At 52.2% G+C, this 57671-nt stretch carries 43 protein-coding genes and 1 pseudogene (1 of these 44 only partly in view); 26 read left to right on the plus strand and 18 right to left on the minus strand.

Annotated features, from left to right (window positions below; all coding sequences use genetic code 11):
• The 7 genes from P4S53_RS06060 to P4S53_RS06090 all read left to right on the plus strand — a co-directional run.
• On the plus strand, window positions 1–383 hold the final stretch of the coding sequence (locus tag P4S53_RS06060; RefSeq protein WP_337111873.1) for a GMC family oxidoreductase. 1264 nt of this gene lie to the left of the window's left edge; only the last 383 of its 1647 coding nucleotides appear in the window; its start codon lies beyond the left edge, outside the window; it ends in the stop codon at window positions 381–383.
• Complete coding sequence (locus tag P4S53_RS06065; protein WP_337111874.1) at window positions 370–1146, plus strand: thioesterase II family protein; 777 nt, start codon at window positions 370–372, stop codon at window positions 1144–1146. Before P4S53_RS06060 ends, P4S53_RS06065 begins: the two co-directional genes overlap by 14 nt.
• On the plus strand, window positions 1143–2279 hold the full coding sequence (locus P4S53_RS06070) for an acyl-CoA dehydrogenase family protein (RefSeq protein ID WP_337111875.1): 1137 nt from the start codon (window positions 1143–1145) through the stop codon (window positions 2277–2279). Before P4S53_RS06065 ends, P4S53_RS06070 begins: the two co-directional genes overlap by 4 nt.
• Window positions 2280–2289: 10 nt before the next feature.
• Complete coding sequence (locus P4S53_RS06075) at window positions 2290–3171, plus strand: GNAT family N-acetyltransferase (protein WP_337111876.1); 882 nt, start codon at window positions 2290–2292, stop codon at window positions 3169–3171.
• Window positions 3172–3173: 2 nt separating this feature from the next.
• Window positions 3174–3716, plus strand: a complete 543-nt coding sequence (locus P4S53_RS06080) for a group II truncated hemoglobin (RefSeq protein WP_337111877.1) — start codon at window positions 3174–3176, stop codon at window positions 3714–3716.
• 10 nt (window positions 3717–3726) lie between these two features.
• Entirely contained in the window at window positions 3727–4551 is an 825-nt protein-coding gene (locus P4S53_RS06085) for a metallophosphoesterase family protein (RefSeq protein WP_337111878.1), read from the plus strand.
• 78 nt (window positions 4552–4629) lie between these two features.
• Complete coding sequence (locus P4S53_RS06090; RefSeq protein ID WP_337111879.1) at window positions 4630–5205, plus strand: flavoprotein; 576 nt, start codon at window positions 4630–4632, stop codon at window positions 5203–5205.
• Window positions 5206–5269: 64 nt separating this feature from the next.
• Here the strand turns inward: P4S53_RS06090 and P4S53_RS06095 are convergent, their stop codons facing one another.
• Window positions 5270–6208, minus strand: a complete 939-nt coding sequence (locus P4S53_RS06095; RefSeq protein WP_337111880.1) for a LysR substrate-binding domain-containing protein — start codon at window positions 6206–6208, stop codon at window positions 5270–5272.
• A 96-nt stretch (window positions 6209–6304) separates the two neighbouring features.
• Here P4S53_RS06095 and P4S53_RS06100 point away from each other — a divergent pair, with 96 nt between their 5' ends.
• Entirely contained in the window at window positions 6305–6490 is a 186-nt protein-coding gene (locus P4S53_RS06100; RefSeq protein ID WP_337111881.1) for a hypothetical protein, read from the plus strand.
• 77 nt (window positions 6491–6567) lie between these two features.
• Here the strand turns inward: P4S53_RS06100 and tkt (P4S53_RS06105) are convergent.
• The 9 genes and pseudogenes from tkt (P4S53_RS06105) to P4S53_RS06145 all read right to left on the minus strand — a co-directional run bounded on the left by tkt (P4S53_RS06105) (window position 6568) and on the right by P4S53_RS06145 (window position 20170).
• Window positions 6568–8560, minus strand: a pseudogene (gene tkt / locus P4S53_RS06105) (transketolase).
• An 80-nt stretch (window positions 8561–8640) separates the two neighbouring features.
• A complete protein-coding gene (tal, locus tag P4S53_RS06110; protein ID WP_337111882.1) occupies window positions 8641–9591 on the minus strand; it encodes a transaldolase in 951 nt (316 codons plus the stop codon).
• A gap of 454 nt (window positions 9592–10045) precedes the next feature.
• On the minus strand, window positions 10046–11032 hold the full coding sequence (locus P4S53_RS06115; protein ID WP_120512759.1) for a sugar-binding transcriptional regulator: 987 nt from the start codon (window positions 11030–11032) through the stop codon (window positions 10046–10048).
• Window positions 11033–11275: 243 nt separating this feature from the next.
• On the minus strand, window positions 11276–13264 hold the full coding sequence (gene tkt / locus P4S53_RS06120) for a transketolase (RefSeq protein ID WP_337111883.1): 1989 nt from the start codon (window positions 13262–13264) through the stop codon (window positions 11276–11278).
• An 80-nt stretch (window positions 13265–13344) separates the two neighbouring features.
• A complete protein-coding gene (gene tal, locus P4S53_RS06125; protein ID WP_337111884.1) occupies window positions 13345–14295 on the minus strand; it encodes a transaldolase in 951 nt (316 codons plus the stop codon).
• 281 nt (window positions 14296–14576) lie between these two features.
• Entirely contained in the window at window positions 14577–17327 is a 2751-nt protein-coding gene (locus tag P4S53_RS06130) for an ATP-binding protein (protein WP_337111885.1), read from the minus strand.
• Window positions 17328–17479: 152 nt separating this feature from the next.
• On the minus strand, window positions 17480–18958 hold the full coding sequence (locus tag P4S53_RS06135) for a transposase (protein ID WP_442958643.1): 1479 nt from the start codon (window positions 18956–18958) through the stop codon (window positions 17480–17482).
• A gap of 296 nt (window positions 18959–19254) precedes the next feature.
• Window positions 19255–19965, minus strand: a complete 711-nt coding sequence (gene deoD / locus P4S53_RS06140) for a purine-nucleoside phosphorylase (RefSeq protein WP_337111887.1) — start codon at window positions 19963–19965, stop codon at window positions 19255–19257.
• Window positions 19966–19999: 34 nt separating this feature from the next.
• Window positions 20000–20170 carry a XapX domain-containing protein gene (locus P4S53_RS06145; RefSeq protein WP_337111888.1) on the minus strand — a complete coding sequence of 57 codons (171 nt, stop codon included), beginning with the start codon at window positions 20168–20170 and terminating at the stop codon, window positions 20000–20002.
• A gap of 572 nt (window positions 20171–20742) precedes the next feature.
• On the opposite strand from P4S53_RS06145, the gene P4S53_RS06150 reads away from it, so the two are divergent.
• The 3 genes from P4S53_RS06150 to P4S53_RS06160 all read left to right on the plus strand — a co-directional run bounded on the left by P4S53_RS06150 (window position 20743) and on the right by P4S53_RS06160 (window position 22389).
• A complete protein-coding gene (locus P4S53_RS06150) occupies window positions 20743–21258 on the plus strand; it encodes a porin family protein (protein WP_337111889.1) in 516 nt (171 codons plus the stop codon).
• A 144-nt stretch (window positions 21259–21402) separates the two neighbouring features.
• The gene (locus P4S53_RS06155) at window positions 21403–22047 is read left to right on the plus strand and encodes a hypothetical protein (RefSeq protein ID WP_337111890.1); all 645 of its coding nucleotides are present in this window, start codon (window positions 21403–21405) and stop codon (window positions 22045–22047) included.
• Between the two features lie 135 nt (window positions 22048–22182).
• Window positions 22183–22389 (plus strand): DUF3283 family protein, encoded by a 207-nt coding sequence (locus P4S53_RS06160; RefSeq protein WP_337111891.1) that lies wholly within the window; start codon window positions 22183–22185, stop codon window positions 22387–22389.
• A 12-nt stretch (window positions 22390–22401) separates the two neighbouring features.
• Here P4S53_RS06160 and P4S53_RS06165 read toward each other — a convergent pair whose 3' ends face one another.
• Window positions 22402–23331 carry a DMT family transporter gene (locus P4S53_RS06165; RefSeq protein ID WP_337111892.1) on the minus strand — a complete coding sequence of 310 codons (930 nt, stop codon included), beginning with the start codon at window positions 23329–23331 and terminating at the stop codon, window positions 22402–22404.
• A gap of 181 nt (window positions 23332–23512) precedes the next feature.
• Between P4S53_RS06165 and P4S53_RS06170 the strand changes: the two genes are divergently transcribed.
• The 4 genes from P4S53_RS06170 (at window position 23513) to P4S53_RS06185 (ending at window position 26965) form a co-directional block, all read left to right on the plus strand.
• Entirely contained in the window at window positions 23513–23962 is a 450-nt protein-coding gene (locus tag P4S53_RS06170) for an Lrp/AsnC family transcriptional regulator (protein WP_337111893.1), read from the plus strand.
• 258 nt (window positions 23963–24220) lie between these two features.
• Complete coding sequence (locus tag P4S53_RS06175; RefSeq protein WP_337111894.1) at window positions 24221–24589, plus strand: diacylglycerol kinase; 369 nt, start codon at window positions 24221–24223, stop codon at window positions 24587–24589.
• Window positions 24590–24625: 36 nt separating this feature from the next.
• Window positions 24626–26596 (plus strand): LTA synthase family protein, encoded by a 1971-nt coding sequence (locus P4S53_RS06180; protein WP_337111895.1) that lies wholly within the window; start codon window positions 24626–24628, stop codon window positions 26594–26596.
• Between the two features lie 147 nt (window positions 26597–26743).
• Window positions 26744–26965: a hypothetical protein gene (locus P4S53_RS06185; protein WP_337111896.1), complete on the plus strand. Its 222-nt coding sequence runs from the start codon at window positions 26744–26746 to the stop codon at window positions 26963–26965.
• 4 nt (window positions 26966–26969) lie between these two features.
• On the opposite strand, the gene P4S53_RS06190 is transcribed toward P4S53_RS06185, so the two are convergent.
• From P4S53_RS06190 to P4S53_RS06200, 3 genes are all read right to left on the minus strand, one after another.
• Window positions 26970–27533 (minus strand): DUF4145 domain-containing protein, encoded by a 564-nt coding sequence (locus tag P4S53_RS06190; protein WP_337111897.1) that lies wholly within the window; start codon window positions 27531–27533, stop codon window positions 26970–26972.
• 120 nt (window positions 27534–27653) lie between these two features.
• On the minus strand, window positions 27654–28478 hold the full coding sequence (locus P4S53_RS06195) for a helix-turn-helix transcriptional regulator (RefSeq protein ID WP_337111898.1): 825 nt from the start codon (window positions 28476–28478) through the stop codon (window positions 27654–27656).
• 109 nt (window positions 28479–28587) lie between these two features.
• On the minus strand, window positions 28588–29346 hold the full coding sequence (locus P4S53_RS06200; protein ID WP_337111899.1) for a DeoR/GlpR family DNA-binding transcription regulator: 759 nt from the start codon (window positions 29344–29346) through the stop codon (window positions 28588–28590).
• 282 nt (window positions 29347–29628) lie between these two features.
• On the opposite strand from P4S53_RS06200, the gene ltnD reads away from it, so the two are divergent.
• The 6 genes from ltnD (at window position 29629) to P4S53_RS06230 (ending at window position 35753) form a co-directional block, all read left to right on the plus strand.
• Complete coding sequence (ltnD, locus tag P4S53_RS06205) at window positions 29629–30528, plus strand: L-threonate dehydrogenase (protein WP_337111900.1); 900 nt, start codon at window positions 29629–29631, stop codon at window positions 30526–30528.
• A gap of 2 nt (window positions 30529–30530) precedes the next feature.
• Entirely contained in the window at window positions 30531–31790 is a 1260-nt protein-coding gene (gene otnK, locus P4S53_RS06210) for a 3-oxo-tetronate kinase (protein ID WP_337111901.1), read from the plus strand.
• Window positions 31783–32415 (plus strand): 3-oxo-tetronate 4-phosphate decarboxylase, encoded by a 633-nt coding sequence (otnC, locus tag P4S53_RS06215; protein WP_337111902.1) that lies wholly within the window; start codon window positions 31783–31785, stop codon window positions 32413–32415. Before otnK ends, otnC begins: the two co-directional genes overlap by 8 nt.
• Complete coding sequence (gene otnI / locus P4S53_RS06220; RefSeq protein ID WP_337111903.1) at window positions 32415–33191, plus strand: 2-oxo-tetronate isomerase; 777 nt, start codon at window positions 32415–32417, stop codon at window positions 33189–33191. The genes otnC and otnI overlap by 1 nt, the downstream gene beginning before the upstream one ends.
• Window positions 33192–33291: 100 nt before the next feature.
• Window positions 33292–34257, plus strand: a complete 966-nt coding sequence (gene denD, locus P4S53_RS06225) for a D-erythronate dehydrogenase (RefSeq protein ID WP_337111904.1) — start codon at window positions 33292–33294, stop codon at window positions 34255–34257.
• Window positions 34257–35753 (plus strand): GntP family permease, encoded by a 1497-nt coding sequence (locus P4S53_RS06230; protein WP_337111905.1) that lies wholly within the window; start codon window positions 34257–34259, stop codon window positions 35751–35753. The genes denD and P4S53_RS06230 overlap by 1 nt, the downstream gene beginning before the upstream one ends.
• 71 nt (window positions 35754–35824) lie before the next feature.
• On the opposite strand, the gene P4S53_RS06235 is transcribed toward P4S53_RS06230, so the two are convergent.
• Both P4S53_RS06235 and P4S53_RS06240 read right to left on the minus strand, forming a co-directional pair.
• Window positions 35825–36088: a DUF6500 family protein gene (locus P4S53_RS06235; RefSeq protein ID WP_337111906.1), complete on the minus strand. Its 264-nt coding sequence runs from the start codon at window positions 36086–36088 to the stop codon at window positions 35825–35827.
• Window positions 36089–36098: 10 nt separating this feature from the next.
• Window positions 36099–36977 (minus strand): AraC family transcriptional regulator, encoded by an 879-nt coding sequence (locus tag P4S53_RS06240; protein ID WP_337111907.1) that lies wholly within the window; start codon window positions 36975–36977, stop codon window positions 36099–36101.
• 95 nt (window positions 36978–37072) lie between these two features.
• On the opposite strand from P4S53_RS06240, the gene P4S53_RS06245 reads away from it, so the two are divergent.
• The 5 genes from P4S53_RS06245 to P4S53_RS06265 all read left to right on the plus strand — a co-directional run bounded on the left by P4S53_RS06245 (window position 37073) and on the right by P4S53_RS06265 (window position 52813).
• Window positions 37073–38455, plus strand: coding sequence for an MATE family efflux transporter (locus P4S53_RS06245; protein ID WP_337111908.1), 1383 nt, complete (start codon window positions 37073–37075; stop codon window positions 38453–38455).
• A gap of 325 nt (window positions 38456–38780) precedes the next feature.
• Complete coding sequence (locus tag P4S53_RS06250; protein ID WP_337111909.1) at window positions 38781–40142, plus strand: carboxypeptidase-like regulatory domain-containing protein; 1362 nt, start codon at window positions 38781–38783, stop codon at window positions 40140–40142.
• Window positions 40139–41242, plus strand: a complete 1104-nt coding sequence (locus P4S53_RS06255; protein ID WP_337111910.1) for a hypothetical protein — start codon at window positions 40139–40141, stop codon at window positions 41240–41242. Before P4S53_RS06250 ends, P4S53_RS06255 begins: the two co-directional genes overlap by 4 nt.
• Window positions 41239–47382 carry an Ig-like domain-containing protein gene (locus tag P4S53_RS06260; protein ID WP_337111911.1) on the plus strand — a complete coding sequence of 2048 codons (6144 nt, stop codon included), beginning with the start codon at window positions 41239–41241 and terminating at the stop codon, window positions 47380–47382. The genes P4S53_RS06255 and P4S53_RS06260 overlap by 4 nt, the downstream gene beginning before the upstream one ends.
• Before the next feature lie 85 nt (window positions 47383–47467).
• On the plus strand, window positions 47468–52813 hold the full coding sequence (locus tag P4S53_RS06265; RefSeq protein WP_337111912.1) for an Ig-like domain-containing protein: 5346 nt from the start codon (window positions 47468–47470) through the stop codon (window positions 52811–52813).
• Between the two features lie 94 nt (window positions 52814–52907).
• On the opposite strand, the gene P4S53_RS06270 is transcribed toward P4S53_RS06265, so the two are convergent.
• Together P4S53_RS06270 and tssH are read right to left on the minus strand one after the other, a co-directional pair.
• Window positions 52908–54500 (minus strand): sigma 54-interacting transcriptional regulator, encoded by a 1593-nt coding sequence (locus P4S53_RS06270; RefSeq protein WP_337111913.1) that lies wholly within the window; start codon window positions 54498–54500, stop codon window positions 52908–52910.
• On the minus strand, window positions 54487–57177 hold the full coding sequence (tssH, locus tag P4S53_RS06275; RefSeq protein WP_337111914.1) for a type VI secretion system ATPase TssH: 2691 nt from the start codon (window positions 57175–57177) through the stop codon (window positions 54487–54489). Before tssH ends, P4S53_RS06270 begins: the two co-directional genes overlap by 14 nt.
• Between the last annotated feature and the right edge of the window lie 494 nt (window positions 57178–57671).

Genomic DNA, 57671 nt, shown 5'->3' on the forward strand with positions numbered 1-57671 from the left:
ACGAGCAGGACGTTCACCGCATGGTCGGGGCTGTACGGCAAATGTGGCGGGCATTGCATGACCCGGACGTTGCCTGCTTTCTGGATGGGATTCAGTTCTGGTCTGAGGCCATGATTAACAGCGATCGGGTGATGTTCAGCGCGGTCAAAAACATGCTCAACCCGGGCTGGCACGCATCCGGAACGGTCCGGATGGGACCAGAACACAACCCGGATTGCGCGGCAGATCAGAACGGCAGGGTGTACGGGGTCACCGGTCTGACCGTTGCCGATGCTTCACTGTTTCCTGTGATTCCCTCCATGCCCACCAATTTAACCACCATCATGGTGGCAGAGCGTATCGCGCACGCATTGAGAACCGGAGGTCTGAATGTCAGCGAATAAAAATCTGGTTGTGTATGCCTTCCCCCATGCCGGTGCCAGTGCCAATGTCTATCGCCCTTTCTGCCAGCTTCATCAGGAGAAGGGGACGGCACTTTTATATCCGGTTGAAATGCCCGGACGGGGCGCGCTGGGGCGTGAATCCGAGGTGACCTGCCTGCAGACGCTGGCTGAAAAACTGGCAGATACCCTCTATCGCGATTTTCAGCAAAAGCAGCAGCAGGGGATTCAGTGCTGGGCGACATTTGGTCACAGCTTCGGCGGTGTGCTCAGTGTGGCAGTCACAGACGTGATGCATAAAAAGTATGGACTCAAGCCGGTGTACAGCATGGTGTCGGGATCGGTGCCGCCCTGCGAGCAGGATATCGATGATTTGCACTTATGGTCGGATGAATCCCTGCTGCAAAAAATGCGTGAGGATCAGGGAACACCGAACACGGTGCTGAATGAACCGGCGCTTGCCAGGCGCTATGTGGCTCAGTTGCGCAGTGATTTTCTGGTGCGCAGCCAGTTTCCTTCACTCAAGGATCTGCGTGTTTCGCAGCCCCTGCTGCTGGTGGCTGCATCGGACGATCCGCATGTCACTGAGGCGCAGCTTCAGCAATGGCAGCGGCACACCTCGGATCGGACAAGCATGATTCGGGTGAATGGCGATCATTTTGCGGTTTACCGGCACTGGCCTGTGATCCAGCAGGCAATGGATAGCGAAGCCTCGTGCAGGCTTGCGGCAGAAAACAGTATGGACAGTTGGAGTGTGTTTCAGTGAGTACAACCACAGATGAGCTAAAGGAATTCCGGCTGTCTTGCCGGGAGTGTTTCGACCATTACGCGAAACCCCATCTTGAAAAATGGGAGGCGCAAGGCCTGGTTGACCGCGATTTCTGGCAGACCATGGGCGCGCATGGCTTGCTGGGGATGGGGGTCAGTCAGGAGCTGGGCGGACAAGATAAATCGGATTACCGCTATGCGCTGGCGCTCACGGAAGAAATGCTGGCCGTGGGGATGACAGCGCCAATCGTGATTTCCCATAACGATGTCATTGCCAGTTATCTCAACCAGTTTGCTTCTGAAGAGCAGAAACAGCGCTGGTTACCGGACTTGTGTAGTGGCCGGCGGATAGCTGCCATTGCCATTACAGAACCTGGGGGAGGATCAGATTCGGCCGGGATGAGCACGCAAGCGACAGCAGAGGGCGATCACTATGTGCTTAATGGCCGTAAAGCGTTTATCACCAATGGCGTGAATGCGGATCTGTTTATCGTCGCGGTGAAGACTGACGCCGGGCCACGGGGACAGGGAATCAGCCTGATGGTGGTAGAAAAAGGCATGGCCGGCTTTTCTCAGGGTGAAGCTCTGAAAAAACTGGGATGGCATGCCAGCGATACGGCGAATTTAACGTTTGATCACTGTGTTGTGCCCAAAAGTAACCTGCTTGGGCGGGAAAATCTTGGCAGCTATTACTTTATGACAGGGATGACACGCGAACGCTTAAGTATCAGTACCGTGGCGGTGGTGAGCGCTGAAATCATGATGGCACAGACCCTGGCTTACGTGAAACAGCGCAAGGCGTTTGGTCAGCCGATCGGTGCGTTTCAGTACAACCGCTTTTTGCTGGCGCAGTTAGATACCCAAATCAAAGTGACCCGCAGTTATCTCAATGATGCCATTGAGCGCTTTAATACCGGCTCACTCAGCCTGGAAGATGCGGCCCGGCTGAAATGGTGGGCAACAGAAGTGCAGAACAAGGTGGCGGATGAGTGTCTGCAACTGCATGGCGGCAGTGCTTATATGAGCGACTCGTCGATCGGCAAATTGTGGGTCAACAGCCGGGTTCAGAAAATTTATGGCGGCACCAGTGAAATCATGCTGGAAGTCGTCAGTAAATCCATGGGGCTTTAGAGAGGAAATGATGGATATCGTCAAAAACAAAACGGAAACATCCAACCGCGTCTGGCGTGTTGAATCCGCGAATCTGGCGGAGTGGCAAGCGGTGATTGCCTGGGCAAAAGATGAAGGCTGGGACATGGGCATTGGTGATGCGAATGCCTTTTTTGAGGTTGATGATCAGGGCTTCTTTATCGGTTATTTGGGTAAAGAGCCTGTCGCTGCGATGTCAGTCGTCAATTACTCGTCCAGCTTTAGTTTCCTCGGGCACTATTTGGTTTCCCCGGCCTACCGTGGGCAAGGCTATGGTCTGAAGGTATGTCAAACTGCGTTTTACCACGGTGGGGACCGTTGTATGGGACTGGATGGCATGCCAGCCCAGGTTGATAACTATGCTAAATGGGGGTTTGCAGGGGGCCGGAATAATCTGCGCATGGTGGGCCAGGTCCAGCAGGATTACCACTGCCCCGATAATATTGCATTGGTACAGGCTGCAGATATCGACGATCTTATCGCATACGATCAAAGCTGTACGGGTACCGACCGCAGTGCCTTACTGAAACACTGGTTCATCGGGGAAAAACGTTACGGCTTCATTTGCCGAACCGGTCAGGAAGTGACGGGTATTATCGGCGTTCGTCAGTCGCAAGACGGTTACCGGCTTGGTCCGTTGTTCGCCAACTCTCCCGATCTGGTGGAATCTCTGTTCGTCGCGGCATTATCCGTTGTGCCACAGGGGAAAAAAGTCACCTTGGATGTCCCTGAAAAGGCAGATCGCACTTTGATCAATCTGGTCGAAACCCATGGATTTGAATCCATCTTCCATACCCTTCGCATGTATCGCGGCGAACCACCGAAAGAGCAAGAGCACAAGGTTTGGTGCATTGCGTCCTTGGAGCTTGGCTAATCATGAGTGAAAACACGATGACAGAAACGATGACAGAAACCATGGCTGAGAACGTTGAGAAAGCTGAAAAAGGTCAAGCGATGAGTTCATCAACACCCACATTGCTGGAGTGGATGGGAGGACGCGACGCGATCCGCCATTTGCTGCAAGTGTTTTACGCCAAAGTCGAAAAAGATGACTTACTTCAGCCTCTATTTCAGCATATGCCGCCAGATCACCATGTCCATGTGGCGATGTGGTTTGAAGAAGTTTTTGGTGGTGAACCTCTGTACACCAGTGACAGAGGCGGATTCAAAAATATGATCCGTAAGCACAGGGGACGTTCAATTCAGGCGGAGCAGCGAGATCGCTGGGTGTCTTTGATGATGCAAAGTGCCGATGAAATTGAGTTACCTAGTGACCCGGAATTTCGCTCAGCGTTTACGGCCTACATAGAGTGGGGGTCACGCAGGGCCATGGCCAATTCACAACCGGGCGCCAAGCCTTCCAAACGGGATACCGTGCCCAGATGGGGATGGGGAGAAGCGCCTCCGGGGACACTTTAGGGGACAGACTATGTTGGTGGCTGTCAGCGATTTGCATGTTTCTCATCCGGAAAACCGACGTGCAGTTGAGGCAATGTGTGCGAATGACCGCGGGGATTGGCTGATTCTTGGCGGTGATGTGGCCGATGATCTGAGCGATTTCGAGTGGGTCATCCGAACCGTGGCTGCACAGTTTTACCGGGTCATCTGGGTGCCCGGGAATCATGAGCTCTGGTGCACGCCCAAAGAGCCCATGGCACTGCCGGGTGAGATGCGATATCGCCAGCTGATCGAGATTTGCCACCAATATGGCGTTCTGACACCGGAGGATGACTATCCCGTTTATACCGCTGAAAACGGGCAATCATTTTTGATTGCCCCGATTTTCACCCTGTATGACTACTCGTTTCGTCATCCTTGTGATTTCACGTCGCAACAGGCTCTAGAGAGAGCAAGACGGGCCGGTGCGGTGTGCTCAGACGAGTTTTTTCTTAAAACGTATCCCTATCCGGATATCCGAAGCTGGTGTAATGAACGGGTTCAGTACACAGAAGCCCGGCTGAATGCCGTCTCAGCACAGCTTCCGATGATATTGATTAACCATTTTCCTATGCTGCAGACCCTGACTGAATCAGTGCAACCGCAGGAGTTTTCAATCTGGTGTGGTACACGGCAGGTTGAGACCTGGTTAAGCCGTTTTCCGGTTTGTCTGGTTGTGTACGGACACCTTCATCGGCATGGGCACAGTGTGTTAGACGGAATACCGCACGTTGAAGTGTCTTTGGGTTACCCGAAAGACAGGCAAGGCCGCGATGCGCACCGCATGCTGACGGTGCTCGACACGCTTTTGATGTAGCGCTCCGGCTCCGGCTGTATCGGCTGGTTCATGGATCTGTGCCAGGGAAAATTTGGTGACTTAATAAGGAAATTCAATATGGAAAAGGTTCTACAGCAACAAACCGTTAAACCAAAGATACTGATCGGTGCATCAGGTTCTGTGGATATCATGCTGCTGCCAAAATACTTACAGGCAATAAAAGGGGGGATCGACTGTGAGCTGACCGTCCTGATGACGCCGACAGCAGAGACGTTCATCCCGGCATCCAGTATGGCACTGTATTGTGATCGGGTGATTGCGGGTGAGCAGCCCAGGGACTGGCCGACGGATAAGCCGTCCCGGATTGTCGCCGATCACGATGTGTTGTTTGTGATGCCGGCGACAGCAAATACGCTCGCGACTGCAGCACAGGGCGGTGCGACCAATCGGCTCACGACTGTGATCCTGGCTGCGGATTTTCCCGTGTGCTTTTTGCCTGTGATGGGCGCTGTGATGTGGAAAAAGCCAGCGGTGCAGCGTAATGTTCAGCAACTGCGTGAAGATGGTTATGACGTCGTTGAGCCAGTCTGGCACGAGAATTTTGATGCGTCGCTCAATCGTATGGTTGGCCATCCTTCGTTACCGGCACCTGAAGTGGTCATTGACCTGCTCCAGGCCGCGCTGAAAAAATAACAGGGAGCAAACTGTGCGGACAAAGGCAGCGAACACGCTCAGTGTTACCACTGGTTTGCTGCCTTCATGCTTCTTTGATGATCAGATCGACCGGCCGGGTGTGCTGAAATGCTTCTGCCTGCCGGCGAATCCAATCGCTGAATAACCTGACCTTTTCACGTTTAAAATAACCTTCCGGCGCACACAGGAAATAACTGTAATCGGGCCGGACTGCAATGTTACCAATCCGTACCAGCGTGCCATCTTCGACAAATCGGTGAGCCAGGCTGTGCCGCGCCAGCGCGACGCCTTGCACTGCCAATGCCCCTTCAAGCACATAACTGGCACCATCATAAACCAATGAGGTGGAACCGCCCTGAACGCCAACAATCGACATCCAGCGTTCCCAGTCCATATCCGGCAAAAGGTCACCAATCAGATGAGCGCCCTGTAAGTCCTCAAGGGTAAAAATCCGGTGATCTTTCTGATAAATCGGATGGCAGACGGGGTAGAGCACGTCATCCATCAACCACTGGCTGGTGACATTCGGATAGCAACCTGCACCGTAACGGATACAGAGATCTAACGAAGACTGTTCAAAATCTGCCAGTTCATTTTTCGATTCGATCAACACAGAGATGTCAGGGTGCTCAGAGCGAAATGCTGTCATGCGGGGCACCAGCCAATGGACAGAAAAAGAGGGCAGGGTTGACAGGGATAAACGCTGGGGTTCCGGATCATTGTGAATCAGCCAAACGCCATTCTGAATGTGTTTGAAACCTTTCTGACTGTGCTCAAACAGCGTCTGTCCTTCCGGGGTCAGCACCACTTGCCGGTGCTGACGATAAAACAAGGGCGTACCCAGCCAGTCTTCCAATAACCGGATCTGCTGGCTGATGGCAGCTGCAGTGACATGCAGGTGCCCGGCTGCGGTTTTAAAACTGCCGTAATGTGCCGCCTGATAAAAATAATACAAACCCTGCAGCGGTGGCATGCGGTGTCGGGGTTCATTGGGTAATGACATTAGTTTTCCTTAACTGACTGTCAGGATCTATCGTTTGAGCGTTTGACCGCAGTGGTCAATGATTAGCCCATGAATTTCAGATGATAGGTTGATGAAATGCGTATGACAACGGCCAGCCCTAAATTACCGACGGTGAATGAAGTGATCAGAACAGTTAAGTTCGTCTTTTCTGAATACAGACAATGGCGCCTACGGAAACGCAGCGAACGGTGCCTGAACGATCTGCCTGACTATCTTCAGGATGACATTGGCTTTGATCGTGAGCACCACAATCAGAGATAAATGATTGTTCTTGCGTATTGCACCGGTATAAAAAACCCGACGATGACGTCGGGTTTCGTATTTTCAGAAGGTCTGACTTACGCCAGCAGCTCTTTCGCGGTGCTGACCACATTTTCAGTGGTGAAGCCGAACAGCTTGAACAGCTCGCCGGCCGGTGCAGATTCACCGAAGCTGGTCATGCCGATGATGCGGCCGTCAAAACCTACGTACTTGTACCAGAAATCGGCGATACCGGCTTCGATGGCGATACGTGCAGTTACATCAGATGGCAGCACAGACTCACGGTATGCCGCGTCTTGCTTGTCGAAGGCATCGGTCGATGGCATAGACACCACACGCACCTGCTTGCCTTCGGCGCTCAGCTCGGCCGCTGCATTCACCGCCAGCTCTACTTCTGAGCCGGTGGCAATCAGGATCAGCTCTGGCTTGCCGGCGCAGTCTTTCAGGATGTAGCCACCCTTGGCGATATCTGCAACCTGCTGTTCGTTACGTTCTTGCTGAGCCAGGTTCTGACGCGAGAAGATCAGCGCGGTTGGCGCATCTTTACGCTCGATGGCCAGTTTCCAGGCCACTGCAGATTCAACCTGGTCACACGGACGCCAGGTGCTCATGTTCGGGGTCAGACGCAGAGACGCCATTTGCTCAACTGGCTGGTGCGTTGGACCATCTTCACCCAGACCGATCGAGTCATGGGTGTAAACCTGGATGTTCTGCACTTTCATCAGCGCAGCCATACGCATGGCGTTCCGGGCATATTCCATGAACATCAGGAAGGTGGCGCCGTAAGGGACGAAACCGCCGTGCAGGGCGATACCGTTGATGATGGCCGTCATGCCGAATTCACGTACACCGTAGTGGATGTAGTTACCGGATGCGTCATCCGCGGTCAGTGATTTCGAACCAGACCACATGGTCAGGTTCGAAGGTGCCAGGTCTGCAGAGCCGCCCATGAATTCAGGCAGGATCTTGCCGAAAGCTTCCAGTGCGTTCTGAGAGGCTTTACGGGAAGCGATGTTCGCCGGGTTGGCCTGCAGATCAGCGATGATCTGGCTGGTGGCGGCTTCCCACTGGGCCGGCAGTTCACCGTTCACACGGCGTTTGAACTCTGCGGCCAGTTCCGGATGTGCAGCTTCATACGCGGCCAGTTTTTCATTCCAGGCGACTTCTTTGGCTGCGCCCGCTTCTTTGGCATCCCACTGCGCGTAAACGTCGGCAGGAATTTCAAACGGACCGTGCTGCCAGCCCAGGAATTCACGGGCGGCGGCGATTTCGTCGTGACCCAGCGGGGCACCGTGACAGTCGTGCGAACCGGCTTTGTTCGGTGAACCGAAACCAATGATGGTTTTGGTACAAATCAGGGTTGGACGAGGATCGGCTTTCGCCGCTTCAATCGCCGCGTTGATGGCGGCCGCATCGTGGCCGTCAACCGCAGGAATGACATGCCAGCCGTAGGCTTCAAAACGCTTTGGCGTGTCGTCAGAGAACCAGCCTTCCACGTGACCGTCAATCGAGATGCCGTTGTCATCCCAGAAGGCGATCAGTTTGCCCAGACCCAGGGTACCGGCCAGAGAGCAGGCTTCGTGCGAAATCCCTTCCATCAGGCAGCCGTCGCCCAGGAACGTATAGGTGTAGTGGTCCACGATGTCGTGGCCGTCACGGTTAAACTGTGCAGCCAGCGATTTTTCAGCAATCGCCATACCCACTGCATTGGTGATGCCCTGGCCCAGCGGGCCTGTGGTGGTTTCGATGCCCGGCGCGTAGCCGTACTCCGGGTGGCCCGGGGTTTTGGAGTGCAGCTGACGGAAGTTTTTCAGATCGTCAATCGCCAGCTCGTAGCCAGATCAGATGCAGCAGGGAGTAAATCAGCATCGAGCCGTGGCCGTTAGACAGCACGAAGCGGTCGCGGTCAGCCCAGTTCGGGTTTTGCGGGTTGTGGTTCAGGTGGTCACGCCACAACACTTCTGCGATGTCTGCCATCCCCATCGGGGCGCCCGGGTGGCCGGAGTTGGCCTGTTGTACACCGTCCATGCTCAGGGCACGGATAGCATTCGCTAATACTTTACGATCCATAATTAATTCTTCTTACTCAATACAGGTTGGTCATAAAACGAGTGAGAGCAGCGTTGTGCTGCTCTCAAATTGAAACGGGATTACAGACGCGCTTCGATCATGGTTTCCAGCTTACCCTGGTCGATCGCGAAGTTACGGATCCCTTCCGCCAGCTTCTCAATCGCCATTGGATCCTGGTTGTGATCCCACAGGAACTCTGCGTGCGTCATCGGCGCCGGACGCTCTTCAGACGCCACGTCAGCAGAGAGTTTCTGAACCACGTCGCCTTGTGCTTCAGACAGCTCCTGCAGCAGCTGCGGGCTGATGGTCAGGCGGTCACAGCCGGCCAGCTCCAGGATTTCACCGGTGTTACGGAAGCTTGCGCCCATCACAACCGTGTTGTAGCCCAGGGCTTTGTAGTAGTTGTAGATAGCAGTGACTGACAGCACGCCCGGATCTTCAGCAGCGTCGAAGTCGCGGCCTTCTTTGGCTTTGTACCAGTCCATGATGCGGCCGACGAACGGCGAGATCAGGAACACACCGGCTTCAGCACAGGCGCGGGCCTGGGCGAACGAGAACAGCAGAGTCAGGTTACAGTTGATGCCTTCTTTTTCCAGCACTTCTGCAGCGCGGATCCCTTCCCAGGTCGATGCCAGTTTGATCAGGATACGGTCGTTGCTGATGCCAGCATCGTTGTACATTTTGATCAGCTTGCGAGCTTTGGCCACGCTGGCTTCGGTGTCGTATGACAGGCGTGCATCCACTTCAGTGGAGATGCGGCCCGGTACCACATTGAGGATTTCTTTACCGATGTTGACCGCCAGCTTGTCGCCGGCGTCTTCGATTTGCTGTGCTTTATCGCTGCTTTGCGCTTTGGCATAAGCAATCGCATCGTCGATGAGCGGTGCGTACTGTTCAATCTCTGCGGCTTTCAGGATCAGGGAAGGGTTGGTGGTGGCATCTTGCGGTTGGTATTTCTTAATCGCTTCGATGTCGCCGGTATCGGCAACAACAGTAGTGAGTGCGCGCAGCTGTTCCAGTTTGGTGCTCATCTCAGTAAAACCTTTTTGATATGTGGTAAGAAATGACGTTCTTGCTCTGTTGCGGTTCATTACGCATGAACGAATGTAATGTACCTGAGCAAATGAAGTGTTCATATTTGAGCTTTTTGCCACAAATGTCAAACCCTACGTTGCAGTTGATCATAGAGAAATGTGCCTGATTCGTGACAGCGTCTGACAAGGTGAACGCTGAACAATGTGCTGAATTCAACACGCTTGAGCGGTAATGATAGAGAGGATAAAGTAAAAGTTGCTATTTATCAGCAAGATGGCGAGGTGTAGTTCAGGTTGACGTCTTTTCAGCGCTGAAAGAAGACGAGAAGAACGCGCTGGCTGTCTCAGTGCATCAGGCAAAAGGTGAACAAAAATAGTATGAGTGTAATTTTGTTCACCCTGCAGAGCGTATCAGCAACGACTGGCATAACTGATCTGCTGCCTGCTGTGCTTATGAATCTGACATGTTCAGTAATGCCATCGCACAACTTGCGCTGGTCGCCAGCACATCAATCACGCCCGTTCTTAACGCCCCCAGAATCGCCAGTGCCTTTCGGCTTTCACTGGCCATTGCAATCACATTCGGGATACGGCGCAAATCAGACATCTCCAGACCGACAACCCGGCCCCGCATCAGCGTTCCTGCTTGCTGTCCATCCAGACGGAAGAAGTCAAAGCCACCAATATCGCCGACAATGCCATCATTGAGTCTGGCTTCGACAAACTCTTTTGCCGTAAAACATCCCAACTTCACCATATGACTGTTTTCGTCCATGTCACCAATACCAACTAAGGCGAACTCCGCTTTTCGGGCCTGATTCAGGGTTTCACTGACATTGGGATGGGTGATGAACACCTGCTGAGTGACTTCGCTGTCGACATAGGCGGGTGCATAGAGTGTTTCGCTGGTGCCACCAAATTTTTTGGCCAGCCGACGGCAGATATGATCCGCATTAATGGTATCGCCGCTGCGGTGGGTTCCGCCGATGGCACACACAAATCTCGCATTGCGATGGGAAACAATACCGGGATGATCGGCGACAGCCGCAACATTCTGTCCCTGACCGACCGCGACAACGACATCGTCTCTAAGATAACCGTCCAGATAGGCCGATACCAGCGTCGAGACTTGCATTCGCTGCTCTTGTGCACTGGGCTGATCCAGAGCAATCAAGGCACGTTTCAGGTTAAACCTGTCCATCAAGCGCTGCTCAAGCTGGGCACTGTGGATCGGGTGGAACTTGACGGTAATTTCCACGATCCCTTCTTCGCGCGCTTTTCTGAGCAACCGGCTGACTTTAGGACGGCTGATCCCAAATTTTTTCGAGATTTCTTCCTGCGTGGCACTTTGCTGGTAATACAAAATGGCAATTTCAGTGAGCAGGTCTGTATCTTCGAGCTGATGGTCAAAAGAAGCGGTCGGCGGTGAAGTGGTCATAGCGGTGTTCCGTACACAGATGAGGAATCAGTGTAATGGATTCAAAAGCGCTTAACAAATGTTAGCCGTCATGCACTTTGTGCCGCATTCTGATTGCCGCACTGATTTGCCTGTCTCTTCTGTATCAGCATGGCGGAAGGCGGATCAATGCCGGTTGAGGTGATAAAAAAGGTCTGACATCAATGCCAGACCTTTTGAATCATGGAGCCACCGCTTGGGCGGTGGAGATTCTCTCTTTTCGGTTTACAGCAGCTCTTTCGCGGTGCTGACCACGTTTTCAGTGGTGAAGCCGAACAGCTTGAACAGCTCGCCAGCCGGTGCAGATTCACCGAAGCTGGTCATGCCGATGATGCGGCCGTCAAAACCAACGTACTTGTACCAGAAATCGGCGATACCGGCTTCGATGGCGATACGGGCAGTTACATCAGATGGCAGCACAGACTCACGGTAAGCCGCGTCTTGCTTGTCGAAGGCATCGGTCGATGGCATAGACACCACACGCACCTGCTTGCCTTCTGCGCTCAGCTCGGCCGCTGCGTTCACCGCCAGCTCTACTTCAGAGCCGGTGGCAATCAGGATCAGCTCAGGCTTGCCCGCGCAGTCTTTCAGGATGTAACCACCCTTGGCGATATCTGCAACCTGCTGTTCGTTACGTTCTTGCTGAGCCAGGTTCTGACGCGAGAAGATCAGCGCGGTTGGCGCATCTTTACGCTCGATGGCCAGTTTCCAGGCCACTGCAGATTCAACCTGGTCACACGGACGCCAGGTGCTCATGTTCGGGGTCAGACGCAGAGACGCCATTTGCTCAACTGGCTGGTGCGTTGGACCATCTTCACCCAGACCGATCGAGTCATGGGTATAAACCTGGATGTTCTGCACTTTCATCAGCGCAGCCATACGCATGGCGTTCCGGGCATATTCCATGAACATCAGGAAGGTGGCGCCGTAAGGGACGAAACCGCCGTGCAGGGCGATACCGTTGATGATGGCCGTCATACCGAACTCACGCACACCGTAGTGGATGTAGTTACCGGATGCGTCATCCGCGGTCAGTGATTTCGAGCCAGACCACATGGTCAGGTTCGAAGGTGCCAGGTCTGCAGAGCCGCCCATGAATTCAGGCAGGATTTTGCCGAATGCTTCCAGCGCATTCTGAGAGGCTTTACGGGAAGCGATGTTGGCCGGGTTGGCCTGCAGATCAGCAATGATCTGGCTGGTGGCTGCTTCCCACTGGGCCGGCAGTTCACCGTTCACACGGCGTTTGAACTCGGCAGCCAGTTCCGGATGTGCAGCTTCATACGCGGCCAGTTTTTCATTCCAGGCGGCTTCTTTGGCGGCGCCCGCTTCTTTGGCATCCCACTGCGCGTAAACGTCGGCAGGAATTTCGAACGGACCGTGCTGCCAGCCCAGGAATTCACGGGCGGCGGCGATTTCGTCGTGACCCAGCGGGGCACCGTGGCAGTCGTGCGAACCGGCTTTATTCGGCGAACCGAAACCAATGATGGTTTTGGTACAAATCAGGGTTGGACGAGGATCGGCTTTCGCCGCTTCAATCGCTGCGTTGATGGCGGCCGCATCGTGGCCGTCAACCGCAGGGATCACATGCCAGCCGTAGGCTTCAAAACGCTTTGGTGTGTCATCAGAGAACCAGCCTTCCACGTGACCGTCGATGGAGATGCCGTTGTCATCCCAGAAGGCGATCAGTTTACCCAGACCCAGAGTACCGGCCAGAGAGCAGGCTTCGTGCGAAATCCCTTCCATCAGGCAGCCGTCGCCCAGGAACGTATAGGTGTAGTGGTCCACGATGTCGTGGCCGTCACGGTTAAACTGTGCAGCCAGCGATTTTTCAGCAATCGCCATACCCACCGCATTGGTGATGCCCTGACCCAGCGGGCCTGTGGTGGTTTCGATGCCCGGCGCGTAGCCGTACTCCGGGTGGCCCGGGGTTTTGGAGTGCAGCTGACGGAAGTTTTTCAGATCGTCAATCGCCAGCTCGTAGCCGCTCAGATGCAGCAGGGAGTAAATCAGCATCGAGCCGTGGCCGTTAGACAGCACGAAGCGGTCGCGGTCAGCCCAGTTCGGGTTTTGCGGGTTGTGGTTCAGGTGGTCACGCCACAACACTTCTGCGATGTCTGCCATCCCCATCGGGGCGCCCGGGTGGCCGGAGTTGGCCTGTTGTACACCGTCCATGCTCAGGGCACGGATAGCATTCGCTAATACTTTACGATCCATAATTAATTCTTCTTACTCAATACAGGTTGGTCATAAAACGAGTGAGAGCAGCGTTGTGCTGCTCTCAAATTGAAACGGGATTACAGACGCGCTTCGATCATGGTTTCCAGCTTACCCTGGTCGATCGCGAAGTTACGGATCCCTTCCGCCAGCTTCTCAATCGCCATTGGGTCCTGGTTGTGATCCCACAGGAACTCTGCATGCGTCATCGGTGCCGGACGCTCTTCAGACGCCACATCAGCAGAGAGTTTCTGAACCACGTCGCCTTGTGCTTCAGACAGCTCCTGCAGCAGCTGCGGGCTGATGGTCAGGCGGTCACAGCCGGCCAGCTCCAGGATTTCACCGGTGTTACGGAAGCTTGCGCCCATCACAACCGTGTTGTAGCCCAGGGCTTTGTAGTAGTTGTAGATAGCCGTGACTGACAGCACGCCCGGATCTTCAGCAGCATCGAAGTCGCGGCCTTCTTTGGCTTTGTACCAGTCCATGATGCGGCCGACGAACGGCGAGATCAGGAAGACACCGGCTTCAGCACAGGCACGGGCCTGGGCGAACGAGAACAGCAGAGTCAGGTTACAGTTGATGCCTTCTTTTTCCAGAATCTCAGCCGCGCGGATCCCTTCCCAGGTCGACGCCAGTTTGATCAGGATGCGGTCGTTGCTGATGCCGGCATCGTTGTACATTTTGATCAGCTTGCGGGCTTTGGCCACGCTGGCTTCGGTGTCGTATGACAGGCGTGCATCCACTTCAGTGGAGATGCGGCCCGGTACCACATTGAGGATTTCTTTACCGATGTTGACCGCCAGCTTGTCCCCGGCGTCTTCGATTTGCTGTGCTTTATCGCTGCTTTGCGCTTTGGCATAAGCAATCGCATCGTCGATGAGCGGTGCGTACTGTTCAATCTCTGCGGCTTTCAGGATCAGGGAAGGGTTGGTGGTGGCATCTTGTGGTTGATATTTCTTAATCGCTTCGATGTCGCCGGTATCGGCAACAACAGTAGTGAGTGCGCGCAGCTGTTCCAGTTTGGTGCTCATATCTCTTGTCCTTTGCTGTGTTTGTACAAACCTTAAGTTTGGTCTGTGACTGTTCTTTTGAAGCCATGTCCGATGCTCTGAACATATGGATCGAAGCAAAATATTTGATGTCCCGATAATTAAATTTTTCTGTGTCGATGTCAATCGCGAAGCCCAATTCAAACGGTTTTGTCAAACATTCTTTCGGCACTGTGCAAGGGACAAAACAGGTGCTTGAAACCGCGTTATGGTTTTGGTGATCATTCAGGCTGAGATCGTAGGGGTTGATCAGCCTGAATGGATTACCCCATATCGACAGTGTGTTGCTGGCTGCGAATTTCGTGACAAAGTGCTGATAAAGCTTGTGACATCGCATCAAGTTCAGATTCCGAGGGGATCTGCGCAGATTTCAGTTGCTTCTCGACTATCATGGCACTGTGACTGATCCGCTTCGCGCAAAGACTGGCGGAGGCCCCTTTCAGGGTATGACTGAGTAACTTTGCCAGTTCCAAATCATTGTCCTGGATGGCATGGCGGATCTTCTGGTCGTAGTCCTGGTGATCATCTGCGAAAATGGTGAGGAAGTACGCAATCATATCCTTGTCCTGATCCAGCATTTCCAGCAGCTCTTTTGTGTCTATCTGTGTGATCTGATTCAAATCAAATATTGTTTGATTGGACGGTAGCTCTATGTGGTTGAGGATCGTTAAGTCGTCGTTCAGAACAGATTGTTCTCTAAAATCGGGCTGCTTGAATGTCCGCTGGCGAAGAGATGCCATGTAGTCGATACGGTGGCGAAAGCGTTGGAGCGCATCGAGTAATTTTCGTTCGTCCAGAGGTTTGGTGATCACACAGTCCACCCCGGCATCCAGCATATTTTTCTGTGTTTCCTCAAACGCATCTGCGGTGCAAGCGAAGATTGGGACAATGCAGTAAGGTTCCGGCAGGGAACGAATTCGGCGGGTTGATTCCAGACCGTCCATCACTGGCATGTGATTATCCATCAGGATCAAATCGTAGGATTGGTGCTGCATCATGTCTAATGCTTCTTGTCCATTTTCTGCCGTGTGGGTATGAAATCCCCATTGCTGAAGAAAACTTTCCATAATCAGGATGTTGAGGTGGTTATCTTCAACAACCAGCACGTGTAATCCGGCAAAGACTTCTCTGTCGATCTCTATGTTTTCGATCAGCTCTTCCTGAGGGGTGCCGGTATCAAGGCACAGGTTGACGGTCACAGATGTGCCAATGCCAGGTTCGCTGGTCAGTTCGACATTGCCGCCCATTAATTCTGCCAGCTGTTTGACAATACTCAGCCCAAGGCCGGTGCCGCCATAGCGCCGGCTGGTCGAGACTTCAGCCTGCGCGAAAGGGTCGAAAACAAGGGCGACACGCTCCGGTGCGATGCCGATGCCGGTATCTTCGGCCACAATCGTCAGTTGCTGTTGTTGCCCCCCAGTGAGCAGCGTTCGTCTCATACGGACTCTGACATGGCCTTTGTCGGTGAATTTAATGGCATTGCTGATCAGGTTAAACAGAATCTGACGGATACGGGATTTGTCGGCGTAGAACCAGGTTCCCTGGTCAAAGCCACAATCAATGTTGAACGCCAGGCCTTTTTCTTTCGCCAGTGAGTAGTAGGTACTTTCAATCGTGCCGACCAGGTCGGTAAAGCAAAAATGCGTTTTATCCAGTTTCAGCTGGCCTTGCTCAATTTTAGAGAAATCCAGAATATCGTTCAGTAAGGACATCATGTGCTTACCCGAATCGAGCAGGGTGTTCAGGTGGTGCTTTTGTTCTGCGGTCAATTGGGTTTTCAGCAACAGTTGCGACAAACCCAGCATTCCGTTCATGGGCGTGCGTATTTCATGGGACAGATTGGCCAGAAATGCCGATTTGGCTTTATCCGCCGATTTGGCTTTTTCCAGCGCCTGATTGAGGCGCTTCGTATCCGCTGAAATTTTGTCAGCCCCCTGATTGAGCGCGTCATTGAGTAACTGAAACTCATAAGGGCCTTCAAAGGAGGGGTTTGGCTGGTAATCCCCTAAGCGGAACTGGGAGGCGAAGCGAGTCAGTTTTGCAATCGGGCCGGTAATTCGCTTCGTCAGTGCGATGGCAAGTAAAAGGATGAACACGCTGATCATTGCCAGCGCAAGCAGAAGGAAATGGTGTAATTCATCAATCACACTGATGGCGCTATTTTGTGAGGTCACAGTGATCAGGGACCAGACCGGCATGCCTTCTGTGTCTTTAATCTGTGAGGGGACCACCGCTGCGATCATCGCTTCGCCATCATCCTCCTGGTAATTGATGATTCCGGGTTTGAACGGTAAGAAGGAAGACAGAGAACCTGACCCTGCTATCAGGTTGGCTTTGTAGAATTGGGTGAAATGATGGATGGCGTATTCTGTGGCATGGCTGCTCAGTAGTAATCTGCCATCAATATCGGTCAGATAGACATTGTCGCTTGGGGCAACTTCACTTCCTAACTGTTTCAGTTGCTGTTTGATGTCATCCATTTTGTATTCAATCAGCAGAAAGCCATCCGGTTGTTGCTTAATTTTTTTGGCCAGAAATACCGTGAGTTCACCATTTTTGACTCGGGGATGAGAGATATAGGTATTATTTTTGACCAGTGTTTTTTCGATAGTCTCCAAATCCGGGGCATCAATGTCATGAATGGTGAGCCCTTGACTTGAAGTCGCATTCAGATAATAGCCATCGTCTTTCTCGCGCACCTGATGCATCGCGGCAAAAGAGGAGTCAGTCTGCCCGAAGTTATGAAAAAACTGGCCGATTTCTTCTGGCGGGCGTGAAAAAACAGGGGAGTGGCTTAATAAATCCAGGTTTTTCAGTCGTAGCGTATGTGTCTGGTCCAGACTCTGGGCCACAATATTATTGCGGGCATTAATGCCGTCTGCAATTCTGTCCAGCGCGACTTCATTGAGTTTCTCACTGCTAATCCAGCCATAGATATACGCAGGAAGAATGCCCACCGCGAGCATGCTCACCAGTAAAATTGGCTTGATTCGATTGGGGACTATCCTTATCACCACATCACCTCAGAACTTTTTTGTTACTTATCAATAAAGATCACGCACTGAAGATTATATGCCAAAGTATGATTGGTAAGTGAAGTTGAGCGAACAAAATGATTGATTTGCGTGGTCTGCGGTATCGTTAAACAGAAAACAAGGCTGCTGGATTAATTCAGTAACTGTTCTAATGTCAACGGCGAAGTCATAATTCCCAATTGCTGGGCGGGTGTTAAGCCATTGCGATCTTGCCGGCACAGGTTGTGCCAGGCGCGGTAAATATCCAGCAGCGGCAGTAAACCGCCAGGTCTGGCTTTTCTTCTGGGCTCATCAACCAACTGCGCGAATTGCTGATAAAACCTTTGTTGATAGTTATCAACTTCACGGTGAGTCGCAAGCTGCAGCCATCTGGCTTCATTATCTTTTTCGCCGCCTAAATGACAGATGCCTTTGCCTATCTCACCATCGCGGGTAAATGCCCATCGGTCGCGCCACCATCCCAGCAAAACGATGTCGATACGTCCCGCTGCATTACCCTGCGGCCAATCCGGGTCTTCTTCTACATACACAGGTTCAATTGTGCCGGCACGAATTCTGTCCAGAAATACAGACAGACAAGCCGAACGCAACAGAGGCTCTTGCGGCATGAACAGCATCAGCTGAGTGTCATCACTCACTTGTTCATCGAGCTGTAAAAAATGCGCATAAACCGCATACTGAGGCCTGATCAGATTGCCTTTGACCGGGAAATGCTCAATGTGCTGATCACTGCTTGGATCTTCCAAATGCGGTCTTGATAACACTTCGCGATATTTTGCATCGACTTTCGCTAGCAAGCCCTGAGGCGCTGCCTGCGCGGTTGCCTGCACGCTGTTTTCCTGTCTGGCAAGGAATCGGGCATTCGGGCTGTAAGGATCATGCAGAGCATCGGGTGTGCCTGCCTGTTCGGGGTGATAGTTAATGTGCTGGCTGAGAACATAGCCAGAATTGGCTTCGCAACTGGCAATCCAGTAAACGCCATTAGCCGCGTGGGGCTGAAGTGGGCTGAGCGTACAAGTTAATGCCAGCTGTGAGCGGTTTTGCAGTAAACGGGTATCGAAAACCGAGAGTTGCCGGCGGCAGCGGCTGGCAATGTGATTCAGCTGGTCATAAAACGTTTTTGGATTCATACCCAGTCGCCGGCAGATATCCCGGATGGGGTGGCCGGTAAACAGCAGGGCAAGCAGCTTTTGCTGAATCTGGTGTTTAGGATTAAAACCAGACCACCGGTCGACAAAGGTCGCCTGACAATTTTTACAGCGATAACGCTGCCGATCACCACTGTAGCCAAAAGCATGATACAGGTGGCGATGGGTCAGTACGGGCAATCCCAGATTGTCACAGTCCAGATGATTGCAGGCAGGTAAGCCATGACTTTGCTGTAATTTCAGGTAACGCCATTCTGCGATGACATTATGATTGTTGATTAGGGGAGGAAAGGCGCCGCATTCTTTGCAAATGAATGCAGGACGGTTTGGATTCGTCCTCTGAATGATATAGTCGTCCGGGTTACGGGAACCAAAGTTTTGGCAATGCACGGTTTTGCAATGATTGAACTGCCAGTGCCCGCTGGCTGGCGGCAAGGCTGCAGAATGTTTTTGCTTTGTCATCATGCTTGCCACTCCCCTGGTGTACAGACTCTACCGAAATCATGTCCGGAAAAAGGTGCCGAGTCATGACTGGATACGATGACTCAGCACCCATTAGTTGGCCCAAACTGCCAGGCATAGCATTGTCGCCCGGGTAAACCCGCTTCAAATTGTGTAAGACGCCACATTTTACCAATTTTTGAGCTGCGACAGGCAAATCCCCTGATTGAGCTGACTAATCCTTGACGAAGGCCGAGCATTGGCGCCGGCCTTCAATGTACAATCCGGCCTGTATGTGACAGACCGGATCAGATGCATCAGATAGTGATCGCCGTTTCCAGCGCTACTTGCATCATCGCGTGGAATGACTTCTGACGATCTTCAGAACTCAGGTGCTCGCCACGGGTAATGTGGTCAGACACGGTCAGAATGGTCAGTGCTTTCGCACCCAGCTCAGCGGCAACACCGTAGATACCGGCAGCTTCCATGTCGACACCCAGAATGTTCAGCTTGTTCATCTTATCGAACAGGTCTGCTTCAGGGCTGTAGAACAAATCCGCAGAGAACACGTTACCGACACGTACCGGCACGTTTTGCTCACGTGCCTGGTTTACCGCTGTTTCCAGCAGGTGGAAATCGGCAATGGCGGCAAAGTCATGGTTGTTAAAACGGATGCGGTTCACTTTGGAGTCGGTGGATGCGCCCATAGCGATCACGATGTCCATCAGCTTGATGTCATCGCTCACTGTACCGCAGCTGCCGATACGGATGACGTTCTTAACACCGAAGTCTTTGATCAGTTCGTGAACATAGATAGAGCAGGACGGGATACCCATACCATGGCCCATCACAGACACTTTCTTGCCTTTATAGGTGCCTGTGTATCCAAACATGTTGCGTACATTGCAGACTTCTTTGGCATCTTCCAGATACGTTTCTGCGATCAGTTTCGCACGCAGCGGGTCACCTGGCATCAGTACTGTTTCTGCGAAATCACCAAATTCGGCATTGATATGCGGGGTAGCCATAGCGGACTCCTGACAAGTTATTCGTTTAAAAAAATTACGAGAAGAAACGTTCAACCACTGCTTGGTATGCCATACCACCCAGGTAAACACCTACGATTCCCATGATGCCAGACAGCACTGGCGGAGCGGGCAGTGGCAGTTTGACTGCACTGAAGAAAAGACCGACAACGATTCCTGCAATCGTTGCAAGCAGAATCTCGTTCATGTGTTTACCCTCTGTATGTCGTACTCAAGTGGTACGTCTTATCTGAAAAAATATCAGCACAGCAGTGGCAGACACCCAATGAGAGCCAGTGAAGAACTGTTGCTGAATCAGGGAGCCAGTCTAGTGAAGTTACCCAGTGCAACTTTTGAAGCGAGTCACATTTTATTGATTGTTCAGCCGTCGATCCAGAGTTATTTACCATATCTGTTGAAAACAGGAGGTTAATCGTTTGCGTTTTATTGTTGTATTGAGTTATTCAACATGATGAATAAAAACGAAAATTTAAGTATAAATATCTAAATAACAGTGGCTTGTGTGAATTTATGTCGCTTTTTCGCAGTTGGGTGAGATGGTTTTATTCAGGAAAAGGGTGAAAATGGGTGTAATCGATATCATTGTTTTGCGTGATGCTCTCTGGTGTGTGATACAGGAGAAAAAAACACAGAGTCAGATAAGTATCTGCTTGTTTTTTAGATGTGTTTAGTTGGCGAAAATAAGGATATAGGCTATTGATTAATTGGGCACAGTCTGCAACGACAGCTTTCACTTTTTTGCTACGAAGGAACGTTCACATGAAGAAATTGATGCTATCAGCGGCGCTTGCAATGTTAAGCCTGCCAGCCAGCGCTGAAATTTTAGGTTTATCTGTCGGGGCCAACGCGGGGGCATCCCGCCTGGAGTATGACGGTAACTCTGATTATGGGTATGAGTACGGGGTCAATGCGTCTTATCAGGTGACCAGTATTTTTAGTGTCAATGCCGGGTTAGCCATTGGTAGTGCGGAAGTGGATTCATCGTTGTCATCGGCAAAAAATGATATTGATTATACCTCTGTGCCGCTGACACTGCAGGCTGATATCCCACTGCTGGTGGGGAGTATTTATGCCAGAGCCGGCACGAACTATTACGATGTGGATCGTAAATTATCCGGCGTGACACACAAGGATGATGGCTGGGGATTTGCCGGCGGCGCCGGTTTCGTGTTGGGGATTATCCCTTTGCTGGATTTGACACTCGGCTATGAATACCGGGATATGGGAGATGTTGACAGCAACGCGATTCTTTTGAGCGTAGGATTTGGCTTGTAAACCTGGGTAAATGCTGACTACAGCAGGAAAACAGGCGTGAGATCAACACCTCTTCTGCCCGCAACCCGTATTGTGTTCTGTTCATGGGGTTGTTTATCCGGTGATCAGCCAGGATAAACAACGCCGATTGCGGCGGAGGCATTCATGACCAATTTTGAACGATATGAGAAAACCTACCGGGCTGTTTTTCTGGCGTTGTCGGAATGGGGGCCGGTGCAGGATTACTGGCAAACGAATCAGGTACGGCCGGATTGTCAGGCGTTCATTTTGCGCGGTCTGTCTCGCCTGTTACCGCTGCGACAGAATGTTTTCCGAGATGCCATTGATCCCTGGCTTGAAAATGCGCAGCAGGCACTGCAGTCTCCGGGCATGCCAGTTTCCCAATTATTGAAGAATGACACTTATCCTTTTCCGTGCCGGGTCGATATTCAGGGTAATTTTCTGCCCTGCTGGGTGTGGGGCGAGTCAAAACAACTCTTGGTGATCAGTATCATTGAGCCCAGAACCGGGCAATTTGGTTCGCCGCGAAATGTACCAGCTGAACGGTTGGTCGACAGGCACAGATGGTTTGATGCCCAGGTCATCGATGGTGAGCAGGATTGTATCAGCACAGCACAAACTCATTTTCACCAGTTCTCACAACCGGACAGGAACCGCGATGAACCCAGCGTCATTGATGCAATACGTCACCCCAATCGGCGTACTCTGAATCCTGTCCTCAGTGTCACTTTAATCGCGATGATCGTTGTGGTATTCACCTGGGTGGTGACAGCTCATCTCGGTTTTTGATCAGAGGCTGACAGATACTCAGCGTATTGATGTTAACGGGGCAGGCTAAGCCGCGCTTCACTTTAACGCTGAATTCGTTACTATGTCGCCAGATCGTCAAATCCAAGCGTTGACTCCGTAATTGTAAGGAAAACCATGCATAATCTTTCTTTGTTATCGGCTTCCGAGAAAAACCGCATTGAACTCGATAAGCAGGCGGCTTACGCCGTTTGGCAGTTAAAAAACGGCAAAGCCGGGCCTGAAGTGTTTTTGAATCAGGCAGAAAGTATTTCTGATGATGACGAACGTGCTTTCTATGAAAAAGCGGTTGAGAAATACAAAAACCAGATGGGCATTGCCTGACAGCACCTCAAGTTAACGCATGGCTTTTTTCACTGTTTTACGCCTGTTGATGGGGACCGGCATGACTTCGCTGGCCGTGAGCGCGCCGATCACAATCAACGCCATGGCAATCATGGTTTGCCCGGTGAGTGGTTCGGAAAACAGTGGAATTGCCATCAGTGCCGCTAAAACCGGCGTAAAAGCACCCAGCGCGGCACTCATTTCAGCCCCCAGCCGTGAAATGGCCAAGGTATAACACAGGCTGGAAACTATCCCGACACCGACTCCCTGAACCAGAAAATGGTACATCACTTCCTCAGTGTCCACCGACAGCAAATGAAACGTCATTGTCTGGCTGAGAAAGCCAGCCAGCAGCAGGCCACACCCGGATATTGCAATCACAGCGGCCCCTTCGATTGCTGACAGGCCAGAGACGCGCATCGCTATGGTAAACCAGGCCCAGCTCAAACTCGCCACTAACAAAATGGCATAGCCCATCAGCATACCGGGTTGCCCGCCCGCCAGTGATTTGGCAACAAAGCACACGACGCCCAGCGCGATAAACGCTAAGCCTGTCCGGCGCATCGGTGAAAGTGGTTCGCCAAAGCAGACAACGGCAATGCCAGACACAAGCAGGGGCAGAGTGCCCGGGATTAAGGAAGCGCCATCCGCAACGGGCACATAATGCAAACCGTATCCGGCGATAAACAGATAGGGTAGCCCTGCCCCCCAGCATATCAGCACTAAGTACCGCTTTGGGGTCTGAAAAATGTGCCTGGCTTTATGCCGGCACAACCAGCCAAACAGCAGGGCGGCGGGAACAAAGCGTATCAGGGCAATATCGGCGATGGTCAGATCTGACTGGCTGGAGGCCCGCAGCGAAATAAAAAAACCGGACCAGATCATTAACGTGACGGTCATGGCGAGCAGTCCGGTCAGCTTTGAGGGCGTGTGATGTTGCATCAGCGTAATCCTTGCGATTGTAGTGACTTCAGTATCCGCAAAAGCACGCGATAATAGTTGGCAAACTTAACTATCCATTTATTATTTATTGGTTAAATTTTCCAATTAAGTTCAAATTAGCGACTCATTTTACTAACTTAGTCTGAATGATGAGTAGCGAAACGACAGGGATACGGGCGTGATGGATAAAAAAGATAAGCAGATTCTGTCTGAAATACAGCGCGATGCGCGGCAAAGCACCGCTGAGATCGCCGATAAGGTGGGTCTGTCGGTGTCACCTTGTGCCAGACGGATAAAGAAGCTGGAATCAGACGGTATTATCGCCGGGTATCAGGCTACCCTGGACAGACAGAAACTGGGATTGATGATGACCTTTTTTGTCAATGTCAGCCTGAATAATCACAGGGATCAACCCATAGATGAGTTTGAACAGGTCATGTCAGGGATGGCTGAGGTGATCAGCGCGCATGTGATCTCCGGAGCCCATGATTATCTGTTAGAAGTGGTCGCCAGAGATCTGCCCCATTACGAAGCTTTCATCCGCAAGCTACAGACCCTGACCATGGTCAAAGATATTCATACAAACCTGGCAATCCGGACGGTCAAAACCGGTCAGCAATTACCTATCTAGATCAGCATATTGATGGCGCAGGTAAGAATTAGCCTGCGTTTCTTAAGCCAATCTTAAGATTTCCTTGCCAGTATACGTGCGTTTTTTAGCATTAACGTCGGCGTCATTAACCCTAAGCAAGAAAGCGCTTGAGATCACAAAATGATAATTTCATGACACAAGATGCTGGATCAATCTCATACCTGAGTTATTGCTGATTGTCGGCAAAGCAAAACTTTACTATTTTCACCCGACTTTTCGATTCATCAAAGGACTTCTATGAAACCTGGCAACACTGGGCTAGTTCGCATTGTGAAAGCAACAGGCTACTCAGTTCAAGGACTGAAAGCCGCCTGGCAGCATGAGGCGGCGATCCGACAGGAAATTATTCTGCTTGTTGTATTAACAACTATTTCATTTTTCCTGCCTGTCAGTTTTATCGAGCACATCTTGCTTGTGGCCAGTTTATTTCTGGTTGTGATCGTTGAGCTGCTCAATTCAGCGATTGAGGCTGTGGTCGACCGCGTTGGCAGCGAATTTCATGAGTTAAGTGGCCGAGCGAAAGACATCGGCTCTGCGGCTGTATTCATTTCTCTGCTGCTGACCGGCGGCATTTGGCTGGCGATTATCCTTAAGCTGTTTTGGTAATCCTTTGGCGATACCAAATATTTGGATCTCTATGTAATGCAAAAACTGAAATCTATATCCGGGGTGATGTTTCCCATCGTCCTGTTTGCTCTGCTGTCACTGATTCTGCTCAGTGTGTCCCGCCTAGTGCTTACCCTCTGGCAGGTTGATCACATTACCAGCTGGCAAGATTGGCCATCAATCCTGTTATCCGGCATCAGAGTCGATGTCTCGACACTTTGCTGGTTGTTGATTCTTCCTTCGATGCTGTTGGCATTGCTGCCGACGAAAGGCCTTCTGGGACAGATTTGGTTGTTTATTCTCCGGCTATGGCTGGTGGCCGGTTTGTGGGTGCTGGTGTACATGGAATTGGCGACCCCAAGTTTTATCAGCGAATACAATTTACGGCCGAACCGTTTGTTTCTCGAATACCTGATCTATCCGAAAGAAGTCTTCAGCATGCTGTGGGTCGGCTATAAGCTGGAACTGGCTGTCGGTCTGATTGGATCGCTGTTAACCCTGGGCCTCGGCTGGTTACTCAGTGGTTACGCTGTACGTGATTTGGCGGCTCCGCGCTGGTACTGGCGCCCTGTGCTGGCAATTGTTGTGGTGGCCCTTGGTGTGATGGGGGCGCGTTCAACTTTCCAGCACCGGCCGCTGAATCCGGCCATGGTGGCGTTTTCTACCGATCCTTTGCTCAACGATCTGACACTGAACTCCTCGTATTCAGTTATTTTTGCCGCGAAGAACATGGCCTCTGAAAAGAGCGCGGAAGAGTTTTACGGAACGATGCCGCTGGAGGACATCATTGCCACGGTGCGTGCGTCGTCTGGCCGTCCCGAAGCTTTCTTGTCAGATGACATTCCAACACTGAATACCAATCTGCCAAGTGTGACAGGGAAGAAAAACCTGGTGATCCTGCTTCAGGAAAGCCTGGGTGCACGTTTCGTCGGTGGTTTAGGTGGCTTGCCGCTCACGCCGAATCTGGATGCCCTGATGCAAGAAGGCTGGAACTTCACTCAGGTCTATGCCACAGGAACGCGCTCTGTGCGTGGTATTGAAGCCATGACAACCGGTTTTACCCCGACGCCTTCCCGCGCGGTTGTGAAGTTAAGTAAAAGCCAGACCGGGTTTTATACCATCGCTGAGCTGCTGGACCGTCAGGGATACCACACCCAGTTTATCTATGGTGGAGAAAGCCATTTTGACAATATGAAGTCTTTCTTCCTGGGCAATGGTTTTGAAGACATTGTTGATTTGCCTGATTTTGTTAATCCGAAGTTTGTTGGTTCCTGGGGCGCGTCGGATCAGGATCTGTATCAGATGGCAGACAAACAATTTACTAAGCTGCATCAAACCGGTCAGCCATTCTTCAGCCTGGTGTTCACCAGTAGTAATCACTCACCGTACGAATTCCCCGATGGTGAAATCGAACTGTATGAACAACCTGAACATACCCGCAATAACGCGGTGAAGTATTCTGATAAAGCCTTAGGCGAGTTTTTCGCCAAAGCCAAGCAATCTGAATACTGGAAAGACACGGTTTTCATTGTCATTGCCGACCATGATGCCCGTGCCGAAGGTCATGTACCGGTTCCGGTTGACCGCTTTCACATTCCGGCCGTCATTCTGGGCGGGGATATTCAGCCTCGTCAGGACGATCGCCTTGCCAGCAACATTGATATGGCCCCGACTTTGCTGTCGCTGATCGGTGCTGATAACACATCGCCTATGATTGGCCATGACATGACCAAAGAGATCGCGCCTGAATATCAGCGGGCAATGATGCAGTTTGATAAGAACTTCGGTTATCTGACGAAAGATAAGCTGGTTGTGCTGCAGCCGGGTAAAGCGCCCATTGGCTACCAGTACGACTTTACCCGGCAGACACTCACGCCGTCAGGTATTTCTGAGCAGGAATCCCAGCGTGCGCTGGCCCATGCCTTGCTGGGTGGCAAGCTCTACAGGGAAGGGCGTTATCGTCTGCCGCCGCAGACGGATCAACAAGCGATGGCAGTGAGCCACTAAATGACTGAGCCGCCTTTGAACAGGCGGCTTTTTCTTTTTGGTGATTGTGTATCACAAGGAGTAGATTGGACGCTACGGCTGAGCATCAAATTGGTGCTACGCTGAACCTGAAATGCGATTATCGGTATTCAGTCAGGGAGAGTATTTATGACAGCGGTTTGGATTATCGCCATCATTTTTGGTGCGCTTATCGTCCAGCAATATCTTCGTCAGCAGGCAAAACAGAAGGACAGTGATCGTCTTGCCAGTCAGGAGGCGGAAGCCCTGAGAGTGGAAATGGCCGAACTCAGAGAGCGGCTGACCGTACTGGAAAAGATAGTGACCGACAAGGGCTACCAGATTAAGGAAGACATAGAAAAACTGCCTTAACCGGTTAAACCACTGCCGACTGCGCCATACTGGACTGGCTCAGGTTCTGTTCCAGTTTGTCCAGCAACGGACCGGAGCGCATCAAGATCAACTCCGCTTCTTCTGAGTGAACAAATTGCCCCTGAGAGGCGGCGTTGCCCAGCTTAACGATATCAAGCAAGGCATCGGCTAAGTGTTGATTGATCACGTTTTCTTTTGCCAGTTTGTGCAGCCGCGCGGGCAGAGAATAACGGCTTGAGCGCAGATCTGGCTGATACCGGCGGACGATTTTTTCTATCTCTACCCGGAGGGCAATAAAGGCAAGGGCTGCATCCACCCCCTGATACCCGCTGGGTTGCTCGGACTCATCAATTTCAGCCGCAGCCTGCTCAACCTTTTCCAGCACGTTTTTCATTTCAACTTTGATCCCCCCTGGCAGTTCCAGCGATTTCAGGTAAGGAAATACCCAGGGCAGGGTGGCGAGTACCATCAGTACAATCGTGATGGCATCAACATCGATGGTATCGACAAACACATGGGTGTATGCCAGAACCAGAAAGACGAGGGAAAACGCGGATGCAATGATCATAACAGCCTTCCTTGCTGATAAAGTTTTACTATTTAGTGGCTTAGAACCATGTTAAATGACCGGACAGGGCGAAAAGACGTAATTTGTCAGCGGTGTTTATGAATGTAGCAGGAAAAATAATTATACGTGTTTCATATAATGGCCGGGCGTGATGCCCATAGCACTTTTGAAATGGCGGTGAAAATGGCTCTGGTCGTGAAACCCTGCTTCTGCGGCAGCATCTTTAATCGAGAGTCCGCGTTTGAGCATGTGTCGGGCCAGCCTGAGCCTGGCCTGGATCTGATAGGCGTGCGGCGGTAAACCAAATTGGCGTTTGAAGGCCCGCACCAGGCTGAAAGGGGTCATACAGGCCAGCGTTGCCAGTTCTGTCAGACTGATGGGCCATTGCGGGTACTCATCCAGAAACTCTTTCACCAGATACAGTGACTGTGCTGAACCTTTGGCCGGTTGGACATTCAGCCGGGAACCGCCATGCTTGAGTACCAGCTGTGTCAATGTCGTGTAGATCAGGGTTTCCCTGAGCAGGGTATCCTCAGAATGGTCCAGCGTATTGAACAAATGACGTAAACTGGCGGCTAATGCATCATCTTTCACCACAGACTGACGAAAGTAAGGCGCGCCGTATTCAGGCTGTCCTAAGTCCTGACTGATGTGTTCAAAATGCTGGGGCAACGGATACAGGGCGCGATAACTCCAGCCCGTTTCCGTGGCAGAGTAGCCCGTATGAATCTCGTCTGCGTTCACCAGAATAATGGTGTTTTGTGGCGCCAGATGCTCGGCGCCGTTGTGGTAAAACCCCTGGGCACCTTCGCTGATCACACCGATACAATACCCTTCGTGAGCGTGGCGGGAGAAGGTCTGCTCAATATAATCAGCATTGAGATATGCCAGGCCATCCAATTCATCCACCTGCCCGTAGGTGATCTTCGCTTTCTGCCTGCCCATGATCCTGCCTTTGAAATCCCTAGTGTTATCCGGCACTGTAACTTATTTGCCCGTGGGCTGTTTTGTACGAAATTGTCTGTTCGTGATCAACCTGTGTGGGCAAGGCGCCCTAAACCCTGTCGACTGAAATGCCTTTTTCGGCGAAATCATGCAGGCTGCTTTCTGACAGGGCTTGGTCAGTAATCACTCTGTCAAAGCTGCTGATGTCGAGCGCATGGAAGGTCGCAACTTTGCCGTACTTCGACGCGTCTGTGACCAGATAATTGGTTTTGGCTGCGGCCACAATCGCCCGTTTCACCGTGACTTTGTCTTCGCTGGGCGTCGAGATGCCGCGTTGATTCCAGGAAGACGATGAGATGAACGCCATATCCACATTCATTTCCCTTAACAAAGACACCGCTTTGTCTCCCACGCAGGATTGATTATGGCGATCCACTTTCCCGCCGGTGTGATACAGCATGCAGTCCGAGTGCGCCATCAGATACGCGGCAATGGCAAAATCATTGGTGATCACGGTCAGATCATCTCTGTGGTTCAACTGGTGCGCGATTTCCAGCGTTGTGGTTCCCGCATCCAGATAAACCGTACTGTGTGGCTTGATATAGCTGGCCGCATGTTGCCCGATTCTGGCTTTTTCATCCCGTTGCCGGGCGATTTTATCGTCGTGGGGCAGCTCAATATGAATCGATTCAGATAATTGCACGCCACCTGAGACGGACATCACCCGGCCGTCGGCCTCCAGCTTGGCAATATCACGGCGAATGGTCATGTGCGACACATCCAGATGCTGTGTCAGCTCACTGATGCTGATGACTTGTTGGTTACCTAATAAGGCCAGGATGGCCCGTTGACGTTCAGCAGGAATCATAGGTTTTTTTCGCTCACACTGATCAATAACGGCATCAAGTCTAACACGTTCATGTGTTGCTGGTGTGAATTTTTGTTAGGCGTGGTGAGAATGTGTGAAATATAACATGCTGATTTATATGGGTTAGATAAGAGAGCACGAATGGATTCACCAGAAAGATCAGATCGGATGTGTACGTGTGTGTTAATTTTTGTGACGAACTCGGCAGAATGATCCTGGGTCAGCACCTAGAATCACAAACATGAACATTAATTCACAAAATATAACAAAAGGGCCAGCACAATGAGCAAAATGCATGCTGTTGCGGTGATCGGATTGGGGTCTATGGGGATGGGCGTTGCAACGTCCTGTATCCGGGCCGGGTTTGATGTATACGGTATTGATCTGAGCGATGCGGCTCGTCAGGCACTGGCTGCTGCAGGCGCAAAGGGTACATCTGGCCAATGCACGGATTTTGCAGCTCAGCTTGATGCCGTGATTGTGCTGGTGGTCAATGCCAAGCAGGTGAACGCTGTGTTGTTTGAGTCGGGTCTGGCTGCAAGGTTAAAAGCCGGTACGCCTGTGATGGTGTGCGCCACGATTTCTGCCGATGATGCCAAAGCGATTGCAGCCAAACTGGCACAATACGACTTACGCATGCTGGATGCGCCCGTGTCGGGCGGTGCTGCCAAAGCGGCCAGCGGGGAGCTGACTGTGATGGCATCCGGTGAGCCGGCGGTATTTGACCAGTTGCAACCTGTGTTAAATGCGGTTGCGGCCAAAGTCTACAACGTGGGGCCGGAGATTGGTAAAGGCTCGACGGTGAAAATTATTCACCAGCTTTTGGCCGGCGTGCACATTGCGGTGGGCGCTGAAGCCATGGCCATGGCGGCCCGTGCTGAGATTCCGCTGGATCTGATGTACGAGGTGGTCACCAACGCAGCGGGCAATTCCTGGATGTTCGAAAACCGCATGAAGCATGTGGTAGAGGGGGATTACACCCCGACTTCTATGGTTGATATTTTTGTCAAAGATCTGGGTTTGGTGGCCGACAGCGCGAAAGCAATGCACTTCCCGCTGCCGCTTGCCAGCACCGCGCTCAATATGTTTACCGAGGCTAGCAATGCCGGCTTTGGTCAGGAAGACGACAGCGCCGTGATCAAGATTTTCTCGGGCATCACACTGCCGAAAAAGGAGCGTTAATTATGTTACTCGGAGTTATCGCCGACGATTTTACCGGTGCCACAGACATCGCCGGTTTTCTGGTTGCCAACGGCATGAAGACCATTCAGCTCAACGGCGTGCCTGCCGACTCGCTGAGTGCAGACGCTGATGCTGTGGTCATCAGCCTGAAATCCCGCTCCTGCCCTGTGGATCAGGCCGTCAGCGACTCTGTCGCGGCATTGCGCTGGTTGCAGGCCGCCGGTTGTCAGCAGTTTTACTTTAAATATTGTTCCACCTTTGACAGCACCGCCCAGGGCAATATCGGGCCGGTCACGGATGCCTTACTGGCGGAACTGAATGAATCGTTTACTGTGATTTGTCCATCGTTGCCGGTCAATGGCCGGACTGTCTGTCACGGCAATCTGTTTGTTAACGGAGAGCTGCTGAGCGAATCCGGCATGCGTCACCACCCGGTGACCCCGATGACTGATGCTAATCTGGTGCGCCTGATGAATGCCCAAGCGCAGGGCGTGAGCGGCCTGGTAAATTACCAGACCCTGGATCAGGGGACAGACGCTGTTGTGACGGCCTTTGACCAGTTGCGTGCTCAGGGCGTGCAGTACGCCGTGCTTGATACGCTCAACGACCAGCATCTGATCACGATTGGCGAGGCCTGTAAAAACCTCAAACTGGTGACAGGGGGCTCAGGGCTGGCTGTCGGCATTGCCCGAAACTGGGTGACTGCGCAGGCCAAGCCGGGCGAAGCACTGTCGGCCGGTCATCCGCAAGCCGGGAACACTGTCGTGCTGTCGGGCTCGTGTTCCGTGATGACCAACAAGCAGGTGGCCCAGTATCAGCGTGTGGCGCCGCACTTTGCTTTGGATGTGAAGGCCTGCCTGAGCGATGACAATTACGCCAACCTCGTGTGCGACTGGGTGATGGAACACCTGGGCGGTGAGTATGCGCCGATGGTGTATGCGACCGCCAATCCTGAGCTGCTGAAAGTGATACAGGCTCAGTACGGTGCGCAGGCGTCCAGCCAGGCGGTGGAGCAGTTTTTCAGTCAGCTGGCACACAGATTGCGCGAACAGGGTGTGCGTAACTTCATTGTTGCTGGCGGCGAAACATCCGGGGTAGTGACCCAGAGCCTTGACGTGAAAGGCTTCCATATTGGCCCGCAAATTGCCCCTGGTGTGCCCTGGGTGACCGCGATCGATCAGGATCTGTCGCTGGCACTGAAATCCGGCAACTTTGGTGACGAATCATTTTTTACGACTGCACAAGGATTTTTCCATGACTGAACAAGCGTTAAGAGAAGACATGGTGACGCTTGCCCGTTCGATGTTTGAGCGGGGCTATGCCACCGGTGGGGCAGGAAATCTGTCTCTGAAACTCCCTGACGGCAATTTTCTGACCACGCCAACAGGCTCTTCCTTCGGACGTTTGGTGGCGGAACGTTTGTCTGTGGTGGATATCGACGGCAATCATTTGTCGGGCGATCGCCCGTCAAAAGAAATTGCGTTCCATCTGGCGATTTACCGCAACAGCCCAGATTGTAATGCCATTGTGCATTTACACTCGACTTACCTGACGGCTCTGTCGTGTCTGGAAGGGCTGGATCCTGACAATGCGATTCAACCTTTCACACCGTATTACGTGATGCGGGTTGGTCAGCTGCCGGTGATCCCGTATCTGCGTCCGGGCGATCCGCAAATTGCAACCGAACTGGCCAATCGTGCGGCCGACTACCGCGCGTTTCTGCTGGCCAATCACGGCCCGGTCATTACCGGCACAGACCTGCGGGATGCGGTGGATAACGCCGAAGAGCTGGAAGAAACCGCTAAACTGGCATTGATGCTTGAGGGTAAAGCTATTCGTTACCTGACGGATGCGGAAGTCAGCGACCTGAAAGGGAGAGGAAAGTAATGGCCAGATTTGCAGCCAACCTCACCATGCTGTTCACGGAAGTGCCTTTTATCGAGCGCTTTGCTCAGGCCGGTAACGCCGGATTCAAAGCCGTTGAGTTTTTGTTTCCGTATGACTATGAAGCGGAACTGCTGGCAGAGCAACTCAGCACGCATCAGCTGGAGCAGGCGCTCTTTAATATGCCGCCGGGCGACTGGGCGGCCGGTGAGCGGGGCATTGCCGCACTGCCGGATCGCATTGAAGAGTTTGAGCACAGTGTCGAGATCGCCCTGCATTACGCGCAGGCACTGAACTGTAAAAAGGTGCACGCCATGGCAGGTATCCTCAGTCCTGACTTTTCGGCAGAAGCACACAGAGAAACCTTTATCCGTAACCTGCGCTATGCCGCGGATCGCTTCGCCGCACACGGTATCAGCGTGATGATTGAGCCGCTCAACAGCCGTGATGTGCCAAATTATTTTGTGGCCCATCAGCGTGACGCTGTCGCGCTGATCAAAGCCATCGACCGGCCGAATGTGAAACTGCAGTTCGATGTGTATCACGCGCAAATTATGGACGGTGATCTGTCTGTTCTGATCAAAGAGGTCGCGGATTACATCGGCCATGTGCAGATAGCGTCCGTGCCGTACCGTCATGAACCTGATGAGGGTGAAGTGAATTATCCTTTCCTGTTCGGTGAGCTGGACAAGTCAGGTTATCAGGACTGGATTGGGTGCGAGTACAACCCGCGACAAGGCACACGAGAAGGCCTGGGTTGGGTCACACCTTATCTGTAAACCGAGCCATTTATAAACGGACCTGTTTGTCAACGGAAGCGACATCGACCATTTCGTCAACAGACTTAAGACAAGATAGAAGAGAGCAAGGACATCCCCTATGAAAATAATTATTACAGGCGGGGCAGGCTTTTTAGGAGCCATGCTTACCGACACCCTGCTACAACGTTATGACAACATCGAGCACATCAAGATCGTCGATCGTATCGCGCCGGATATGAGTCAGTTCGACAGCCGTGTCAGTGCGGTTGTGGGTGACATTACGCACCCGGCAGATATCGATTCGCTGATTGATGCCGACACCACCCATGTCTTCCATCTGGCGGCGATTGTGTCGAGCCATGCCGAGGAAGATTTCGATCTCGGGATGAAAGTGAATCTGCTGGCCACCCAGCTCTTGCTGGAAAAATGCCGTCAGGTGAATCCGGCGATCCGCTTTGTGTTCTCCAGTTCACTGGCTGTGTTCGGTGGCGAGCTGCCGGATCGGATCGAGCCGATGACGGCCACTCAGCCGAGCTCTTCGTACGGGACGCAAAAAGCCATTGGTGAGCTGCTGGTTAACGACTACGGCCGCAAAGGGTTTGTTGATGCCATCACTGTGCGTTTGCCAACCATCTGTATTCGCCCGGGGGTGCCGAACAAAGCCGCGTCGTCTTTTGTCAGCGGCATCATCCGTGAACCGCTGAAAGGCGAACCATCAAACTGCCCGGTTGAGCCCACGCTGCCCCTGTGGATTTCCAGCCCGGAAACCGTGATCGATAACATTATCCATGCCAGCCAGTTACCGGCTGACGCCATCAAAGGTTATCGCACCTTTAACCTGCCCGGTATTCAGGTGACACCTGCAGAGATGATCGCTGCCATGTCAGAGACTGTGGGGACAGGGTTTGCAGAGCGTGTGAGCTATGACGCGGATGCGGCGGTTGTCCGGATTGTCGGCAGCTGGCCGAAAGGGTTCAATAATGCGTCGGAACTGACGCTGGGTTTTAAAGCGGATAAGGATTTCCAGTCGGTACTTCAGGCGTATTTAGCCAAGTATCCGGTACGCGAAGAGGAGGCGATCTAATGTTACCCATTTCTGTAATTGGCTTAATTATTGCGGTTTTTGTCCTGATTTTTCTGGTGCTGAGAACCCGGGTTCACGTCTTGATCGCGATGCTGGCGGCAGCCTGTATTGCCGGTTTGATCGGCGGGCTGAGTGTGGATGACACCATGTCGACGATCAGCAAAGGGTTCGGCGGCACGCTGGGCGGTATTGGGATTGTGATTGGTCTGGGTGTCATGATGGGCGCCATTCTGGAAACCTCCGGTGCCGGGGAGTCCATTGCTTATCACTTCATCAAATGGCTGGGCAAAAAGAAGGAAGAAATGGCGCTGGCGATTACCGGTTATATCGTCAGTATTCCTGTGTTCGTCGACAGTGCACTGATCATCCTGTATCCGATTGCCAAGTCGCTGTCGAAAACCTCCGGCCGTTCCATTCTGACACTGACTGTTGCTCTGGCTGGTGGTCTGGTTGTCGCGCACCACTGTATTCCGCCGACCCCTGGTCCGCTGGGCGTCGCCAGTATTTTCGGCGTCGACATCGCCTCGATGCTGGGTCTGGGTCTGGTGATTGCGCTGCCATCTATCTACGGCATTGTGATGTACGCCCGCTGGTTAGAAAAGCATTTCCCGGAATACGCGACACCTGTCGCTTTGCCGCAGGAATCTGATGATCTGAAGAAAGTGCATGACGATTACATGGCGTCTAAAGCCAGTAAAAACCTGCCTTCACTGACCAAATCCATCATGCCGATTGCGGTGCCGATTCTGCTGATTCTGGTGAAATCGCTGGCAAGCCTGCTGGAAAAACAGTTGGGATTTGACGGGTTGTCGGACAGCGCGCTGGGCGCGGTGATCAACTTTGTCGGCCATCCTGTGATTGCCTTGTCGATCAGTACGCTGCTGGCGGTGTATACCCTGACACCGTATCTGGACAAAGAAACTACGACCCGCAAGCTGGAAGAAGGGATTTCCACCTCAGGGATTATCCTGCTGGTGACCGGTGCCGGTGGTGCGCTGGGCAGCGTCCTGCGTGAGTCTGGCGCGGGGACTGAAATCGCCAACCAGATTGCGGCCCTGTCGATTTCACCGATTATGATCCCGTTCATCATCGCGACTCTGGTCCGTGTAATTCAGGGCAGCGGCACGGTATCCATGATTACCGCAGCCTCAATTTCTGCACCTGTACTGGCTGAAATGGAAGGCATCAACATGCTGTTTGCCGCATCTGCCGCAACCATGGGCAGTTTGTTCGCCGGTTACTTCAACGACAGCCTGTTCCACATTGTGAACCGTCTGATGGGCGTGACCGAAGTGCGTAAGCAGCTGGTGATCTGGACCGTACCAACCACGATTGCCTGGTCAATCGGCGGTTCACTGGTGATGATCCTGAACCTGATCTTCGGCAGCCAGGGCAGTGTGTTCGACCCGGTGATGCCACTGTTGTTCCTGGCGGGTTGTATCTACTTCGTAAAGTCGCAAAGTAAACCCGCAGCAGAGGTTGCTGCCAGTAATTAATCCGTGATGGCGTCGATGAAGGTATCTCTATTCGGTGTTACAGCCCCCGGTTGCGGGGGCTTTTTTTGTTGTTACCCCTGAACCAACGGCAGAGGTGGTGGTGATTGTTCAGCGGATGATGTATCAGCTTCAACCATGTCTATGATCTTCCGGGCCTTTTCAAAGTGATCCAGTTGATGGGTTTGTATCCACCAGGTAGCGGCTTCCATCAGCAGCTCAGGGTCATCGTTTTTATTGGCGAAAAAGGCATAGAAAGACACACCCACATTGTCACCCTTCTGAGCAATCTTTTTGTGGCAGACCTGAATGATTTTTTGGCGCAGTGATTGACGCATTGAATTGTCCTTAAACAGAGTGATTCTTGATGTTGATGCTTTGATCCGCCACAGAAGGCTGCCGGCGAAATTGTCTCGGTGTCATGCCGGACCAGGCCTTAAAGCGGGTGCTGAAATTAGCCGGAATGGGGTACCCGACAATTTCCCCGACCTGTTGCACAGACCATTCAGAGGAGCGCAGCAGCCGGGCCGCATATTCCATCCGCATCCGGGTTAAATGGGCAATGGGACTGCGCCCCAAGTACTGCTGGCACAAGCGATGCAAATGTGGCTCGGAACAGGGATAGAGCGCAGCCAGCTGGCGAACATCCCATTCTTTATGCAACTGGCGCTGGACGCGGTCAAAAACCCTTTTTAACCGAACCTGATGACGCGGCTGGCTTGCGATGTCCGGTGTGCGAAGCAGCAAGTCAATTTGCTGCACGCTGTGTGCGATAACGGCAGCACTTAAATCCATCGGCAGTGACCCGCTTCTGAGCAGGGTCTGAATACAGGCGTACATGACTTCGGCCGTTGGCGTCAGCAGGTAGCTGATCTCACCGGTGACCAAAGCCGACCAATCTTGGGTGGTATCCAGAAACAGCCACGCAATTTGCCAGCCGTCCTCTTCGATACCAAAACCGTTCTCAATACCGGCAGGCACAATGATCATCGATCCCGGCTCCAGCAGCCAACGGCGTCCTTCACTTTCCAGCCATCCCTTGCCACCAACCGTGTACATCAGCATGTGCTTTTGCGGATGTTTCCTGTACACGGAAAACTGCTCGCGGCAGTGCGCTATGCCACATTGCACCAGGCCATGCTCTTCCAGAAGCAGCACTTTGGTCTGGTCCAGGAACTCTTGCTGCGTTTTCTCTGAGATCAGAAATCGTTCTTGCTTGTCGTTCATCTTGAGAGTCTGACAAATGTTTTGGATGAGTTGAAAGAATACGGGATTCAGTCAGAGATTTACACTGTGCGCATAATCACCGATGGAGAATTGTGATGTTGCTTTCAGCCCAGTATATCGATCGCGCGTTTTGGCAAAAATTGCTGACCATTGGTTTGCCTGTCTCGCTGCAGGCGATGCTGTTTTCATTGCTGGGGGTCGTGGACATTTTCATGGTCAGCCAGCTTGGCGAGCAGGCAACAGCGGCCGTCGGTGTGGGCAATCGGATATTCTTCTTTAATCTGATCATGGTGGTCGGAGCCAGTGGTGCGGTCAATGTACTAGCCTCGCAATACTTTGGTGCCGGCAATATGGAGGGGGTTCGCCGCACGTTGGCTCAGTCATGGATGCTATCCGGGCTGGTGGTTCTGCCATTTGTCGTGCTGTATCTGCTCATCCCTCAGCCTCTGGTGGCTCTGGTTGCTTCCGACCCGCATTACGTACAGCTGGCAACGGACTATCTGTGGATCACCGGGCCAAGCATTCTCTTTACGGCCATGGTGGTGCCACTGGAATCAGCATTGCGTTCAATCGGGGATGCCAGGTTGCCCACCATCATCAGTATTTTCGCGATAGCTATCAATGCCTTACTGAACGCCTTGCTGATTTTCGGTCTGTGGGGATTGCCGGAACTGGGCGTGCTGGGCGCAGGGATCGGCACCATCATCTCCCGCTTGCTGCAAACCGCGCTGCTTTTTTGGGTAGTGGTTCGCCGCTATCCGCATTTGCTGCCTGAGCGTTTTCACTGGATTGACGCGGTGAAGCGTCATCATTTACGACGCTATTTTAAGGTCGCGATGCCGATGTTTGTCCACGACACCGGCTGGGCAGCCGGATTGGTGGTCTATAACGTGCTGGTGGGTCAGTTAGGGGTTAGTGAACTGGCGATTATCTCCCTGCTGTCGCCGGTTGAAAGCGTGCTCATCTCGGCGTTTCTGGGCTTTGCGGTGGCCGCGTCCATCATTTTAGGCAATGACATCGGGGCGGATAACTACCCAAGGGTCGAAGGCACAGCCTGGTGGTATGTGATCATCAGCTGTAGTTGTGCGTTATTGCTGGCCATAGCCTGCTGGCTGGCACAGCCGGTGATTGTTTTTCTGATCGGGTTAAGTCCGGTCGAACACAAAGATCTGGCAGTCAATGTGACCCTGGTGATGGCATTTGGCATGGTGCTGAAAGTCTTCAACATGGTCGGGATAGGCGGCGTGATGCGCAGCGGCGGTGATATCAATTACAGCATCTTTATTGATCTGTTTGCCCAGTGGGCGATAGGTATTCCACTGGCCTATTACACAGGTCTGGTGCTGGGCTGGTCACTGGACTGGGTCCTGGCAGTCATCTTACTGGAAGAAGTGGTCAAGATAGGGCTGACCACCCAGCGTATTCAGTCGAAAAAGTGGATCAATAATCTGATTCGGGAGCCGGATATTGTCAGATAGGATGAAGTGAATCGTATATAGCGCGTCAGATATGGTGAATTTATCATCAGCACTCTGCACTAAATTAGTTCTCGGTATACAAGCTTGGTGAACAGCTCACAAATATAGCCATTAAAAAGACATTTTACTGGGCTTATAGACGTTGAGAAGTGTCGATTTTGGCTGAGTCACATGAAATCCGCCTGATTAAATTACTTATTAGCCTGTCATTTCGACGGTTTAAGCTGTCGATTTGATCTTGTAACTTGTTGTTTTTACTGGATTGTTTTGAGTCTTGCGCTGCATATAATAATGCGCTATTGACCAATTTTTCAGTGTGGCTAACGTGTTCAGACGAATTGTTTTACTTCTGCTAAGTATCATTATTTCCGCCTGCGGAGGCGAAGAATCTTACCCGGAATACCCCAAAGATCGCCAGCAAGGCATTCTCAGCGGCGTTGTTTTTGACGCTGCTGTATCCAATGCGACGGTCCGTGTCTATGAGTTCAATCAGGGTAAGGTTGGCCGCCTGTTAGCAACAACAAGCACAAATCCTGATGGTCGTTTTTCTGTCGCTCTGACGGCCGGCTCTACACCTTTATACATCGAGTCCAGTGGCGGCGGATTTTTAGATCCTTATTCGAATCATGTCGTCACCGCAAATGACCGCGGCCCGATCAAACTTCGTACTTACGTGAATTTCACTGAAGGACAGAGCCGGAAGGTCATGCTGACACCGTTGACAAATATTGCGGTGGGTCTGGCTGATTACAATATGATTCGTTTAGGGCAGCAAACAGCCGCCGCCATCGAATCCGCCAATGCCGCAGTCAATAGTCAGTATGGATTCGATGTGATTGCGACAGAACCGCTGGATATCTCAAAAGGTAACTGGAGTGCAATCGCCACACAAGGTCATCAATATGGCGCATTTTTACTGGCGTATTCTTCGTTAGCCTATGAATCACTGCAAAATTCAGGGGGCAGTGACAGCGAAAAAAATATCTACACATCCTATAATCTTGCGGATCTTCAGTTTCGGGATATTCAGGCAACGGGACAGCTTGATGGCTGGTCAATGGATGAAGTCTCAGCGTTACCTGTGGCTTTGTCCTATGGTCTGCAGAAAATCAATGCTGACTTTTACACCAATTCCATGGCGCAGCACTTGCTGAGAGTGGTCAATAACCCGGAAGTCAATACATCAGGGACACCGCCGGGTGATTATTCTACGCTGGTCAATAAGCTCAATAATGCGTCCGGAGGAATTTATGCCACCCGAACTCCGGAAATTATTGATGACGAACCGCCAGTCGTGACACGTGTCGGTCAAGACGTGTTATCGGGTTCAGGATTAGTCACTGTGAAGGTGACTGACTTTATTGGTATTGATTCCGTCGACGTTTTCATCCAGACAAGGCCTGAAGGGGGCAACTGGGGGAGTCTGAAAGCTGCATGGGCAGCAATTCAGCTTTGTGCAGTGTGCAATCTGAAAATATCAAAAGTGGAGTGCGCGAAGCTCAGGTTGTCACCAAAGTCAATACGCTGGCAATTGACCAGCTATCCACTGAGGCAATGCAAGCCCGTTTGGTGTACAGCGTTGCTGATGTGCTCGAAAATGCGAACAACACCAACTATGTTCCCCTTCAATGGGATAACATTGCTCCGACCATCAATATCACCTCGCCTGGCGCATTTAACCCGGTGAATCAGCAAATTTATATTCTGTCTGGCACGATTGAAGATGCCGGCTCCGATATTGCCAGTGTGTCAATTGGTGTGAATGCGGGGGTCCCTGAGCCAATTGCTTGTACGATGCAACTCGATGAAGCAACTCAGGAAGAAGTATGCGTATTTTCAGAAACTTACGATAAAACACTGTTCATTGGCGGACAAACAAACTTCTTTATTTCTGCCAGTGACGTCAGTGGGAATACGAAAGTAGAACCGCATGTGGTGTTATCCGATACAACAGCACCCACTCAGGCCATTTCTTTCCCTCAAGTGGCAATGAAGTTTTTTGATGCCGATGCCGGTGAGTATCAGGACAATTTAACTCAGGAGTACTTTCAGGATCTGTACGGAAAGCAGTATCTGAATCTGAACTATGCTTATGCCCTGCAGGGGTTGAAAGGTGTCCACCCGGACGTTGACTTCAGTGATTTTACCTCATTAATCCTGGATCAGAATCAGATCCCTTATCTGGTGTTAACCGTATCAGACAGTGCCGGTGGCTCTGAGCTCACGCAAACATCTGCGGAAGATCTTGTTGTTACTGTGACTTATGAAGCCGGCAATATCGGCGAGCAAGCAACCATCATTCACAAACAAGTGAACCTTGGCGATAAAATTCCTCATGAAATACTGCCAGAACCCGATGCAGACGGGTATATCAATCAGGTCCGGTATTTTATCCCGTTTGTGAAAGAAATTTTTGGCTCAGATTTCACCCGGGTCAATGAACAACATGCGCAGACCATTACCATAGTGACAAAGGATGGCTCAGGGAATACCTCGGTTCCTTATAAGTTCCAGTTTAAATCTACATTCAACCTGCCGACGATCAAGATAACTGCGCCTTATATTAATGCCTCGGCCAACGTGGAGCGTTTGCTCGGTTCTGGCAAATGGGGATTAGTGGGCTCCTGTACGCTTCTGGCGCAATCGTCAAATAGTTCCAGTGAAAAGTTAAAAGATGCTGCCAGCTGTACGCTGAACTCTCAGTTTGCCGGGGAGATCCACCGAGTGACCTTAACCGGTCCTTCGGCACTTTTTATAACTGGAGTAAAGAAGAGCGTCAGACAGTGACACTCACAGAAGAAAATGGCTTGCGTGCTTATGCCGTTGTGGGCGGGGGAAATGGTAACCGCGAGTTGGTGGTGACTGAACTTTCTGTGTTCCAGTCCGGTTTCTTCGATTATTTATTTGAACAGTCTGATAAGTCGCAAGCAACCGCCAAGAGTCTGTTGTCGCAAGTGGACGCGATGTTCGGGGAACAAAGCACGCAATTTTTTGGCTTCAATCCGGTATCGACGCGATATGCTACCGCGGATGAACTGGCGCAGATCCCGAACCCGCCTTCCAGCCCGTACCTGTACCGTTTCCTGTTGGAAGCTATGGTCAAAATGTCTGAAAGTGTGCCAATCAAGAACAGTATTGACCTGGCAAAATCTTTTTATAGTGATATCTCCAGTAATGGCAAGCCCGATGGGCTGAATGCTGCAGGTGAGTCGGTTGATTTCGGTGGCTTGCCTCTGTCTGAGCGTTTTTACCGCGAGGAACTGGGGAAACAATTTTATGCAGTGACTGCTGGTGATAAATCGATTTATCCGATCGATAGCAAGGTAGCTATGTATTATGCCAACCGTTTTGCGAAATCGGATCCCAAACTTCAGGGGCAGCCTATTTTCACGAAGACACCCGAACCGGTTGATCAAGAACCGCCGAGTGTGACGGTTGATCCCCTCGCGACAAATCTCGTTGAAACCAATAACAGGGTTTATATTAGCGGTGATCTGAGCGCTATTGCGAATGTGAGCGATCCATCAGGACTGGATAAGTCAACGTTCCCGACAAAACTGGAGTTATTGTGGGGAGACGACGATAGCGTGGATGCCACAAACCTCACTGGTGTCACCAGTATACTGATTGACAACGATCCGTATCAGGAAAAACACCAGTTTGGAGTCAATACCCTTAATAATTTCCCAGGGATAGCCCGCTTAGATCTGTTATTGAGCAGTAGTGACCGTGAAGGGAATAGCCATGGTTATCACAGCATGCTGCCATTCTCTAAGATCTACTATGTCGATAATGAACCGCCTAGCTATAGTTTTACGCCGCCGTTCAGAGCAGATGCTCTTCCTGATGATACCTATATCAATACCAATTATAAGCAGTTACTGAAATTCACCATTGACGAAAGGGTTGGTGAGGATGCCTCAAGGCGTCGTTTTATTTTCCGCAATGGCAGCCAGGAACGTGTTGTAAGCAGCGATGAAATGGTCACTGAAGGGAATGTTGTCAAAATTTTCCTTTGCAGGGCAGATAAATGTAACGGGGACAGTACACCTACCGTCGATTTGGGGCCTGGCAAATGGGTGTTGCTCACTGAAGGTGGCGATAGCCTGGGGAATACCATTACGGCAACCGATCCAAATGTTGGACGTTATCAGGTGAATATTGACTATGAAGAGCCAGCAATTCTGCCAACGGAAATTTCAATGCTGGGCGGAAACGAGCAGTGGGCACCGATCTCGGTGATTAACAATGGCGTCGGTAATGTCAGTCCACTTGGGGATATTCAGCTGCAGTTGCATACTGGTGCAGGATTAGTCGAGCTGGAGCCCTGTATTCAAGGTCAGGATTGTTCTGGGTTGCCTGCATATACCCTTGGGGATAAAGGGAATACCAAGGTTCAGCTGGTGGCTGACAACTTGATCCATGGTAAAACTTATACCTTATATATTTCGGCATCAGACACAGCCTTTCAGCCGAATATCGGGGAAGGTAAGTTTGAGTTTAAGGTCGATAAAATGGGCCCGAGTATTACCACACCCACGTTAGCCGACGGCACTGCCCCAGAACTATCGGGTAACATCATGGGGACCCGCTTTAAGGTCAGCATTGCCAGTATTACGGATGACTCCGGGGTGGAAGATGTCAGTGTCTGGCAGGAATTGACTGATAAAAATGTACAACTGGTCGAGGCTTTCAAACCCGAAGGTTTGAACAACATTGATATCAATTTACAGCCAGCCAATACCGCCCTGATTCAGACGGATGAAGGCAAGCAGATTAAAATCTTTGTGAAAGCCACGGACTCCCATGGTTTTGAAGGCCGTTCCAATGCGGTATCGACTTTGTTCGATAATGAAGGACCCACAATTTCACTGATTAATTACAGTCCGGATGATTTCTATGTGCCTGGGTTTATTTTCAATGTTGCTGTCAGGGATGAAGGGGTGAATCCGATAGCGCCCGGGGCCGTATCATACTGGACGTATACAGGAAGCAGTCCTGCTCCGGGTGATGAAGGAAAACAACCCACCAATGAGACTCAGATAGAGACGAATATGCAGCAGGATTTCACGTTGAAAATTCGTGCTCAGGATATTCGTGGTAATGCACAGGAAAAACCTTTTGCTATTAAGGTCGATAAAACTGCACCTGAAGTTTCACTGACGGCGAGATATCAGGCCAATGATCTTGAAATTAGCCCGAATGAAAACATTACCAAAAATGGAACGGTTGATCTGTATCTGAATGCGTTCGATCCGGAAAGCCAGATCGATAGTAATATTGAAGCCAGTTTAATCCGTGACGGTAATACTGAAGGAGAAACCATTGTATTCAGTCCGGTCGAAGGGAATGACAGGCTTTGGAAATCTCAACTCAATACTCAGATTGCAAATGATGGTCAATACAATTTAATTGTGACTGTCTATAACCGTGCCAAGGCGAATAAGCCGGAAGAACGTAAGAAAAACCGCCTGGTCAGATCGTTAAAGGTACAACGTGAAGGTTATAGTTTGTCAATTACCAAGCCGATTGATTTTGGTACACATGTTTTTGGCCGGAGTTTCAGGGCTGAATTTGGTGTGCAAAATGCTCCTGGTGCGATTTTGAATAAACTTGAATGTTGGCTACGTGAAGATTACAACAGTGATAAAGCGCCCGATAATGACACATCAGGTCTGTATAAGGTTTATACCAACACAGCAACACCTGTTTGTCAGTTTGACAACGTGGATACTAATCTGCTGATCAATCCGGTTCTGATTACACGGACAACAGCGAGTAATGAGGCCCAAGTCGATCAGATCTTCTCGTTCAATATGCTGGATGTTGATGCACCACTTATTGCAAATAAAGACGCCTTTATTCTGAAGCAAGGTGATGTAGATACTATCGATGGTGTGAAGAAGTTAACGATACGAGTCACCGTGAATGATGTTTTGTCAGGTATGGACAGTACAGCCACAGTGAAGTTACTCAAAGGCTTAACAGAATATGAACCAACCAGTATTCAGCCAAGCAATGGTAATCAGACCATCACTTATACCTTCACGGGTGATTATGAAGATTTGATCCGAAGAGGCCAGATCGAGCATTTCGTCAAGCTCACAGGTTTAAAAGACAAGGCTGGTAACATCGTGGTAGACACGGATGCAAATATTCAATTGCGTGTGCCGAATGTAAAACCAGATATTGAAATTACCGGGGTAAAAAATGGTGATTTCATCAATGGTCAGGAAGTGAACTTTTTCCTGAAAAAATCTGTAGGAGAAGAAGCAAGACAGGAGAATATCTTCGTCGACTTGGGTGCAAGTGCTTTTGACTTCCTAACGAATAGGAATAATTTCCCCACCCAGACTATCTGTGCTGATGATCCTGCTTTTGAATGTATTAAGTTTGAAGGCAATATTTCACCGGATCATGCCAATAGTACAATTAAGATTAAAGCTCGTATTGTCGATATATGGGGGAATGAAGCAGAAACCTATCTGGAACTTGGTATCGATAATAAGCCACCGAAGATCTCAGATATTTACAGCATTAGCTCTAACACAAGCAACCAGGTGTTGGTGAACTTTGATATCTCGGATGAAGACAGTGGTTTGAAAGCTGTAAAATATACCGTAAAGGATATTGGTAATTCATCATTCATTGTAGACAAGTCTGCGGAAGACGAGACTATCGCTCAACTGGAATTTGATACATCAAAACTGGGCAATGAGAAAAGCTTCCGGGTTGAGATCAAAGCGACAGATAATGTGGGTCAGGTGCAGAGTAAAGACTTCACTATTGATATCACTAAACCGGCAGTGACATTGGAATTGCCGAGTGTTGCGAAAGAACAGTCAAACCTGATACTGCAAAACCTAAATCAGACTTTTAACATCATTACCGCTGCTGTGCCTGAGACTCGAGCAGAAGTGAGACGTTATGTTCTGACGCTAGTGGCTTTGGATCCGGGGTTGGACAATATTTCCGTTGAAGGCAACTTTGCAGGTATTCCGTCGGTAACGGGCAGTATCAATCTCAATGAGAGTTTGCAAGGGCGCTATGATCTGAAACTGTCTGTATTCGATAACCTTGGACGGGACATCAGTAGTTTCACTTTAAAGGATGAAACTGTACCGACGACGCAAAAACCTGTTTTGGTTGATATGGCTAACCCGGTCATTGCGAATGTCCAATCCCAGCAACAGGCAGTTCCTCCGGTAAATAACAAGTTCGTTTTGCATGTGTCTGCTGACATCAGTGACCATCACTTGATTGATAGTTCGGTGACAGCAAGCTTAAGCCAAGGTGCTTCAACGATACTACCAGTGAAAATTGTGCGTCCGGATGCGCCGTCAAACACTTACCTGTTCGAGTTTCTGGTTGAAGCCGGTAGCTACGAGCTGACCTTCAACGCCGCGGATGCGGCCGGGCACAGCCAGAGCCTGATTGTTCCTGCGGTGACCGTGGATCCGTGGCAGGTACCGACAGTCGCCGTCAGCACTCAGGACGGGCTGACCGAGCTGGGCAGCGGCCAGGACACTATCCTGGTGTTTGAATTCAGCGAGCCGGTCATCGGCTTTGCAGCAGAAGATATCGTGCTGACTGCCGCCAGCGGCGGCGATGCCGGCACCCTGAGCGGTCTGGCTGAGCAAAGTCCCGGTCGCTGGACGGCGGTGTACCGTACTCCGGTCGGTGTTGATACCGGGATAACCCTGAGCGTCACGGCCGACAGCTATGTCTCTGCCGCCACTCAGCTGGCCGGCAGTGCCGGTAGCCTGAGTCTGGATGTTATCGGCAGTCCGCTGACCGCGTCTGTTTCCCTGCCGGAGGGGGATGAGGTCAGCCGCATCGGTACCATAGCCGTCACCTTTACCTTCAACCGGCCGGTCAGTGGCGAGGTGGTGCCCCTGCCGGAAGAAGGCGTATGGAGCAACCTTCGCAAGAACCCGGGGATGACGGAAATCACCTATGACTTCTCCCCTCAGGCGCTGGCCGTCGGAATCCATCCGGTGGGTGTTGCCGCCGGCTATCTGGATGACTACGGCAATGCCGGACTGGCAGCCAGCCTCCCGGTGACGGTCACCAATATCGCCCCAGTGATTGGTGCGGACTTCAGTCTTGCTGAGCAGGGCGGTCAGGTGGTGATGGACTTTGACATCACGGATGCCGAATCGGCTCTGGCCTCGGTTCGTTATACTGTGCTGGATCTGCCGGGCTCGCCGATTACAGCGGAGAAAACTCTGGCTGACGGCAACCTGAGCCGGCTGAGTTTCGATGCCGCCCAGTTGGGTGGCGCGCAAAGCTTCCGGGTGCAGATTGAGGCGACGGATGATGCCGGTGCTGTGGTCAATCGGGAGCTGTCGGTTGATATCGCCCTGATGGCGGTGACTCTGTCCGTACCGGGTAGTCAGCTGTCCGGTGGCCAGCTGCTGCTGACCTCGGCGGATCCGGGCTTCACCGTCAGCACGGAGACGCCTGCCGGCTCCCGTGCCGGTGTCAGCGGGTACACCCTGACACTGGTCGCCCGGGATGGCGTGCAGAGTGATATTGTGATGAATGGTCAGTTCAGTGGTAATGCCAGTGTGGTCGGGCAATTACCTGTTCAGATAGCAGATCAGGGCGAGTATGACCTGACGCTGAGCGTACAGGACAGCCTGGGCCGCACCGTCAGCGAGTACACCCTGAACGGCGAAAGCACCGCGACTGCGCAACTGCCGGTCCTGGTTGACTTGGAAAATCCGGTCATCGCTAATGTGCAGCCCCAGCAGCAGGCGGTACCACCGGTCAACAATGAATATGTGTTGCAGGTGAGCGCAGACATCAGCGATCTGCATCTGGTCAACAGTGCGGTAACCGCCAGCCTCAGTAACGGTGGTGCGGTGATTTCCCCGGTGGCGGTGAGTCCGCCCCGATGCGCCGTCGAACACTTACCTGTTTGAGTTTCTGGTTGAAGCCGGTAGCTACGAGCTGACCCTCAACGCCGCGGATGCGGCCGGGCATAGCCAGAGCCAGGTTGTTCCGTCGGTGACCGTGGATCCGTGGCAGGTACCGACCGTGACCGTCAGCACTCAGGACGGGCTGACCAAGCTGGGCAGCGGTCAGGACACTATTCTGGTGTTTGACTTCAGCGAGCCGGTGACGGGCTTTGCGGCTGAAGATATCGTGCTGACCGCCGCCAGCGGCGGCGATGCCGGCACCCTGAGTGGTCTGGCTGAGCAAAGTCCCGGTCACTGGACGGCGGTTTACCGTTCTCCGGTCGGTGCTGACACCGGGATCACCCTGAGCGTCACGGCAGACAGCTATGCCTCTGCCGCCACCCAACTGGCCGGCAGTGCAGGTAGCCTGAGTCTGGATGTCATCGGCAGCCCGCTGACCGCGTCTGTCTCCCTGCCGGAAGGGGATGAGGTCAGCCGCATCGGCACGATAGCCGTCACCTTTACCTTCAACCGGCCGGTCAGTGGCGAGGTGGTGCCCCTGCCGGAAGAAGGCGTATGGAGCAACCTTCGCAAGAACCCGGGGATGACGGAAATCACCTATGACTTCTCCCCTCAGACTTTGGCAGTGGGTGTGCATCAGGTGGGTGTTGCCGCCGGCTATCTGGATGACTACGGCAATGCCGGACTGGCAGCCAGCCTCCCGGTGACGGTCACCAATATCGCCCCAGTGATTGGTGCGGACTTCAGTCTTGCTGAGCAGGGCGGTCAGGTGGTGATGGACTTTGACATCACGGATGCCGAATCGGCCCTGGCCTCGGTTCGCTATACCGTGCTTGATCTGCCGGGCTCGCCGATCACAGCAGAGAAAACTCTGGCTGACGGCAATCTGAGCCAGCTGAGTTTCGATGCCGCCCAGTTGGGGGGCGCGCAAAGCTTCCGGGTGCAGATTGAGGTGACGGATGATGCCGGTGCTGTGGTCAATCGGGAGCTGTCGGTGGATATCGCCCTGACGGAGGTCACTCTGTCCGTACCGGGCAGTCAGCTGTCCGGTGGCCAGCTGCTGCTGACCTCGGCGGATCCGGGCTTCACCGTCAGCACTGAGACGCCTGTAGGCTCCCGTGCCGGTGTCAGCGGATATACCCTGACACTGGTCGCCCGGGATGGAGCACAGAGCGACATCGTGGTGAACGGCCCGTTCAGCGGCGGCAGCGATGTGACGGCTCAGCTGCCACTGCAACTGTCCGAGCAGGGCGAATATGATCTGAACCTGAGCGTACAGGACAGCCTGGGCCGCACCGTCAGCGAGTACATTCTGAACGGCGAAAGCACCGCGACTGCGCAACTGCCGGTATTGGTTGACTTGGAAAATCCGGTGATCGCTAATGTGCAACCCCAGCAGCAGGCGGTACCACCGGTCAACAATGAATATGTGTTGCAGGTGAGCGCAGACATCAGCGATCTGCATCTGGTCGACAGTGCGGTAACCGCCAGCCTCAGTAACGGTGGTGCGCTGATTGCCCCGGTGTCGGTGATCCGTCCGGATGCGCCGTCGAACACTTACCTGTTTGAGTTTCTGGTTGAAGCCGGAAGCTACGAGCTGACCCTCAATACCGCGGATACGGCCGGGCACAGCCAGAGCCTGATTGTTCCTGCGGTGACTGTGGATCCGTGGCAGGTACCGACAGTCGCCATCAGCACTCAGGACGGGCTGACCGAACTGGGCAGCGGCCAGGACACCACCCTGGTGTTTGACTTCAGTGAGCCGGTCAGCGGCTTTGCGGCTGAAGATATCGTGCTGACTGCCGCCAGCGGCGGCGATGCCGGTACCCTGAGCGGTCTGGCTGAGCAAAGCCCCGGCCGCTGGACGGCGGTGTACCGTTCTCCGGTCGGTGTTGATACCGGGATAACCCTGAGCGTCACGGCCGACAGCTATGTCTCTGCTGCCACCCAGCTGGCCGGCAGTGCTGGTAGCCTGAGTCTGGATGTTATCGGCAGCCCGCTGACCGCGTCTGTCTCCCTGCCGGAGGGGGATGAGGTCAGCCGCATCGGTACCATAGCCGTCACCTTTACCTTCAACCGGCCGGTCAGTGGCGAGGTGGTGCCCCTGCCGGAAGAAGGCGTATGGAGCAACCTTCGCAAGAACCCGGCGATGACGGAAATCACCTATGACTTCTCCCCTCAGACTTTGGCAGTGGGTGTGCATCAGGTGGGTGTGGCCGCCGGATATCTGGATGACTACGGCAATGCCGGACTGACAGCCAGCCTCCCGGTGACGGTCACCAATATCGCCCCGGTGATTGGTGCGGACTTCAGTCTTGCTGAGCAGGGCGGTCAGGTGGTGATGGACTTTGACATCACGGATGCCGAATCGGCCCTGGCCTCGGTTCGCTATACCGTGCTTGATCTGCCGGGCTCGCCGATCACAGCAGAGAAAACTCTGGCTGACGGCAATCTGAGCCAGCTGAGTTTCGATGCCGCCCAGTTGGGGGGCGCGCAAAGCTTCAGGGTGCAGATTGAGGTGACGGATGATGCCGGTGCTGTGGTTAACCGGGAGCTGTCGGTGGATATCGCCCTGACGGCGGTCACTCTGTCCGTGCCGGGTAGTCAGCTGTCCGGTGGCCAGCTGATGCTGACCTCGGCGGATCCGGGCTTCACCGTCAGCACTGAGACGCCTGTAGGCTCCCGTGCCGGTGTCAGCGGATATACCCTGACACTGGTCGCCCGGGATGGAGCACAGAGCGACATCGTGGTGAACGGCCCGTTCAGCGGCGGCAGCGATGTGACGGATCAACTGCCACTGCAACTGTCCGAGCAGGGCGAATATGATCTGAACCTGAGCGTACAGGACAGTCTGGGCCGTACCGTCAGTGAGTACACCCTGAACGGCGAAAGCACCGCGACTGCGCAACTGCCGGTTCTGGTTGATCTGGAAAATCCGGTGATCGCCAATGTGCAGCCCGAGCAGCAGGCGGTACCACCGGTCAACAATGAATATGTGTTGCAGGTGAGCGCAGACATCAGCGATCTGCATCTGGTCGACAGTGCGGTAACCGCCAGCCTCAGTAACGGTGGTGCGCTGATTGCCCCGGTGTCGGTGATCCGTCCGGATGCGCCGTCGAACACTTACCTGTTTGAGTTTCTGGTTGAAGCCGGAAGCTACGAGCTGACCCTCAATACCGCGGATACGGCCGGGCACAGCCAGAGCCTGATTGTTCCTGCGGTGACTGTGGATCCGTGGCAGGTACCGACAGTCGCCATCAGCACTCAGGACGGGCTGACCGAACTGGGCAGCGGCCAGGACACCACCCTGGTGTTTGACTTCAGTGAGCCGGTCAGCGGCTTTGCGGCTGAAGATATCGTGCTGACTGCCGCCAGCGGCGGCGATGCCGGTACCCTGAGCGGTCTGGCTGAGCAAAGCCCCGGTCGCTGGACGGCGGTGTACCGTTCTCCGGTCGGTGTTGATACCGGGATAACCCTGAGCGTCACGGCCGACAGCTATGTCTCTGCTGCCACCCAGCTGGCCGGCAGTGCTGGTAGCCTGAGTCTGGATGTTATCGGCAGCCCGCTGACCGCGTCTGTCTCCCTGCCGGAGGGGGATGAGGTCAGCCGCATCGGCACGATAGCCGTCACCTTTACCTTCAACCGGCCGGTCAGTGGCGAGGTGGTGCCCCTGCCGGAAGAAGGCGTATGGAGCAACCTTCGCAAGAACCCGGGGATGACGGAAATCACCTATGACTTCTCCCCTCAGACTTTGGCAGTGGGTGTGCATCAGGTGGGTGTTGCCGCCGGCTATCTGGATGACTACGGCAATGCCGGACTGGCAGCCAGCCTCCCGGTGACGGTCACCAATATCGCCCCAGTGATTGGTGCGGACTTCAGTCTTGCTGAGCAGGGCGGTCAGGTGGTGATGGACTTTGACATCACGGATGCCGAATCGGCCCTGGCCTCGGTTCGCTATACTGTGCTGGATCTGCCTGGCTCGCCGATTACAGCGGAGAAAACTCTGGCTGACGGCAACCTGAGCCAGCTGAGTTTTGATGCCGCCCAGTTGGGGGGCGCGCAAAGCTTCCGGGTGCAGATTGAGGTGACGGATGATGCCGGTGCTGTGGTCAATCGGGAGCTGTCGGTGGATATCGCCCTGACGGCGGTCACTCTGTCCGTACCGGGTAGTCAGCTGTCCGGTGGCCAGCTGATGCTGACCTCGGCGGATCCGGGCTTCACCGTCAGCACTGAGACGCCTGTAGGCTCCCGAGCTGGTGTCAGCGGGTATACCCTGACACTGGTCGCTCGGGATAGCGCGCAGAGTGATATCGTGGTGAACGGCCCGTTCAGCGGCGGCAGCGATGTGACGGATCAACTGCCACTGCAACTGTCCGAGCAGGGCGAATATGATCTGAACCTGAGCGTACAGGACAGCCTGGGCCGCACCGTCAGTGAGTACACCCTGAACGGCGAAAGCACGGCTGTCACGCAACTGCCGGTCCTGGTTGATCTGGAGCAGCCGCAGATTCTGAACGTTCATACAGCTCAGCAACCTCTGGCTCCAGAAGCAGGAAAATATTTCATTCGTGCCATGGCAGATATTGTTGACTTGAATCTTGACAGTTCCAAGATTATTTCGGTCCTTGATAATGGCTTAGAGCAAACCGCAGCTTTTCATGTGACTGCGCCGCCTGATCACAGTGGTACCTATAGCTTTGACTTTAATGTCGCTCCAGGTAACTACAACTTAATTATTAAGGCGACAGATCTTGCCGGAAATGAAAAGATTTTTACTACAGAAAGTATTGTTGTTGAGCCGTGGACTGTGCCGACCATAAACATGACCGTCCGCGACCCGGATAGCACTGAGATGGGGGGCGGGAAAACTATCTGGTTAGATCTGCATTTCTCGGAAGTGGTGAACGGTTTTTCTCAGGATGATCTTATTGCAACTGCAGCAGCGGGTGGTGAAGCAGGTGCTTTCAGTGACTTTAATCAGCTGTCAGCTATTCACTGGCAGGTCCGTTATACAGCTCCGGCAGGCGTTGATACTGACATTTCGATTCAGGTCTCAGAAGGAAGTTACTTCGCCGCGGATGATGATATGCCAGGTAGTGAAGCACATCTCAGTTTGAGTGTGATTGGATCCCCGTTAACGACAAGCATCGCTTTTCAGGATGGGAACACTCAGGTCATAAAAGGGGAGGTTTTGCAGGTGACCATAGCCTTTAATCGATCAGTGTTGACAGAGCCTGTGCTGACACCAGCCAATACTGAACTTGTCAGCTTCTGGTCTGCACCTGTTATCAATCTGGACAGAACGGAATTTATTTTTGAACTCGACACAACGGAATTCGATTTGGGTGAGACTGTGATTGGTGTAGAAGCAGGCGATCAGGATCAATATGGAAATATGGGGCAAGCAGTCACGGCAATATTAACTGTAAATTAATCATCAGCTGATGATTGTCTGATGTTTAAACAGCCATCTTTGCTTATGCTCAGGTGGCTGTTTTAGTTCAAGGTTGATTTAACGACAACAGGAATTACGGTGTGATCTCATACTTCTTGATTTTATGATTGAGCGTACTTACAGGGACAGCAAGAGATTCGGCGGCTTTTCGGGTTTGCCAGTTAAAACGCTCCAAGGTTTTGATAATGACATCCCGCTCGTACTGATTGACCGAATCTTTTAATGAGCCGGCGTCAATCTCGGGTAATTCAACCTCAAAAATGGTTTCTTCGGGGATATCAGCGGGAATAAAGGTATCCATTTCGCCCAGTTCCAGTGTGTCTACCGTTTCAAAATCCGACAGCAAAACCGCCCGTTCGATGACATTTCTCAGCTCCCGCACATTTCCCGGAAAGCCGTACTCCAGTAGTTGCTTGCGGGCTTTTTTGCTCAGCACAGGTTCGCTGTCCAGTTGCATTTTCTGGCTGGTATGGGCAATGAAATGCTCTGCCAGTGGCAGAATGTCTTCCTGACGTTCACGCAGTGGCGGCAGATTAATCGGGAAGACATTCAGCCGGTAAAACAGGTCGGCGCGAAACTCGGCTTTCTGAATTTTATCCATCAGATGACAGTGCGTTGCCGCAACCACACGAACATCAATACTGCGCTCTTCACTGGAGCCAATGGCGCGGAATTTACGCTCCTGCAGCACACGTAGCAACTTGGCCTGGAGCAGCAGAGGCATATCACCAATTTCATCAAGAAACAGTGTGCCGCCATCGGCCGCTTCAAACAGCCCGATTTTGTCTTTATCGGCCCCGGTAAAGGCGCCTTTTTTATGGCCGAACAGCTCCGACTCAAGGAGTTGTTCCGGAATAGCCGCACAGTTCTGCGCGATAAAGGGCTTATCTGAGCGATTGGAATTGTCGTGAATATAGCGGGCAATCACTTCCTTACCAGCGCCGGTTTCACCTCGCAGCAGCACATCAACCGGTAAGGTCAGAATGCGTTGCAGCCGTTCCAGTACCTGGCGCATCGGCTCGCTTTCCGCAATCGGCCCATCATAATTGGGCTTTTTACGGGCTTTCAGCTGCTGATTTTCACGGTTAAGCGCCGCATTGTCAGCTTCTAAATTGCGCAGGCTGGTGTGGTAGGTATCCAGCAGGGTGGCCTGACGAATACTGGTGCCAGCCAGTTTGGTAAAGACAGACAGCGACTGTTCATCGTCGATCAGACACAAGTCGAACAACACCAGTAATCCAACGGTCAGGTTCTGGTGATCTTTCAGCGGCCAGGCCAGCAGGTTGGTACTGTGCAGACCCATGGCGGCTTCATTCTGATAAATCAGATCGCAGTTATAGCCGGAATAGGTGTACAGATCGTTGATCAGAACGATCTCGCCCGAAGTGATGGCATAACCAAAAGGGTCATTATCTTTGAGCATATCCAACTGCATGGGCAGCCAGATGTGGTCAATAATGGCTTGCTCGTGTTTATGTACGCTGAGGGGAACTAATGCCTGCCCGGTTTGGTCCAGCACGTACATGATACCGTGCTTCGCCTGAGTCAGTTGACGTGCCGCGGCCAGAATGGCGTCCATAGTGGACGCCAGCTGTGTACGGTCTGACAAGGTCTGACTGATTGCCAGTAACAGGTTATTGAGTTCTCCAGAATTAACTGAAGGCATACTCGATCGATCCTTGTTCATCAACAGAAACTGTCAGTGTGGTATGAACACTTTCTTCACCCTGATGCCCCAGCAGTTCGTTGGAGAGCTGAGGCAGAAGCTGACGGTTGATCACGGCATCGATATTACGCGCACCGGTTTCGCTCAGTCGGCAATGGCCCAGTACAAAATCAACCAGATCCTGTTCAAAGGCCAGCGTCAGATCGTGATTGGCTTTCAGGCGGGCGCCGAGTTTGCCCAGCTTGTGCTGAATAATGTCGGTCATCGCCGCATCGGCCAGTGGCAGATAAGGGATCACGTTCATGCGGGCCAGCAGTGCCGGCTTGAAATAGCGGTTCAGTGTCGGACGAATGGCATCAGCAATCTGCGGTGCGGTGATGTCATCGCTTTGCTGAGTCAGCGCTTCGATTTCTTGCGTCGCCAGGTTACTGGTCATCAGGATCAGGGTATTTTTGAAATCAATTGCCCGGCCTTCACCGTCGTTCAGCGTGCCCTTGTCGAAGACCTGATAAAACAGGTTCATGACTTCCGGATCGGCTTTTTCCACTTCATCCAGCAGCACCACAGAATACGGGCGCTGACGGACAGCTTCAGTCAGCATACCGCCTTCACCATAACCCACATAACCCGGCGGTGAACCGATCAGGCGCGAAACAGTGTGCTTTTCCTGAAATTCCGACATGTTGATGGTGGTCATAAAGCGGTCGCCACCGAACAGCTGATCCGCAATAACGCGGGCTGTTTCCGTTTTACCCACACCACTCGGACCGACCAGCAGGAAGACGCCCATAGGGGCATCCGGATTCATCAATCCGGCTTTGGCGGCGCGGATGCCTTCACTGAGCGAGCTGATCGCAAACGGCTGGCCCTTGATCACGCTTCCGAGTGATTCATCTAGTTGCAGCACCGACGACGACTCGTCTTTTAAGACCTTACCGACAGGCACGCCAGTCCAGTCTGCGATAACCTGACTGATTTCTTCGGGGCCAACTTCAAAGTGAACCAGCACTTGGTCTGTACGGCAGGCATCCAGTGCTTCCTGACAACGCAGAATGGCAGCACGAATCGAGGCCTCATCCATATCGGCTGCGCTGCTATTTTCTGCATAGCCATTTGCTGCATGGCTATCTGCTTCACCTTCAGCAGAGGCGGTTTCTTCGGCTTCGCCAGTAGCGATGTGGAGCTTCTGGCGCAGGCTGATCATTTCATCGATCAGCGATTTCTCCTGATGCCACTGGGCTGTCAGTGCCGTCAGTTCTTCTTTTAAATCAGTGATCTGGTTTTCAATCTGCGGGATAAGGGAAGCGTTTTTCTTATCGCCGGTTTGTTGCAGCTCGTCGCGCTTCAGACCTTCCAGTTCCCGGTTGAGCGAGGCAATTTGCTGTTGCAGGCTTTCAACCGGCGCAGGAGTTGCTCGCAGACTGATATTGACGCGGGCGCACGCGGTATCGAGCACATCAATGGCTTTGTCCGGCAGCTGACGACCTGAGATATAGCGAGAAGACAGCTCGGCCGCACAGGCGATGGCATCATCACGCACATAAATATTGTGGGCTTTTTCATAAGCCGGACGCAGGCCGCGTATGATCAGCGCAGCTTCTTTCGGTGAAGGCTCGTCTAACTTCACCAATTGGAAGCGGCGGGCCAGCGCCGGATCTTTTTCGAAGTATTTTTTGTATTCCGACCAGGTGGTCGCCGCGATAGTTTTCACTTCACCCCGCGCCAGCGCAGGTTTGAGCAGGTTCGCCGCGTCACTGCCGCCAGCCTGATTACCGCCGCCAACCAGCGTATGGGCTTCATCAATGAAAAGAATAATCGGCGTTGGTGAGTTTTTGACTTCATCAAGAACGCCATTCAGACGTTTTTCGAACTCGCCTTTTACGCTGGCACCGGCTTGCAACAACCCCATATCCAGGCCGAACAATTCGACGCCTTTGAGGATATCCGGCACATCGCCTTCGACAATCTTCAGCGCCAGGCCTTCTACCACGGCGGTTTTGCCGACACCCGGTTCACCGACAGCAATGGGATTATTCTTACGGCGACGGGCGAGAATATCGATGATCTGGCGAATTTCACGATCGCGACAGAACACAGGGTCGATTTTACCTTCACGGGCTTTCCCGGTGAAATCGATGGTGAACTTACTTAATGCAGTCCCTTCCTGACGCGGATCGCTGCTCTCGGTATTGGCAACCTGCGCTTCGATCGAATCTGCGGTGAACTGATCAAAGTTTCGTTTCAGGGTTTCGCTGTTGATTGGTTCAAACAAGCTCTGAATGTCATGCTGGCCGTAACGCACCGGATTTTTAACCAGTGTCAGCAGCAATGCGCCGGTTCGGATGTGTTGCTGTCCTAAGTCGATGGATGACATCAACCAGGTTTCCTGCAGCCATTCAATCAGCAGGGCAGAAAAGACAGGTTTACCGCCGGCGGATTTCTCACTGCGCTGCAGCGAAGCATTCAGGGACTGACGAATTAAATTTTCGGAGCAGTCAAAACTTGCAAGAATTAAGTCAAAATCACTGTTTGGGCGTTCAAGCAGACTCAGCAGGTAATGCTCAATCGATACTTCCGTTGAACGTTCAGAAACAGCGAGTGCGGCTGCATCTTCCAGTGCGACTTTCGCAATAGGATGCAGGCGTTGAATCAGAGAAGCTAAATTTACGTTAATCATAGGCCCATCAAATTCGAATCAGGTAAAGCCCGGATTATAATCAGATTTTAAAAAGCCCGATGGCTGAAGCCAGTGCGATAAGTCGCTGTATTAGTGACTATTTTAATACTTGGTGGCAATTAGCCTGGGTGCATTGTAATAAGGGGTTTCACTATGAGCTTTTTCATAGGAAAAAACACAGTAAAGGCAGGTGATTTAACGGATGTCGAAAAATGTGGCAGAGGTTTAAGAATTCACTAAATAAGCGAGAACTGACCAGATAAATTGGCGTTGATATAAAAAGAAGAATGACAGTTAAAAGAAAAACAGGCATGTGAAAATAGTTGCTTCAAATTTCGGGTTTAAAAAACAAAAAATTAGAAAATTTTCCAAAAAGTTGGCAACAAAAATGAGTTTAAAATTTACCAAAAATCGTAACTCGTTGTTTTTAATGGTAATTAAAAGTTGGCACGGTGGTTGCAATATATCAATCATCGCAAAGAGCAGCGTTATGT

The sequence above is a fragment of the Photobacterium sp. Hal280 genome, assembly GCF_037162255.1.
Classification (GTDB): domain Bacteria; phylum Pseudomonadota; class Gammaproteobacteria; order Enterobacterales; family Vibrionaceae; genus Photobacterium.

Bases quoted from the DNA above. Each gene is read 5' to 3' on its own strand.
- P4S53_RS06145 (WP_337111888.1), bottom strand. From the start codon at position 20,170: ATGAACGAGATTCTGCTTGCAACGATTGCAGGAATCGTTGTCGGTCTT.
- P4S53_RS06180 (WP_337111895.1), top strand. From the start codon at position 24,626: ATGCAAAAACTGAAATCTATATCCGGGGTGATGTTTCCCATCGTCCTG.
- P4S53_RS06100 (WP_337111881.1), top strand. From the start codon at position 6,305: ATGCGTATGACAACGGCCAGCCCTAAATTACCGACGGTGAATGAAGTG.
- P4S53_RS06245 (WP_337111908.1), top strand. From the start codon at position 37,073: ATGTTGCTTTCAGCCCAGTATATCGATCGCGCGTTTTGGCAAAAATTG.
- P4S53_RS06065 (WP_337111874.1), top strand. From the start codon at position 370: ATGTCAGCGAATAAAAATCTGGTTGTGTATGCCTTCCCCCATGCCGGT.
- P4S53_RS06200 (WP_337111899.1), bottom strand. From the start codon at position 29,346: ATGATTCCTGCTGAACGTCAACGGGCCATCCTGGCCTTATTAGGTAAC.
- otnK (WP_337111901.1), top strand. From the start codon at position 30,531: ATGTTACTCGGAGTTATCGCCGACGATTTTACCGGTGCCACAGACATC.
- P4S53_RS06150 (WP_337111889.1), top strand. From the start codon at position 20,743: ATGAAGAAATTGATGCTATCAGCGGCGCTTGCAATGTTAAGCCTGCCA.
- P4S53_RS06155 (WP_337111890.1), top strand. From the start codon at position 21,403: ATGACCAATTTTGAACGATATGAGAAAACCTACCGGGCTGTTTTTCTG.
- P4S53_RS06090 (WP_337111879.1), top strand. From the start codon at position 4,630: ATGGAAAAGGTTCTACAGCAACAAACCGTTAAACCAAAGATACTGATC.
- P4S53_RS06095 (WP_337111880.1), bottom strand. From the start codon at position 6,208: ATGTCATTACCCAATGAACCCCGACACCGCATGCCACCGCTGCAGGGT.
- tkt (WP_337111883.1), bottom strand. From the start codon at position 13,264: ATGGATCGTAAAGTATTAGCGAATGCTATCCGTGCCCTGAGCATGGAC.
- P4S53_RS06175 (WP_337111894.1), top strand. From the start codon at position 24,221: ATGAAACCTGGCAACACTGGGCTAGTTCGCATTGTGAAAGCAACAGGC.
- P4S53_RS06135 (WP_442958643.1), bottom strand. From the start codon at position 18,958: ATGACAAAGCAAAAACATTCTGCAGCCTTGCCGCCAGCCAGCGGGCAC.
- P4S53_RS06170 (WP_337111893.1), top strand. From the start codon at position 23,513: ATGGATAAAAAAGATAAGCAGATTCTGTCTGAAATACAGCGCGATGCG.
- P4S53_RS06235 (WP_337111906.1), bottom strand. From the start codon at position 36,088: ATGCGTCAATCACTGCGCCAAAAAATCATTCAGGTCTGCCACAAAAAG.
- tal (WP_337111884.1), bottom strand. From the start codon at position 14,295: ATGAGCACCAAACTGGAACAGCTGCGCGCACTCACTACTGTTGTTGCC.
- deoD (WP_337111887.1), bottom strand. From the start codon at position 19,965: ATGGCTACCCCGCATATCAATGCCGAATTTGGTGATTTCGCAGAAACA.
- P4S53_RS06270 (WP_337111913.1), bottom strand. From the start codon at position 54,500: ATGCCTTCAGTTAATTCTGGAGAACTCAATAACCTGTTACTGGCAATC.
- P4S53_RS06160 (WP_337111891.1), top strand. From the start codon at position 22,183: ATGCATAATCTTTCTTTGTTATCGGCTTCCGAGAAAAACCGCATTGAA.
- P4S53_RS06115 (WP_120512759.1), bottom strand. From the start codon at position 11,032: ATGACCACTTCACCGCCGACCGCTTCTTTTGACCATCAGCTCGAAGAT.
- denD (WP_337111904.1), top strand. From the start codon at position 33,292: ATGAAAATAATTATTACAGGCGGGGCAGGCTTTTTAGGAGCCATGCTT.
- P4S53_RS06080 (WP_337111877.1), top strand. From the start codon at position 3,174: ATGAGTGAAAACACGATGACAGAAACGATGACAGAAACCATGGCTGAG.
- P4S53_RS06075 (WP_337111876.1), top strand. From the start codon at position 2,290: ATGGATATCGTCAAAAACAAAACGGAAACATCCAACCGCGTCTGGCGT.
- tal (WP_337111882.1), bottom strand. From the start codon at position 9,591: ATGAGCACCAAACTGGAACAGCTGCGCGCACTCACTACTGTTGTTGCC.
- P4S53_RS06240 (WP_337111907.1), bottom strand. From the start codon at position 36,977: ATGAACGACAAGCAAGAACGATTTCTGATCTCAGAGAAAACGCAGCAA.
- P4S53_RS06185 (WP_337111896.1), top strand. From the start codon at position 26,744: ATGACAGCGGTTTGGATTATCGCCATCATTTTTGGTGCGCTTATCGTC.
- P4S53_RS06195 (WP_337111898.1), bottom strand. From the start codon at position 28,478: ATGGGCAGGCAGAAAGCGAAGATCACCTACGGGCAGGTGGATGAATTG.
- P4S53_RS06190 (WP_337111897.1), bottom strand. From the start codon at position 27,533: ATGATCATTGCATCCGCGTTTTCCCTCGTCTTTCTGGTTCTGGCATAC.
- otnI (WP_337111903.1), top strand. From the start codon at position 32,415: ATGGCCAGATTTGCAGCCAACCTCACCATGCTGTTCACGGAAGTGCCT.
- P4S53_RS06085 (WP_337111878.1), top strand. From the start codon at position 3,727: ATGTTGGTGGCTGTCAGCGATTTGCATGTTTCTCATCCGGAAAACCGA.
- tssH (WP_337111914.1), bottom strand. From the start codon at position 57,177: ATGATTAACGTAAATTTAGCTTCTCTGATTCAACGCCTGCATCCTATT.
- P4S53_RS06165 (WP_337111892.1), bottom strand. From the start codon at position 23,331: ATGCAACATCACACGCCCTCAAAGCTGACCGGACTGCTCGCCATGACC.
- ltnD (WP_337111900.1), top strand. From the start codon at position 29,629: ATGAGCAAAATGCATGCTGTTGCGGTGATCGGATTGGGGTCTATGGGG.
- otnC (WP_337111902.1), top strand. From the start codon at position 31,783: ATGACTGAACAAGCGTTAAGAGAAGACATGGTGACGCTTGCCCGTTCG.
- P4S53_RS06230 (WP_337111905.1), top strand. From the start codon at position 34,257: ATGTTACCCATTTCTGTAATTGGCTTAATTATTGCGGTTTTTGTCCTG.